This is a genomic window from Pseudorhodobacter aquimaris, from assembly GCF_001202025.1.
Classification (GTDB): domain Bacteria; phylum Pseudomonadota; class Alphaproteobacteria; order Rhodobacterales; family Rhodobacteraceae; genus Pseudorhodobacter; species Pseudorhodobacter aquimaris.
This window is the reverse complement of record NZ_LGHS01000014.1, coordinates 1-54,942: the sequence shown is the minus strand read 5'-3', so window position 1 is coordinate 54,942 and position 54,942 is coordinate 1. Positions and strand designations below refer to the sequence as shown.

61 protein-coding genes and 1 pseudogene (1 of these 62 only partly in view) are annotated in these 54,942 nt (G+C 60.1%); 34 read left to right on the top strand and 28 right to left on the bottom strand.

The features are described 5' to 3' along the window. The 3 genes in view from AKU94_RS02370 to AKU94_RS02360 are tightly spaced (at most 10 nt apart) and all read right to left on the bottom strand, a layout consistent with a single transcriptional unit that may run on beyond the window. On the bottom strand, positions 1-1,312 hold the beginning of the coding sequence (locus AKU94_RS02370; protein WP_050525753.1) for an efflux RND transporter permease subunit. Its footprint begins 1,727 nt before the window's first position; the window shows 1,312 of its 3,039 coding nt (coding positions 1-1,312); the start codon lies at positions 1,310-1,312; its stop codon lies off the left edge, out of view. Between the two features lie 10 nt (positions 1,313-1,322). After that, a complete protein-coding gene (locus tag AKU94_RS02365; RefSeq protein WP_050525752.1) occupies positions 1,323-2,375 on the bottom strand; it encodes an efflux RND transporter periplasmic adaptor subunit in 1,053 nt (350 codons plus the stop codon). Further along, on the bottom strand, positions 2,366-2,857 hold the full coding sequence (locus tag AKU94_RS02360; RefSeq protein WP_050525751.1) for a MarR family winged helix-turn-helix transcriptional regulator: 492 nt from the start codon (positions 2,855-2,857) through the stop codon (positions 2,366-2,368). The genes AKU94_RS02365 and AKU94_RS02360 overlap by 10 nt, the downstream gene beginning before the upstream one ends. Before the next feature lie 278 nt (positions 2,858-3,135). Here AKU94_RS02360 and AKU94_RS02355 point away from each other — a divergent pair, with 278 nt between their 5' ends. The 8 genes from AKU94_RS02355 to ureG are packed head-to-tail and all read left to right on the top strand — an operon-like array spanning position 3,136 to position 8,600. Next, complete coding sequence (locus AKU94_RS02355) at positions 3,136-3,960, top strand: urease accessory protein UreD (RefSeq protein ID WP_050525750.1); 825 nt, start codon at positions 3,136-3,138, stop codon at positions 3,958-3,960. Next, positions 3,957-4,259 carry an urease subunit gamma gene (locus tag AKU94_RS02350; RefSeq protein WP_050525749.1) on the top strand — a complete coding sequence of 101 codons (303 nt, stop codon included), beginning with the start codon at positions 3,957-3,959 and terminating at the stop codon, positions 4,257-4,259. Before AKU94_RS02355 ends, AKU94_RS02350 begins: the two co-directional genes overlap by 4 nt. A 21-nt stretch (positions 4,260-4,280) precedes the next feature. Beyond that, positions 4,281-4,841: a HupE/UreJ family protein gene (locus AKU94_RS02345; protein ID WP_050525748.1), complete on the top strand. Its 561-nt coding sequence runs from the start codon at positions 4,281-4,283 to the stop codon at positions 4,839-4,841. Beyond that, positions 4,838-5,143, top strand: a complete 306-nt coding sequence (locus tag AKU94_RS02340) for an urease subunit beta (RefSeq protein WP_050525747.1) — start codon at positions 4,838-4,840, stop codon at positions 5,141-5,143. The genes AKU94_RS02345 and AKU94_RS02340 overlap by 4 nt, the downstream gene beginning before the upstream one ends. 1 nt (position 5,144) lies before the next feature. After that, entirely contained in the window at positions 5,145-6,854 is a 1,710-nt protein-coding gene (ureC, locus tag AKU94_RS02335) for an urease subunit alpha (protein WP_050525746.1), read from the top strand. Positions 6,855-6,860: 6 nt separating this feature from the next. Further along, positions 6,861-7,313, top strand: coding sequence for an urease accessory protein UreE (locus AKU94_RS02330; RefSeq protein WP_050525745.1), 453 nt, complete (start codon positions 6,861-6,863; stop codon positions 7,311-7,313). Continuing rightward, positions 7,279-7,947 (top strand): urease accessory protein UreF, encoded by a 669-nt coding sequence (locus AKU94_RS02325; RefSeq protein ID WP_083444885.1) that lies wholly within the window; start codon positions 7,279-7,281, stop codon positions 7,945-7,947. Before AKU94_RS02330 ends, AKU94_RS02325 begins: the two co-directional genes overlap by 35 nt. Continuing rightward, positions 7,944-8,600 (top strand): urease accessory protein UreG, encoded by a 657-nt coding sequence (gene ureG, locus AKU94_RS02320; protein WP_050525744.1) that lies wholly within the window; start codon positions 7,944-7,946, stop codon positions 8,598-8,600. Before AKU94_RS02325 ends, ureG begins: the two co-directional genes overlap by 4 nt. On the opposite strand, the gene AKU94_RS02315 is transcribed toward ureG, so the two are convergent. Beyond that, positions 8,559-9,701, bottom strand: coding sequence for an alpha-D-ribose 1-methylphosphonate 5-triphosphate diphosphatase (locus tag AKU94_RS02315; RefSeq protein WP_050525805.1), 1,143 nt, complete (start codon positions 9,699-9,701; stop codon positions 8,559-8,561). The two genes, ureG and AKU94_RS02315, sit on opposite strands and share 42 nt — an antisense overlap. A gap of 49 nt (positions 9,702-9,750) precedes the next feature. On the opposite strand from AKU94_RS02315, the gene AKU94_RS02310 reads away from it, so the two are divergent. Next, positions 9,751-10,422, top strand: a complete 672-nt coding sequence (locus AKU94_RS02310; RefSeq protein WP_050525743.1) for a DUF1045 domain-containing protein — start codon at positions 9,751-9,753, stop codon at positions 10,420-10,422. Here the strand turns inward: AKU94_RS02310 and AKU94_RS20705 are convergent. The 8 genes from AKU94_RS20705 to phnG are packed head-to-tail and all read right to left on the bottom strand — an operon-like array spanning position 10,404 to position 15,380. Continuing rightward, positions 10,404-10,667, bottom strand: coding sequence for a hypothetical protein (locus AKU94_RS20705; RefSeq protein ID WP_332307198.1), 264 nt, complete (start codon positions 10,665-10,667; stop codon positions 10,404-10,406). The two genes, AKU94_RS02310 and AKU94_RS20705, sit on opposite strands and share 19 nt — an antisense overlap. Next, entirely contained in the window at positions 10,664-10,954 is a 291-nt protein-coding gene (locus AKU94_RS20700) for a hypothetical protein (RefSeq protein ID WP_332307197.1), read from the bottom strand. Before AKU94_RS20700 ends, AKU94_RS20705 begins: the two co-directional genes overlap by 4 nt. Beyond that, on the bottom strand, positions 10,951-11,634 hold the full coding sequence (gene phnL / locus AKU94_RS02300) for a phosphonate C-P lyase system protein PhnL (RefSeq protein ID WP_050525742.1): 684 nt from the start codon (positions 11,632-11,634) through the stop codon (positions 10,951-10,953). The genes AKU94_RS20700 and phnL overlap by 4 nt, the downstream gene beginning before the upstream one ends. Before the next feature lie 10 nt (positions 11,635-11,644). After that, entirely contained in the window at positions 11,645-12,421 is a 777-nt protein-coding gene (gene phnK, locus AKU94_RS02295; RefSeq protein WP_050525741.1) for a phosphonate C-P lyase system protein PhnK, read from the bottom strand. Further along, positions 12,418-13,275 carry an alpha-D-ribose 1-methylphosphonate 5-phosphate C-P-lyase PhnJ gene (locus AKU94_RS02290; RefSeq protein WP_050525740.1) on the bottom strand — a complete coding sequence of 286 codons (858 nt, stop codon included), beginning with the start codon at positions 13,273-13,275 and terminating at the stop codon, positions 12,418-12,420. Before AKU94_RS02290 ends, phnK begins: the two co-directional genes overlap by 4 nt. Further along, positions 13,272-14,360 (bottom strand): carbon-phosphorus lyase complex subunit PhnI, encoded by a 1,089-nt coding sequence (locus AKU94_RS02285; protein WP_050525739.1) that lies wholly within the window; start codon positions 14,358-14,360, stop codon positions 13,272-13,274. Before AKU94_RS02285 ends, AKU94_RS02290 begins: the two co-directional genes overlap by 4 nt. Position 14,361: 1 nt before the next feature. Continuing rightward, complete coding sequence (gene phnH / locus AKU94_RS02280; protein ID WP_050525738.1) at positions 14,362-14,925, bottom strand: phosphonate C-P lyase system protein PhnH; 564 nt, start codon at positions 14,923-14,925, stop codon at positions 14,362-14,364. Next, on the bottom strand, positions 14,925-15,380 hold the full coding sequence (gene phnG / locus AKU94_RS02275) for a phosphonate C-P lyase system protein PhnG (RefSeq protein WP_050525737.1): 456 nt from the start codon (positions 15,378-15,380) through the stop codon (positions 14,925-14,927). The genes phnH and phnG overlap by 1 nt, the downstream gene beginning before the upstream one ends. 81 nt (positions 15,381-15,461) lie before the next feature. On the opposite strand from phnG, the gene phnF reads away from it, so the two are divergent. Beyond that, positions 15,462-16,193: a phosphonate metabolism transcriptional regulator PhnF gene (phnF, locus tag AKU94_RS02270; RefSeq protein ID WP_083444884.1), complete on the top strand. Its 732-nt coding sequence runs from the start codon at positions 15,462-15,464 to the stop codon at positions 16,191-16,193. Here phnF and phnE (AKU94_RS02265) read toward each other — a convergent pair. The 7 genes from phnE (AKU94_RS02265) to repA all read right to left on the bottom strand — a co-directional run bounded on the left by phnE (AKU94_RS02265) (position 16,190) and on the right by repA (position 23,913). Continuing rightward, complete coding sequence (gene phnE, locus AKU94_RS02265; protein ID WP_050525736.1) at positions 16,190-17,530, bottom strand: phosphonate ABC transporter, permease protein PhnE; 1,341 nt, start codon at positions 17,528-17,530, stop codon at positions 16,190-16,192. The genes phnF and phnE (AKU94_RS02265) overlap by 4 nt on opposite strands. 1 nt (position 17,531) lies before the next feature. Continuing rightward, on the bottom strand, positions 17,532-18,404 hold the full coding sequence (gene phnE / locus AKU94_RS02260; RefSeq protein ID WP_050525735.1) for a phosphonate ABC transporter, permease protein PhnE: 873 nt from the start codon (positions 18,402-18,404) through the stop codon (positions 17,532-17,534). Between the two features lie 69 nt (positions 18,405-18,473). Further along, on the bottom strand, positions 18,474-19,379 hold the full coding sequence (gene phnD / locus AKU94_RS02255; RefSeq protein ID WP_050525734.1) for a phosphonate ABC transporter substrate-binding protein: 906 nt from the start codon (positions 19,377-19,379) through the stop codon (positions 18,474-18,476). 52 nt (positions 19,380-19,431) lie between these two features. Continuing rightward, positions 19,432-20,259 carry a phosphonate ABC transporter ATP-binding protein gene (gene phnC, locus AKU94_RS02250; protein WP_050525803.1) on the bottom strand — a complete coding sequence of 276 codons (828 nt, stop codon included), beginning with the start codon at positions 20,257-20,259 and terminating at the stop codon, positions 19,432-19,434. A gap of 210 nt (positions 20,260-20,469) precedes the next feature. Beyond that, the gene (repC, locus tag AKU94_RS02245; RefSeq protein ID WP_050525733.1) at positions 20,470-21,525 is read right to left on the bottom strand and encodes a plasmid replication protein RepC; all 1,056 of its coding nucleotides are present in this window, start codon (positions 21,523-21,525) and stop codon (positions 20,470-20,472) included. A 232-nt stretch (positions 21,526-21,757) separates the two neighbouring features. Further along, positions 21,758-22,723, bottom strand: a complete 966-nt coding sequence (repB, locus tag AKU94_RS02240) for a plasmid partitioning protein RepB (RefSeq protein ID WP_050525732.1) — start codon at positions 22,721-22,723, stop codon at positions 21,758-21,760. Continuing rightward, the gene (gene repA, locus AKU94_RS02235; RefSeq protein WP_083444895.1) at positions 22,723-23,913 is read right to left on the bottom strand and encodes a plasmid partitioning protein RepA; all 1,191 of its coding nucleotides are present in this window, start codon (positions 23,911-23,913) and stop codon (positions 22,723-22,725) included. Before repA ends, repB begins: the two co-directional genes overlap by 1 nt. A 405-nt stretch (positions 23,914-24,318) precedes the next feature. Between repA and AKU94_RS02230 the strand changes: the two genes are divergently transcribed. From AKU94_RS02230 to AKU94_RS02195, 9 genes are all read left to right on the top strand, one after another. Further along, the gene (locus AKU94_RS02230; RefSeq protein ID WP_050525801.1) at positions 24,319-25,278 is read left to right on the top strand and encodes a DnaJ C-terminal domain-containing protein; all 960 of its coding nucleotides are present in this window, start codon (positions 24,319-24,321) and stop codon (positions 25,276-25,278) included. Between the two features lie 3 nt (positions 25,279-25,281). Continuing rightward, complete coding sequence (locus tag AKU94_RS02225) at positions 25,282-25,620, top strand: chaperone modulator CbpM (protein ID WP_050525731.1); 339 nt, start codon at positions 25,282-25,284, stop codon at positions 25,618-25,620. 133 nt (positions 25,621-25,753) lie between these two features. Further along, positions 25,754-26,857: an alkene reductase gene (locus tag AKU94_RS02220; RefSeq protein WP_050525800.1), complete on the top strand. Its 1,104-nt coding sequence runs from the start codon at positions 25,754-25,756 to the stop codon at positions 26,855-26,857. Positions 26,858-26,929: 72 nt separating this feature from the next. After that, complete coding sequence (locus AKU94_RS19475; RefSeq protein WP_157056364.1) at positions 26,930-27,094, top strand: hypothetical protein; 165 nt, start codon at positions 26,930-26,932, stop codon at positions 27,092-27,094. A gap of 85 nt (positions 27,095-27,179) precedes the next feature. Then, positions 27,180-27,380: a hypothetical protein gene (locus tag AKU94_RS02215; protein ID WP_050525730.1), complete on the top strand. Its 201-nt coding sequence runs from the start codon at positions 27,180-27,182 to the stop codon at positions 27,378-27,380. After that, entirely contained in the window at positions 27,380-27,838 is a 459-nt protein-coding gene (locus AKU94_RS02210) for a baeRF12 domain-containing protein (RefSeq protein WP_050525729.1), read from the top strand. The genes AKU94_RS02215 and AKU94_RS02210 overlap by 1 nt, the downstream gene beginning before the upstream one ends. Positions 27,839-27,859: 21 nt before the next feature. Beyond that, a complete protein-coding gene (locus tag AKU94_RS02205) occupies positions 27,860-28,129 on the top strand; it encodes a hypothetical protein (protein ID WP_050525728.1) in 270 nt (89 codons plus the stop codon). A 48-nt stretch (positions 28,130-28,177) separates the two neighbouring features. Continuing rightward, entirely contained in the window at positions 28,178-29,557 is a 1,380-nt protein-coding gene (locus tag AKU94_RS02200; protein ID WP_050525727.1) for a dihydrolipoyl dehydrogenase, read from the top strand. Between the two features lie 84 nt (positions 29,558-29,641). Further along, a complete protein-coding gene (locus AKU94_RS02195) occupies positions 29,642-29,938 on the top strand; it encodes a PRC-barrel domain-containing protein (RefSeq protein WP_050525726.1) in 297 nt (98 codons plus the stop codon). 190 nt (positions 29,939-30,128) lie between these two features. Here the strand turns inward: AKU94_RS02195 and AKU94_RS02190 are convergent, their stop codons facing one another. Then, on the bottom strand, positions 30,129-30,974 hold the full coding sequence (locus AKU94_RS02190) for a hypothetical protein (protein WP_050525725.1): 846 nt from the start codon (positions 30,972-30,974) through the stop codon (positions 30,129-30,131). A gap of 344 nt (positions 30,975-31,318) precedes the next feature. On the opposite strand from AKU94_RS02190, the gene AKU94_RS02180 reads away from it, so the two are divergent. Genes AKU94_RS02180 through AKU94_RS02170 form a run of 3 tightly spaced genes read left to right on the top strand, consistent with a single transcriptional unit; the run spans position 31,319 to position 33,899 of the window. Further along, the gene (locus AKU94_RS02180) at positions 31,319-31,735 is read left to right on the top strand and encodes a CopG family transcriptional regulator (protein WP_050525723.1); all 417 of its coding nucleotides are present in this window, start codon (positions 31,319-31,321) and stop codon (positions 31,733-31,735) included. Positions 31,736-31,756: 21 nt separating this feature from the next. Beyond that, entirely contained in the window at positions 31,757-32,791 is a 1,035-nt protein-coding gene (locus tag AKU94_RS02175) for an extracellular catalytic domain type 1 short-chain-length polyhydroxyalkanoate depolymerase (RefSeq protein ID WP_050525722.1), read from the top strand. A 1-nt stretch (position 32,792) separates the two neighbouring features. Next, positions 32,793-33,899, top strand: coding sequence for a C45 family autoproteolytic acyltransferase/hydolase (locus AKU94_RS02170; RefSeq protein WP_083444883.1), 1,107 nt, complete (start codon positions 32,793-32,795; stop codon positions 33,897-33,899). 32 nt (positions 33,900-33,931) lie between these two features. Here AKU94_RS02170 and AKU94_RS02165 read toward each other — a convergent pair whose 3' ends face one another. The 6 genes from AKU94_RS02165 to AKU94_RS02140 all read right to left on the bottom strand — a co-directional run bounded on the left by AKU94_RS02165 (position 33,932) and on the right by AKU94_RS02140 (position 40,333). After that, positions 33,932-34,786, bottom strand: coding sequence for a universal stress protein (locus AKU94_RS02165; protein ID WP_050525721.1), 855 nt, complete (start codon positions 34,784-34,786; stop codon positions 33,932-33,934). A 30-nt stretch (positions 34,787-34,816) separates the two neighbouring features. Next, the gene (locus AKU94_RS02160; protein WP_050525720.1) at positions 34,817-35,152 is read right to left on the bottom strand and encodes a phasin family protein; all 336 of its coding nucleotides are present in this window, start codon (positions 35,150-35,152) and stop codon (positions 34,817-34,819) included. A 94-nt stretch (positions 35,153-35,246) separates the two neighbouring features. Next, positions 35,247-36,422, bottom strand: a complete 1,176-nt coding sequence (locus tag AKU94_RS02155; RefSeq protein ID WP_050525719.1) for an acetate/propionate family kinase — start codon at positions 36,420-36,422, stop codon at positions 35,247-35,249. Further along, positions 36,419-37,819 (bottom strand): bifunctional enoyl-CoA hydratase/phosphate acetyltransferase, encoded by a 1,401-nt coding sequence (locus AKU94_RS02150; protein WP_050525718.1) that lies wholly within the window; start codon positions 37,817-37,819, stop codon positions 36,419-36,421. Before AKU94_RS02150 ends, AKU94_RS02155 begins: the two co-directional genes overlap by 4 nt. Before the next feature lie 21 nt (positions 37,820-37,840). Continuing rightward, entirely contained in the window at positions 37,841-38,599 is a 759-nt protein-coding gene (gene fabI, locus AKU94_RS02145; RefSeq protein ID WP_198144802.1) for an enoyl-ACP reductase FabI, read from the bottom strand. An 18-nt stretch (positions 38,600-38,617) separates the two neighbouring features. After that, positions 38,618-40,333, bottom strand: coding sequence for a PHA/PHB synthase family protein (locus AKU94_RS02140; protein WP_050525799.1), 1,716 nt, complete (start codon positions 40,331-40,333; stop codon positions 38,618-38,620). Positions 40,334-40,590: 257 nt separating this feature from the next. Between AKU94_RS02140 and AKU94_RS02135 the strand changes: the two genes are divergently transcribed. From AKU94_RS02135 to AKU94_RS02090, 10 genes and pseudogenes are all read left to right on the top strand, one after another. Then, the gene (locus AKU94_RS02135) at positions 40,591-41,571 is read left to right on the top strand and encodes an HlyD family secretion protein (protein ID WP_050525798.1); all 981 of its coding nucleotides are present in this window, start codon (positions 40,591-40,593) and stop codon (positions 41,569-41,571) included. Next, a complete protein-coding gene (rbbA, locus tag AKU94_RS02130) occupies positions 41,568-44,276 on the top strand; it encodes a ribosome-associated ATPase/putative transporter RbbA (RefSeq protein ID WP_050525716.1) in 2,709 nt (902 codons plus the stop codon). Before AKU94_RS02135 ends, rbbA begins: the two co-directional genes overlap by 4 nt. Before the next feature lies 1 nt (position 44,277). Then, complete coding sequence (locus AKU94_RS02125; RefSeq protein ID WP_050525715.1) at positions 44,278-45,399, top strand: ABC transporter permease; 1,122 nt, start codon at positions 44,278-44,280, stop codon at positions 45,397-45,399. Between the two features lie 108 nt (positions 45,400-45,507). After that, entirely contained in the window at positions 45,508-46,311 is an 804-nt protein-coding gene (locus AKU94_RS02120; protein ID WP_050525714.1) for an aldolase/citrate lyase family protein, read from the top strand. Positions 46,312-46,500: 189 nt separating this feature from the next. Continuing rightward, positions 46,501-47,247 (top strand): annotated as a pseudogene (gene cobA, locus AKU94_RS02115) (uroporphyrinogen-III C-methyltransferase); the annotation flags it as partial. Then, on the top strand, positions 47,244-47,555 hold the full coding sequence (locus AKU94_RS02110) for a DUF2849 domain-containing protein (protein ID WP_050525712.1): 312 nt from the start codon (positions 47,244-47,246) through the stop codon (positions 47,553-47,555). The pseudogene cobA and the gene AKU94_RS02110, both read left to right, overlap by 4 nt. Further along, on the top strand, positions 47,542-49,209 hold the full coding sequence (locus tag AKU94_RS02105) for a nitrite/sulfite reductase (protein ID WP_050525711.1): 1,668 nt from the start codon (positions 47,542-47,544) through the stop codon (positions 49,207-49,209). The genes AKU94_RS02110 and AKU94_RS02105 overlap by 14 nt, the downstream gene beginning before the upstream one ends. Then, entirely contained in the window at positions 49,196-49,921 is a 726-nt protein-coding gene (locus AKU94_RS02100; RefSeq protein WP_050525710.1) for a phosphoadenylyl-sulfate reductase, read from the top strand. Before AKU94_RS02105 ends, AKU94_RS02100 begins: the two co-directional genes overlap by 14 nt. Next, on the top strand, positions 49,918-50,331 hold the full coding sequence (locus AKU94_RS02095) for a DUF934 domain-containing protein (protein WP_050525709.1): 414 nt from the start codon (positions 49,918-49,920) through the stop codon (positions 50,329-50,331). Before AKU94_RS02100 ends, AKU94_RS02095 begins: the two co-directional genes overlap by 4 nt. Positions 50,332-50,415: 84 nt before the next feature. Then, positions 50,416-51,207 (top strand): glycosyltransferase family 25 protein, encoded by a 792-nt coding sequence (locus AKU94_RS02090; protein WP_050525708.1) that lies wholly within the window; start codon positions 50,416-50,418, stop codon positions 51,205-51,207. Between the two features lie 4 nt (positions 51,208-51,211). Here the strand turns inward: AKU94_RS02090 and AKU94_RS02085 are convergent, their stop codons facing one another. Then, on the bottom strand, positions 51,212-51,985 hold the full coding sequence (locus AKU94_RS02085; RefSeq protein ID WP_157056363.1) for a glycosyltransferase family protein: 774 nt from the start codon (positions 51,983-51,985) through the stop codon (positions 51,212-51,214). A 131-nt stretch (positions 51,986-52,116) separates the two neighbouring features. Here AKU94_RS02085 and AKU94_RS02080 point away from each other — a divergent pair, with 131 nt between their 5' ends. Then, positions 52,117-53,220: a rhamnan synthesis F family protein gene (locus tag AKU94_RS02080; protein ID WP_050525706.1), complete on the top strand. Its 1,104-nt coding sequence runs from the start codon at positions 52,117-52,119 to the stop codon at positions 53,218-53,220. 365 nt (positions 53,221-53,585) lie between these two features. Here the strand turns inward: AKU94_RS02080 and AKU94_RS02075 are convergent, their stop codons facing one another. Next, positions 53,586-53,972, bottom strand: coding sequence for a hypothetical protein (locus AKU94_RS02075; protein WP_050525705.1), 387 nt, complete (start codon positions 53,970-53,972; stop codon positions 53,586-53,588). A 380-nt stretch (positions 53,973-54,352) separates the two neighbouring features. Here AKU94_RS02075 and AKU94_RS02070 point away from each other — a divergent pair. Beyond that, positions 54,353-54,942: IS110 family RNA-guided transposase (locus tag AKU94_RS02070; protein WP_408633651.1), on the top strand; the 590-nt coding region annotated here is incomplete at its 3' end.

Here is a 54,942-nt window from a genome sequence, read left to right as displayed (position 1 = left end):
TCGCCCCCAACAGCGGGATCTGGGTCTTGGCGGCAGCATCATCGGCGGCGGTATAGCTGTCCTTGCCGCGCCGCATGGAGATTTGCATCCCCTCGGCCACCACGATGGCGTTATCGACCAGCATCCCCATCGCGATGATAAGCGCGCCCAATGAGATCCGCTCCATCTCGATGGAAAAGATCGCCATGAAGAACAGCGTGCCAACCACCGTCAGCAACAAGGTCGCCCCCACCACAATCGCGGCGCGCCAACCCATCGCAACCGCCAGCACCAGCACAACGATCGCCACCGACATCGACAGGTTGACGATAAAGGCGCTAGAGGCCTCATCCACCACCACATGCTGCTGATAGATCGGGTTCAAGGTGACGCCGTAGGGGATGTAATCCTTTAACGCGTCCAGACGCGCCTCGGCACGGCGGCCGACATCGACGATATTTTCCGTCGAAAGCCCCGCAACCCCCAGCGTAAAGGCATCCGCACCGTTATAGCGCACCAATATATCGGGGTCCTCAATCCGGTCACGTTGCACCGTAGCGATGTCAAAGAGGTTGATCACCTCACCCTCCGACCCGATGGTCAGCGAGGCAATCGCATCCACGCTGCCAGACCCGTCGGGGGCCTGAATGATCGTGCGCGCCCCGTCGGCGCGGACCGTACCGGCATCCACCACCGAATCCGCCTCGGCCAGCGCGCCGATGATGCTCATGGGGGCAAGGTTCTGATTTACGGCCTGCGCCATGACCGGCTCGATAAAGATCGCCTCTTCGGGCAGGCCCTTGACCTCAACATCGGCCACACCGTCAACGGTCAGCAACTCACGCCGCAAAAAGGTGGCCAGTTCGTGCTTTTCGGCATCGGAAAACCCGTCGGCCTGAACGGCATAATAAATGCCGAACACATCGCCAAAGGAGTCGTTCACATAGGGCGCGCTTGTCCCTTCGGGCAGGGCACGGGCCGCATCCGACACCCGGTTGCGCAGCTTGGTCCAGATCGGCGGCAATTCATCCCCGCCAAAGGTGGAATAGACATCCACCGTAATCAAAGAGCTGCCCGGCTGGTTGATCGAGGTGATGCTCTCGACCTCACCCATTTTCTGGATCGCGGATTCCAAAGGTTCCGACACCTCGACCGCGACCTGTTCGGCCGTGGCACCGGGGTATTGGGTCGAGATGACCACCGTCTTGATGGTAAAGGCCGGATCTTCCAGCCGCCCCAATGAGGTGAACCCCCACAGCCCGCCCAGAAAGGCGCCAAGGATGATCAGCCATGTGATCAACGGCTTTTCGATGGAAAAACGTGCGATGTTCATCTGTGGCCCCTTAATTGCCGAAGCCGGCAAAACGGCGGACGGCTTGACCGTCCTTCAATGCGGCCCCGCCCGCGGCGACCACTTCGGTGCCCGGCGCGATGCCAGAGGTCACCAGAACCTCATTTTCCTGTGCCGGGGCGACCTCAACCAACAGCTTGTTGACCTGACCTTCCTCGGCATCGGTCGGGGAAAATGCCATCACCGCCGGATCCCCGTTTTCATCAATAAACACCGCCTGTTTGGGCAGCAACACACCACCCGGATCAGCGGCCGGAACGCTTGCGATCACCGTGACCGAGGCACCTGGCAGGATACGCACCCCCTCTGGCGCGTCCATTCCCAGGGTCACGCGGAACGACTGCCCGACCTTGGTGGTCTCTGCCTCAAACTCACGCAAGCGCAGCGGGTAGAGCGTATCGGACGCGGGAAACCGCGCCTGAATGTTGAAATCTTCGCTTTGATCCAGACCGAGGAACAGGATTTCAGGCACGTCCACCTCTATGCCCACCTCGGACATGTCATGCAGGCGCACAACCGGCGTTCCGGCCGTGATCGTGGTAAAATTGGCCAGCTCACGATTTGCAACCAAAGCGTCAAAAGGCGCCAGAAGCGTGGCATGTTTCAGCGCATATTCCGCATTTTTCACCGCGACCTTGGCAAGGGCAAGCTCGGTCGCGGTATCGTCGATCTGGACCTGGCTGGCGGTTCTGGCCGACAGCTGCCTGAGCCTGTCCAGCGTGCGCGCGGCCTGCTCTTCTTGCAGCTGTGCCTGCTCCAAGGCCAGCTCAAAGCTTTCCAGATCAAGCTGGGCGATCAAATCCCCCTGTTTGATCATCGCGCCTTCGATCACCGGCAATTCGACAATCTGCCCTGAAACCTGAAAGGCCAGATCAACCGTTTGCCGCGCCACGACCTGACCGAAAAACTGCCGGGTCTTGTCGATTTTGCCCGCCTCTGCCGTGATAAGCTTGACCGGTTTCAACGGTTCTTGCGCGTGCAGGCCCATTGGCGCGGCGGCCAGAAACATAAGAACGGCCCCCAATAGCGTGTGTTTTACGGGCATGACTTGGCTCCTTCTGGTAGGCCGTTGGCCTTGATATTCTGGGCAATCTTTAGCATTTTAGAAGACATCATCTGGATTTCAGGCTCGGTCAGGCCAGAAACCTCTCGGAACATATGCACAACCTGACCGACAATCTCTTGTCGCATCGCGACCCCGTCGGACGTCAGCCGCAACCGCCATGCGCGGCGGTCGTCCGGACTTCGTTCACGCAGCACGACCCCCCTGCCCTCCAGATCATCGGCAATAGAGGTCAGCGTCGAGGGCAATATCTGCATCTGTTCGGCCAAAACCCCCATGCGTTTTGGTTTTTCCAACAGCAGCAACAGCCCGCGTTCATTTTTGGACAGGCGTGCTTTTGAACTGGTCAGGTCCAGCACTTCGGCGGTTTTCCAATACAGGAAATGCACCCCCAGCAGGATGTTCAGCTCTGCCGGAAGGTCATCCGGCAAAGGGGGGGTCTGTTTTACAATATCATGGCCCATAACGAATCCTGTAGCGCAATGCCGTCAGATATACTTCATTTTTCGAAACATACAATTGATGAAGTGATCAAAACCGACGAGCGCTCGCCCTGCCCAAATTAAAGGCGCGCAAAGACGTTTACACACAAGTTCCATCCCTGTTCAGCCATAATATTGCGCAATTTGCCTAAATATGGGGCAAATTCGACCGTCTGATCGCCAAGCCCACCGTCTTGGGCGGCGCGCATATGTGCGATGCCAAACAGCCGTGCCATAGAAAAGCATGGAAAGGCGGGCCGATGCTGGACGAGATCGATCAATCCCAGATGCAGCGCAGCTATGGCGTGGCGGCTGTGGGGTTTTCCAAGCGCAGGGGGCGCATCGCATTGGACGGGCTGCGTCAGGAAGGCGCGGCCAAACTCATGCTGCCACGGGTTGCGGGGGATGTGCCCGAGGCGGTGTTTCTGAACACCTCCGGCGGGTTGACCGGCGGCGACCACTTGCGGCTGTCGATGGATGTGGGCGCGGGGTGCCGTGTTCTGGCGACAACCCAGACCGCCGAGCGCGGCTATGCCTCCTCAGGGGGGGCGGCCCGCATCGGGGTGCGCGCAACCCTCGGCGCGGGCGCGCGGCTCGACTGGATGCCCCAAGAAACCATCCTGTTTCAGAACGCAAATCTACACCGCACAACAGAGATCGATCTGGCCAAAGGGGCCGAATGTCTTTTGACCGAAAGCCTTGTTCTGGGACGGGCCGCGATGGGCGAAACCCTGCACCAGGCCGATTTGCACGACCGCCGCATCATCCGGCGCGAAGGCCGCCCCCTTTGGGCCGAAAACTTCCGGCTAAGCGCGGATGTTCTGGCCGATCGTTCGGCCGCCCTTTTGCGCGGGGACCGTGCCTTTGCCGTGGTCTGCCTGATCGCCCAAGGGGCCGAGGATGCCGTCGGGCCGATCCGTGCGGCCTTGGGCGAAGGCGCGGCCGTGTCCGGCTGGGATGGTCGCTGTGTGCTGCGCATTAGTGCGGCGGACGGCTGGCCCATGCGTCAACAGCTTGCCCGAGTTTTGAAAATCCTGACCGGACGGGCCTTGCCCCGCGTCTGGCAGAGCGGAGGATTGATATGAACCTGACCCCACGCGAACGCGAAAAACTGCTGGTGTCTTTGGCCGCGATGGTGGCCCGAAACCGGCTGGAACGCGGTGTAAAGCTGAACCACCCCGAGGCCGTGGCCCTGATCACCGATTTTGTCGTCGAGGGCGCCCGCGATGGCCGCAGTGTTGCCGACTTGATGCAGGCCGGTGCCGGGGTGCTGCGCGCCGAGGATTGCATGGAGGGCATCCCCGAGATGCTCCACTCCGTTCAGGTCGAGGCGACTTTTCCCGATGGCACCAAACTTGTCACTGTTCATCAGCCGATCCGCTGACCCCGTTTGAAAGGATACCCGATGTTGCGTCTTACCCTTCTTGCCCTGATCTGCCTGCCCGGTGCCGCCTTGGCCCATAGCGGCGCCCATAGTGGGGGTGCCTTTGTTTCGGGGATGGTTCACCCGATTACGGGGGCCGATCATATTCTGGCGATGGTCGGCGTCGGGGTCTGGGCCGCGATGATCGGCGGGCGCGCGCTTTGGGCGATGCCCTTGGCCTTTGTGCTGGCGATGCTGGCGGGCGGCATGGCGGGGGCCTTGGGAATGATGGTTTCAGGCGTAGAGCCGATGATCACCGCCTCGGTCGTGCTGATCGGCGCGGCGGCGGCGCTTACCCTGCGGCCTGCACTGGCCACGGTCTTGGTGGCTTTGGCCGTCTTTGGCGCGGCGCACGGCTTTGCCCACGGGGTTGAGGGGCCAAGCACGGGGCTTATCGCTTATGGCGCGGGCTTTGCCGGAATGACGGCCGCATTGCATGCACTGGGCATCGCCTTGGGCCGGATGGGCGCGGGCTGGATGCCACGCATGATGGGGGCGGCCACTGCGGTTGCGGGGCTTGGCCTTGCCGGGGGGGCGCTATGATACCGGGTGAGGTTTTCCCTGCAGCGGGTGAGATTACCCTGAATGAAGGGCAGCCCGCGATCACGATGATGGTTGCCAATACCGGCGACAGGCCGATTCAGGTCGGCTCTCATTTCCATTTTGCCGAGGCCAACGCGGGGCTGGATTTCGACCGGAGCATTGCGCGCGGGATGCGGCTGGATATCGCCGCAGGCACCGCTGTGCGCTTTGAGCCGGGCCAGCAGCGCGAGGTGCAGCTTGTCCCTTATGGCGGTGCGCGGCGGGTCTTTGGTTTCAACAGCAAGATCATGGGGGATCTTTAACATGGCCACCCGCATTTCCCGCCCCGAATACGCCGCGATGTACGGGCCGACCACGGGCGACCGCATCCGGTTGGGCGATACCGATCTGATCATTGAGGTAGAGCGCGACCTGACCACCTACGGCGAAGAGGTCAAATTCGGCGGCGGCAAGGTGATCCGTGACGGCATGGGGCAAAGCCAGATCTCACGCGCGGGGGGTGCCGTGGATACGGTCATCACCAATGCGCTGATTTTGGATCATACCGGCATCTACAAGGCCGATATCGGCCTGCGCGGCGGGGTGATCGATGCGATTGGCAAGGCGGGCAACCCCGATGTGCAATCGGGCGTCACCATCATCATCGGACCGGGCACCGAGGTCATCGCCGGCGAGGGCAAGATCATCACCGCAGGCGGCTTTGACGCGCATATCCACTTTATCGCGCCGGGGCAGATAGAGGACGCGCTGCATTCGGGCATCACCACGATGCTGGGCGGCGGCACCGGCCCTGCACATGGCACGTTGGCCACCACCTGCACACCGGGCCCGTGGCATTTGGGGCGGATGTTGCAATCGCTGGATGCCTTTCCGATCAACTTCGGCCTGTCGGGCAAGGGCAACGCCAGCCAGCCCGAGGCACTGGTCGAAATGGTCAACGGCGGCGCCTGTGCCTTGAAGCTGCATGAGGATTGGGGCACCACCCCCGCCGCGATCGACTGTTGTTTGACGGTGGCCGATGCGATGGATGTTCAGGTGATGATCCATACCGACACATTGAACGAATCCGGTTTTGTTGAAAACACACTGGCCGCGATTGCGGGCCGCACCATCCATGCCTTTCACACCGAGGGCGCGGGCGGCGGCCATGCCCCCGATATCATCAAGGTTGCCAGCAGCCCCAATGTGATCCCCTCCTCGACCAACCCCACCATGCCCTATACCTCCAACACGTTAGAGGAACATCTGGACATGCTGATGGTCTGTCACCATCTGGACCAATCCATCCCCGAGGATGTTGCCTTTGCCGAAAGCCGTATCCGCCGCGAGACCATCGCCGCCGAGGATATCCTGCACGACATGGGCGCGTTTTCCATTCTGTCCTCGGACAGTCAGGCGATGGGGCGTGTGGGTGAGGTGGTTATTCGCACTTGGCAAACCGCCCATAAGATGCGCCAGCAACGTGGCCGCTTGCCCGAAGAGACGGGTGAGAATGACAATATCCGCGCCCGTCGCTATGTCGCGAAATACACCATCAACCCCGCCATCGCCCATGGGATGAGCCGTCACATCGGCAGCGTCGAGGTTGGCAAACGCGCCGATCTGGTGCTCTGGCATCCGGCGTTTTTCGGCGCCAAGCCCGAGATTGTTCTGGTCGGCGGCACCATTGCCTGTGCGCAGATGGGCGACACCAATGCCTCTATTCCCACGCCACAGCCGGTCTATTCACGGCCGATGTTCGGGGCTTATGGCCGTGCGATGGAGCGTGGCTCGGTGCTGTTTACCTCGGCGGCGGCACAGGCGGATGGTTTGCGCAACACGCTTGGCCTGTCCAAGGATACGCTGGCGGTGGAAAACACCCGCAACATTGGCAAGGCCGATATGGTCCTGAACGATGCCCTGCCTGTGATCGAGGTGAACCCCGAAACCTATGAGGTGCGCGCCAATGGTAAATTGCTGACCTGTGAACCGGCGTCCGAGCTTCCGCTTGCGCAACGTTATTTTCTGTATTGAGGCCCTATGACCCTGCTTGCCCTTTGCCAAACCGTCCTGCCCTTGGGGCATGGGCAGACCCCCTCCGACACGGTGACGCTGGATTATGAAAGCCGCCTGATGCGCCGCAAACGGATCGAGGCCGACGGCGGCACCGCCTTTATGCTCGATCTGGCCGAGGTGACCAATCTTTTGCCCGGTCAGGCCTTGCAACTGGATGATGGCCGCGTGATTGCCATTGCCGCCGCCGAGGAACCCGTGGTCGTGATCCGCGGTGATAACCTCTTGCGGCTGGCGTGGCATATCGGCAACCGGCACACGCCATGTCAGGTGGCGGGCGATCATCTGGTCGTCCGCCGCGATCCGGTGCTGGAGGCGATGCTGACGCAACTGGGGGCCAGCCTTACGCCGAAAATGCTGCCCTTTCACCCGGAGGGCGGGGCTTATGGCCATGGCCGCACAATGGGCCATGCACATTAGCACGCTTGCGGCGGACCGGCTGGCCTTGGTCCAAATGCTCTCTCCCGCCTTTCCGGTGGGGGGATATGCCTATAGCCAAGGGCTGGAGCAGGCGATGGTCGACGGCACGGTGCAGGATGCCGCCAGCCTGACGGATTGGATCACGGCGCTGATCACCCATGGCAGCGGCTGGATGGATGCGGTGTTGCTGGCACAGGCGCGCACGGGGGATGTGGGCGCCCTCGCCGATCTGGCCTATGCCTATGCCCCCAGTGCCGAGCGCAGCGCCGAGATGCGCGACCAAGGCGCCACCTTTGGCCAGTTGGTCGCGCGGCTGACAGGGGTCACACCGCCGGAATTGCCCTATGCGCTGGCCGTGGGTCATGCCACACAAACCATGGCCCTGGACAGCCAAGAAGTGCTTGCGCTTTGGCTTCAGGCCTTTGCCGCCCAGCTGGTCTCTGCCGCCGTGCGCTTTATCCCGCTTGGCGGGGCCGAGGGGCAAGCCGTGCTTTTGTCCCTTTCGCCGGTGATTTTGCAAACCGCCAGCCGTGCCGCAGAGGCCACATTGGATGATCTTTTCTCCAGCAGCATCGGCGCCGATATGGCCGCCATGCGCCACGAAACACTTGAGGTAAGGATATTTCGCTCATGACCCATGCAAACGGCCCGCTTCGGGTGGGAATTGGTGGCCCGGTGGGCGCGGGGAAAACCACGCTGACCGAACAGCTTTGCCGCGCATTGGCAGGGCGCTGTTCGATGGCGGTGATCACCAATGATATCTATACCCGCGAGGATGCCGATTTTCTGGTCCGCGCACAGGTCTTGCCCCAAGATCGTATTCGCGGCGTCGAAACCGGCGGCTGCCCCCATACCGCCATCCGCGAGGATGCGAGCATCAACCTTGCCGCCGTGGCCAATCTGCGCGGCAAATTCCCCGACCTCGATCTGGTCTTGATTGAATCGGGCGGGGATAACCTTGCCGCGACCTTCAGCCCTGAACTTGTCGATCTGTCGATCTATGTGATTGATACCGCCGCCGGTCAGGATATTCCGCGCAAAAAGGGGCCGGGGGTGGCGAAATCCGATTTTCTGGTGGTCAATAAAACCGACCTCGCCCCCCATGTTGGTGTCGATATCATGCTGCTAGAGGCCGATACCAGAACCGCCCGCGCGACCCGCCCCTATGTCATGGCGAACCTGCGCGATGGTGCAGGCGTGGCCGAGGTGGTGGCGTTTTTGCAACGCGAAGGCGGGCTGACCCTCTCAGCCGACGCGCGCGCCCCTGCTCCAGACGCCGCGCAATAGCGGCGCGCCTTGGGCCAGCCCGACGCGGATCACATCGCCGCGCAGGCCGGTTGCGACCACCCCGCGATCCACCAGCCCCGCCGCCGATGCGGGGTTACGCGTCACACAGGCCACCGCGCGCGGCAGGTCGTCCCAGACCTCATCCAGCCGGAACACCGACAACAACAGCGCCGAGGGCACATAGTCGGAAGACACAATATCCAGCACCCCCGCCCGCGCCAGCTCCAGCGCCGAGACATTGCCCGAATGTGACCCCCCGCGAATGATATTGGGCGCGCCCATCATTACCGCGATGCCGTTTGCGTGACAGGCCTCTGCCGCCTCCAGCGTGGTGGGAAATTCGGCAAAGCGCACCCCGTTTTCGCGTGACTGGGCGACCTGTTCGGCGGTGGTGTCATCATGGCTGCACAGGGTCGCGCCATAGCGGTTCGCCTCGGCCACGGCGCCCACCTCATGCTGCACGCCGTATTTGCGCTGCAACGCCTTGAGGTTTTCGACATGGACCTCAAAATCGGCATCATTCATCCCGCGTTTCTTGGCCACATAGGTCTTGAGTGCAGAGACATCGCGGAACTGGCGCTGACCGGGGGTGTGATCCATCAAGCTGACGATACCGACACGGTCATCGGGACCAAAGGCGGCCATCTCCTCCAATAGGGTTTCGGAACAAATCTCGGCGCGCAGGTGCAGGAAATGGCTGATGCGCAGATGGCCTGCCGCGCGCACCTCCAGCAACTCATTGGCAAGGCCGCGCGCATAGGCATTATAGCGCGCCTTGCCATCATGGATCGACCCCACCCGCAGCGCATCGAACACCGTGGTGATCCCGGTTGAGGCAAGCTCTGCGTCATGCGCCAGAATAGCGGGACGGTGCGGCCAGTCGACCGAGGGGCGCGGCTCGATATGCCGTTCCAGATTGTCGGTGTGCAGTTCTACCAGACCGGGCATCAAGTAGTCGCCCTTGCAATCGGTTGCCCCTATGGGGATGTGATCGCCCTCGGTGATCTCGGTGATGATACCGTCCTCGATCGTCACGCTGCCGGTGACAATGCGGTCCGCCAGAACAAGGCGGGCGTTGGCAAGGCAGATGCTATCTGACATGGAACGGTCATGTTCCTGCGCTATGGTGATCGGAAGAGAAGGAGAATTCATGTCATACACTCGTTTTGCGATTTATTATGTGCCGCCCGAGGGCGATCTGGCAGATTTCGGGGCGGCGTGGCTGGGCTGGGATGTGGCGACGGGCCAGACGGCGGATCAGTTCGACATAGCGCAGCTTGATGACGTAACGATGACACCGCGCAAATACGGGTTCCATGCCACGTTGAAGCCGCCCTTCCGGCTGCATGCGCCGCACAGTGCCACCGATCTGGAACGGGCCGTGGCCCTGATGGCGGCGGGCTGTGCGCCTGCGGTTTGTGACGGTTTGGCACTGGGTAATCTGGGCGGGTTTCTGGCCTTGCGGCCCGTGGGCGGGACGGCGGAAATCGCCCGTGTGGCGGCGCAATGCGTGGCCGATCTGGACCCCTTCCGCGCCCCCGCCCCCGAGGCAGAGCTTGCCCGCAGGCGCGCCGCCGGTCTTTCCCCGCGCCAAGAGGCCTTGTTGACCCGCTGGGGCTATCCCTATGTGATGGAGGAATTCGGGTTCCACCTGACGCTGACGGGTCGGTTGACCGATGACGCCCGCACCCATTGGCAGGCCATGGCCGAGGCCCATCTGCCCCCCCTGCCCGCGCCGTTCCGGTTGGACCGGATCGCCTTGGTGGGGGAACGTGTCGATGGGCGGTTTGAGGTGATCCAACGTTACACCCTATCGGGTTGAAGGGCGGCGCGGGCCTTGGCCACCGCCGCCTCTAGCGGGCCGTCATTTACGATCTCGATGACACTCAGCCCCGCTGGCAGGGGCTTTTGCGCCGAGGCCAGCCGTTTGGCGATATCGCCCGTATCCTCACGCCCGCGGTGTTTCAGACGCTGCGCCAAGGTCTCTGGGCTGGCGGTGATATGCAGCACCACCAGACGCGCAAAGATCTTTGCTGCCTCCTCAAGGGCACCGCGCGAAAGGTTCACGATACGGTCCGCCCCCGCCTCAATATCCCTGCGCACCTGCGCGGGGATACCGTATGCAGCCCATGCGCCGACCAATGCAGGCAAAAGGCGCCTGCCTCGGTGGCCTTGTCAAAATCGGCGGGGGTTATGGCGTCGTAATCCTCACCGCCCAGACCGGGGGCGCGGGTGATGGCACGGCGCACCAGCCGCATTTGCGGGTTGGCAAGGGCAGTCATGATGCTGTCCTTGCCCACGCCCGAGGGGCCGACAACCGCGATGAAGCGCCCCCCCGTCATGCCACCGGTCATGCCGCACGCCGGGGCGCATAGCCGGTTACGTCAATCTCGCGGTCACAGACCCGATCGCGCGCGGCCTCATCATGGAAAATCCCGATGATGGCGGCCCCGCGTGCCTTGGCTTCTTCGATCAGGGTCAAGACCACCTGACGGTTTTGGGCATCAAGGCTTGCGGTCGGCTCATCCAGCAGCATCGCAGGGTAAGGGTGGGCAAAGCCGCGCGCGATATTGACGCGCTGTTGCTCGCCGCCCGAAAATGTCGTGGGCGAGAGCGACCAAAGCGTTTGCGGGATGTTCAGCTGCGTCAACAACGCCCGCGCGCGGGCCTGTGCGGTCTCGGCATCCACCCCGACGGCGCGCAAGGGTTCGGCCACCACATCCAGCGTTGCCACCCGTGGCACCACCCGCAAGAACTGGCTGACATAGCCCAAGGTTTCACGGCGGATGCGGATAACCTCACGCGGTTCGGCCTTGACCAGATCGGTGCCGCCGATGCGGATTTCCCCCGATTGCGCCATGTAGTTGCCATAGATCATCCGCATCAGCGTGGATTTCCCCGACCCCGATGATCCGGTCAGCGCCACACATTCGCCCGGCTTGACCGACAGGCTGACACCCGACAGAACCTCGATCACGGCGGACCCTTGATTGTGCAGCGTGAAAACCTTGGAGACATCTTGCAATTCGATCATTGTCATACCCTCAAACCTGTAGAACCGAGCTGACAAGCAGCTGGGTATAGCCGTGCTGCGGATCGTCCAGCACCTGATCGGTCAGCCCCTGTTCAACCACACGCCCCGATTTCATCACCATCAGACGATCCGCCAAAAGTCGCACCACGGCAAGGTCATGTGTCACGATCACCGCAGAAAGCCCCATATCGCGCACCAATCCGCGCAAGAGGTCCAACAGCCGCGCCTGCACGCTGACGTCAAGACCGCCCGTCGGCTCATCCATGAACACCAGCCGCGGGCCGGTCACGAGGTTACGCGCAATCTGGAGCCGTTGCTGCATCCCGCCCGAAAAGGTGCTGGGCCGGTCGTCGATGCGGGTCGCGTCAATTTCGACCCGCCCCAGCCAATCGGTGGCCTTGGTGCGAATATCACCATAGTTGCGCGCCCCCACGGCCATCAAACGTTCGCCCACATTGCCGCCCGCACTGACCCCCATGCGCAGCCCGTCACGGGCGTGCTGATGGACAAAGGCCCAATCCGTGCGGCTCAGCATCCGGCGTTCCGGCTCGCTCATGGTGACGGTATCGCGGGGGCCGTCGGCGCGGGTGTCGAACACCACCTGCCCCCTATCCGGCGTCAGATGCCCTGCCATACAGTTCAGCAAGGTCGATTTGCCTGAACCGCTCTCACCCACGATCCCCATCACCTCACCGGGATAAAGATCAAAGGAGACATCCTCACAGCCGATATGTGCCCCGTAGTGCCGCGAGATATTGCGCACCGAAAGCAATGGTTGATCCGTCATGCTGCGTCCTTTCCCTTATGCCCTGCAAGGCGGCGGGCCTCGCAAAAATCGGTATCCGAACAGACGAACATCCGCCCGCCCGCATCATCCATAATCACCTCGTCCAGATAGCTGTCCTCGGCACCGCACAGCCCGCAGGGGTGATCGGGTTTCGAGGCCTCAAAGGGGTGATCCTCAAAATCGAGGCTGACCACGCTGGTATAGGGCGGCAGCGCATAGATGCGTTGTTCGCGCCCTGCCCCGAACAATTGGATCGCCGCGCAATCCGACAGCTTCGGGTTGTCGAACTTCGGGATCGGGGAGGGGTCCATCACATAGCGCCCCTCGACCTTGACCGGATAGGCATAGGCCGTGGCGATATGGCCGTGGCGCGCGATATCCTCATAAAGCTTGACGTGCATCAGCCCGTATTCCTCTAGGCTGTGCATCTTGCGGGTCTCGCTTTCGCGGGGTTCCAGAAACCGCAGGGGTTCGGGGATCGGCACCTGATAGACCAGGATCTGCCCCTCGCTCAGCGCCATTTCCGGCACGCGGTGGCGGGTCTGGATCACGCTGGCCTCGGCCGTGCTGGTGGTGGTTTCTACCCCCGCCGTACGCTCGAAAAAGCTGCGAATGGACACGGCATTGGTGGTGTCATCGGCACCTTGGTCAATCACCTTCATCCGGTCCTCGGGGCAAAGCACCGCCGCCGAGACCTGCACCCCGCCCGTGCCCCAGCCATAAGGCATCGGCATCTCACGGCTGGCAAAGGGCACCTGATAGCCGGGGATCGCCAAGCCTTTGAGGATCGCGCGGCGGATCATCCGCTTGGTTTGCTCATCCAGATAGGCGAAGTTATAGGCTTGCTCGGTCACTCCGCCGCCTCCTTGGTTTGGGTTGATTGCACATCGCGGCGCAATTTACGCACCAGTTCCAGTTCCGATTGGAAATCGACGTAATGGGGCAGCTTGATATGTTCCAAAAACCCCGTCGCCTGAATGTTATCGGCATGATAAAGCACAAATTCCGCATCCTGCGCAGGCGCGCCGGTGTCATCCTCGCCCAGCTCCTCCCAGCGTAGGGCGCGGTCGACCAAGGCCATGGAAATCGCCTTGCGTTCGGTCTGACCAAAGACGAGGCCATAGCCGCGGGTGAATTGCGGCGGTTCGGTTTTCGATCCGGTAAACTGGTTGACGGTTTCGCATTCGGTCAGGGTGACCTCACCGATCTCGATGGCAAAGCCCAGCTCGGGGATTTCCATCTCTACCGGCACTGTGCCGATCCGCAACTCGCCGACAAAGGCGTGGTTGCGCCCGTAGCCGCGCTGCGTGGAATAGGCCAGCCCCAGCGTAAACCCCTCATCCGCACGGCTAAGCGCCTGCAGGCGCAGGCTGCGGTCGGCGGGCATTTTCAGCGGCTCTCGGGTCAGGTCCGGCGGGGGGGTGTCGTCATGGGGGGCTTCCTCGATCAGCCCCTCTTGGTTGAGGAAGCCGGTGACATGGGGCACGGGCGCGGGGTCGGCCTCGCGTTGAGGCGCGGGGGGTGTTTCGCCTTCAGCCGCCAGTTTGAAATCCAGCAAACGGTGGGTGTAGTCAAAGGTCGGCCCCAAGACCTGCCCGCCCGGCACATCCTTGAAGGTGGCACTGACGCGGCGGTCACAGGCCATATCGGCCGTGGCCACCGGCGCGCTGGCCCCGAAACGGGGCAAGGTGGTGCGATAAGCGCGGATCAGGAACACCGCCTCAATCAGGTCGCCCCGCGCCTGTTTGATCGCCAAAGCGGCAAGGTCAGGGTCATAGAGAGAGCCTTCGGCCATAACACGGTTGACCGACAGGCTAAGCTGTTCGCGGATCTGGGCGATGGTCAGTTCGGGCACCGAAGGGTCGCCACGGCGTTCCTCGGCCAGCCAGGCATGGGCGTTTTCAATGGCGCGCTCTCCGCCTTTGACGGCAACATACATGTTAAGATACCTCGGTTGAGCGGGGCAGGCCCGCGATGCGATCATCACAGGTGAACAGGAAATCCAGCCCGCAGGGGAAATGCGCGTGATTGGCCTGAAAGGCCGGTATTTCAGGCAGGGAAAGCCGGGCGGTGTTTTGGATGCCCGGCCCTTGCAGGTTCTGGCTGCTGTTTTCCAGCGCATCCACGGCAACGATCAGCGTGGCCGAACGGTCGGGGTAATCCGCGCTCCCGATCGGATAGGCGGACAGCGGCGCAAGATCATCCCAGCGCCCCAGCGCAAAGGCGCAGGTCGCAGGCCCTGAGAACGGCGCGCCGGTATGGAATGCGATCCATGCGCGAACGTCAGGCGTGTCCATATCGCCCGCCAGATAGACCGGCGTATCCGTGTCACAAAGCGTCAGGATGGCCACAGCCGCCGCAACCGACAGCGGTGCGGGTGGTGTGGCGCCGCTCAGGCAATGGATCGTGCCGGGGCGGGCCATCGCCTCCATCACGGCGCGAAAGGCGCGGGCGGCTTGGGGTGCGGGATCGGCAAACCCGCCGTCGAGAACCTGGGTATTCATCAGTCTTCCCCTCTGACCATGGTAAAGAAATCGACCTTGGTTGCGGCGGCCTTTTCGGCACGGACCTTGGTCAAGGCGGCGCGATCCGCGGCCAGCACATCCAGCACCGCGGTTTGCAATGTCGCGGCCTGACCGGTTTGCATCAGCGCATCGATCAGGGCGGCGGCCTCGGCATCCGCCTTGCTGCGGCCTTGGATATAGGCGTGGCCCACCTCGCCGCTGGCAAGACGCAGTGCGCAACGGGTCACCGTCATCTCTCCCAGATTGAACGGCGCGCCGGTGCCCCCTGCCCTGCCGCGCACCATGACGCTGCCCACCTCGGGGGGGCGCAGCCATTTGAAATCGGGGCGCGCACAGGCGCCATCCAAGAGCGCACCCACACGCGCGGCGGGGGCTTTGGCCATCAGGCCCATCCACGCCTTGCGGGCGGATATGTCGGCGGTGGTTTCATTCATCTCGACAACTCTGTGTTTTCCTATACAACTAGACATATCTTATCAGATTCGCCGCATGACGACAGAGGAGATTTGTGAAATTTGAGTGACAACCCATCATCCAACCGGCGGCGGACCCCGATCTGGCTGGCCATCGCCAATGCCCTGCGCAATGATATTTCCGAAGGGCGCTATGCCCCCGGTGACAAGCTGCCCACGGAATCGCGCCTGTCGGACCGTTTCGGGGTAAACCGTCATACAGTGCGCCAAGCGCTGTCACATCTGACCGAGGAAGGGTTGGTACGCTCACGGCGCGGGGCGGGCAGCTTTGTCGCCGCGACGCCGACCGATTACCCGATCGGCAAAAGGGTGCGCTTTCATCAGAACTTGCGGGCCGCCGGTCGCCGCCCTGATCGCAAGGTCTTGCTGATCGAACAGCACGCCGCGTCAAAGGGAGAGGCCGCAGCCCTTAATATCCAGACGGGTGAGATGCTGTGTTACTATTCCGGCCTGTCCTATGCTGATGGGCAGCCCGTTGCCCTGTTTGAAACCCTGTTCCCGCTGACCCGACTTGCGAGGATAGAGGCCGCGCTTGCCGAATGTGACGGCATCACCGAGGCCTTGCGCCGTGTCGGCGTCGAGGATTACACCCGCGCCTCAACCAGACTGACGGCAGTTCTGGCCGATGCGACGCAGGCGCTGCACCTCCAGATCCGCGAGGGCGATCCCTTGCTGCGCTCTACCGCCCTGAATGTAGACCCGGCAGGGGTGCCGGTTGAATATGGCCGCACATGGTTTGCCGGCGACCGAGTGACCCTGACAATAGAGGATTAGGCCCCCGCACGGGGGTCTTTGCCCCCGATCAACCGCGCGCGCAACCAGCCCGAGAACCAATCCATCAGCATCACCACGCCAACGATCAGCACGATGTAATAGGCGACCTCTTCCCAGTCCTTTTGGGTCTGGATCGCCTGGGTCAACATCAAGCCGATCCCGCCGCCCGTAATCGCGCCGATAACTGTGGCCGAGCGGGTGTTGGATTCCAGAAAATACAAGACCTGCGCCAGCAAGACCGGCACCACCTGCGGGATCACCCCGAAACGGTACCGCTGCATCGGCTTGGCGCCCGTAGAGCTGACACCCTCGATCTGTTTCTCATCGACGTTTTCCAAAGCTTCGGAGAAAATCTTGCCGAAGGTGCCGGTGTCGGTGATCAGGATCGCCAGCGCCCCCGTCAACGGACCGGGACCAAAGGCCCGTGCCAGCACCACCGTCCAGATCAGCGCATCGACCCCGCGCACAAAGTCGAACAGCCGCCGCGCCGCACCGCGTACCAGCCAGACCGGCGAGAAATTCCGCGCCGCCATAAAGGCCAGCGGCAGCGCGATGATTGCGGCGCCAAAGGTGCCAAGGAAGGCCATCAGGATGGTCTCACCAATCGCCCAGGCCACATCCTTGTGACGCCACATGCCGTTGTTCCAGAAATCCGACAGCGCACCAGAGATATTGCCGCGATCCGGGTCGATCCGGTCGCCAAAGAGGATCTGCGCAAAGCTGTGCCCGTGATAGGGGCTGTCGAGGGTGAACCAGAACAGCTCCCACCCCGCGAAATAGCGGTACACCTCGGTGCGCGAACGGGTCATCGTCATGCGGCCCGCCTCGGTTGTGACCGTCATGCGCTGATCGGACAGGTTGATCCAGTCGGGCAATGGCGCTTGCAGGTTGGTCTTGATGCTGCCGTCGACCAGCTGCGCCTCGATCCGGCCATAGTCGGGAATATAGAAGAGGGCGGCATTATCGGGCAGGAAATGGACGATATAGCCATCCTCCAGATCAATCACCACATCCTCGGCACCGCGCGGATCGACCCAGGCCGGATGCGTGCCATCGGCATAGGTGCCCTTGCGTTCACCCTCAATCGCATAAGAGGTCCCGCCCCGCCGGTTGTCGCGGGTGACATGCACCTTATAGGACCAGCTGTCCGAGGCCAGAATCCCCGCATTCTCAAGGCTCGCACGTTTGGCAATCCCCGCGAAATCAAAGGTGACCGCGATATAGAGCAGATAGGCCAGCACAATCGCAGGCACGGCAAAGGCCATCTGCCGTTTGCGTCGGAACAGCGCCGAGACAGAACGTTTGGCAGGCGCAAGGGTTACTGTCGCGTCACTCATCTTATTGCCCCTCGATCATTTTGTTGCGGTAGCGGCTGGAAAGCTGGTCAAAGAAAACAATTGCCCCAAAGAGCAGGACAAAGATCGCGGCCGCCTCATCAAAGCGGCCCGGCCCCCATGACATCGCATGGCGCAATTCCGACCCGATCCCCCCTGCCCCGACAAAGCCCAGAATGGCCGAGGCGCGGATGTTGATCTCGAACCGCAGCAGGCTATAGCTCAGGAAATTCGGCGCTACTTGGGGCAAAACCCCCAGCCACATCCGCTGTATCCATCTGGCCCCTGTCGACCCCAGACCTTCAACAGGTTTTAGGTCGGCGTTTTCGGCCACCTCGGAATAAAGCTTGCCCAAGGCGCCCGCGGTGTGAAAGGCAATCGCGATCATCGCAGGCACCGGCCCGCCGCCGAGGATAAAGATCAGCACAAGGGCGATCACAATTTCAGGCACCGCGCGCATCACATCCATGATCCGGCGGAACACAGGAATAAGCGCGGGCCATTTCGCCAGCCCGCGCGTCGAGAGCAGCGCCAGAACCAGCCCCGCCATCGCCCCGATCAGGGTAGAGGCCGCCGCGATATTGATCGTCTCGACCAGGGCGGGAAAGAATTTCACCAAGAGCGCGGGCAGATTGGCGCGCTTTTCCCAGGCCTCTGACAGGACATCGGCGGGAAAGTCCAACATCTGATGCCAACCGGCCCAGAACCCGCCCGCATTGCGCCCGTCGGCCACGACAAAGCCCGACACCATCAGCAAGGTAAAAAGGGCCAAGGTCAGCCCGCCATACATCCGGCGGCGGCGGACCTGCACCACATAGGTTGCGGAAATATGGTCGGACCGGGTCGGGTTTGATCCAGTCAGCGCGGAACCTGTCATCGAATACTCCAGTGCAAATAGTGGCAAGGGCAGCGCCGGAACGCTGCCCCTCCCCCGGATTTCAAAGGCTCAGTTGCCCTGAACAGCTTCGCGCACGGCGATGATGTTTTTATAGGCGTCATGGGTGATCGGAAAGAAACCGGCGGTATCGCCCGCAGCCATGTTATAGGCGCACTCGGGGTCTTTGCCGTGCAATTCGCCAAGGAAGGCCGTCACATCGGCTTTGACCTTTTCCGGCAGGGCGCGGCGCAGAACGATCGGCCCTTCGGGGATGATGTCGGATTTCCAGATCTCGACCAGATCATTCATATCGACCAACCCCGAGTCGGACGCCTTGCGCAGCGCGCCGGAGTTATAGCCGTCCAGCCACTCGCCCTGCCCGTCGGCCCATGTCACGCCCGCATCCACATCACCATTGGCAACCGCCACGATGGTCTGCTCATGCCCGCCGACAAAGCGGACCTCGCCGAAATAATCGCCCGACTCCATGGTCGCGCCGATGGCCTTGGGGATCTCAACCGAAGGGATCAAAAAGCCGGAGGTGGAGTTCGGATCACCAAAGGCAAAAACCTTGCCCTTCATGTCCTCCAACGAGGTGATGCCGCTGTCGGCGCGGGCAAAACCGACCGAGTGATAGCCGTAAGAGCCGTCCAGATTGGTTTTCACCATCACCACATCAACCGCCTCGGGGTCGGTCATATAGGTTTTCGCATAGGCAGAGGCCCCAAGCCACGCCATATCAATCGAGCCACCCAGCAGCCCCTGGATCACCCCGTCATAATCGGCAGGCGTGAATATCTTGGTTTCAACCCCCAGCAGGTCCTCGACATAGGCGCGGACACATTCGTTGGAATTCATGCGGTCCTGAGCGTTTTCACCGCCAAGGATGCCGATGCGGAATTCGGTGATATCCTGGGCCTGAACAGCACCGGCAAGCGCGGTCGTCGCCAGTACAAAAGCAAGAGTGGTTTTCATTGTAGTCTCCGTTATGGGATTGGCCCGCAGAGGTGCGGGATTTTGTGCTGGCTCAGGCAAAGGCTTCGGCAAAGACTTCGGGGGGACGAGCCTCGGGCCTGTCCAGCGTTTCGATTTCGGTAGAGGTGGCGGCCTCGGAAAAATCCGTGCCTGCGCCGTAAATCTCGCGTGCCGCATCTGTGGTCAGCGCCTCTGGTGCGCCGTCAAAGACCACGCGCCCGTCCCGCATCCCGATCACCCGGTCACAATAGCGCCGCGCCGTGTCCAGCGTGTGCAGGTTGGCGATGACCATGCGGCCGTCTTCCTCATGGATGCGGCGCAGGGCCTGCATCACGATCTGTGCGTTCATCGGGTCCAATGAGGCGATGGGTTCATCCGCCAGAATGATTGCCGGGTCCTGCATCAGGGCGCGGGCGATGGCGACACGTTGTTGCTGACCACCCGAAAGGGCCTCCGCGCGTTTCGGGGCCTGTTCGGCAATGCCCAGACGGTCGAGGATCTCAATCGCCTTATGGATATCGCCGTCAGGATAAAGGTTGAACATCGTCGCCAAGGTAGAGCGGCGGTTCAACGTGCCGTGCAATACGTTGGAAACAACATCCATCCGCGGCACCAGATTGAACTGTTGAAAGATCATCGCACAGCGCGACTGCCAGTTACGACGCTCGGCGCCCTTGAGGCGTGTGATGTCCTTGCCCTCAAACCGGATCGCGCCGGAGGAGGCATCGCTGAGCCGGTTCAACATCCGCAGAACCGTGGATTTCCCCGCGCCAGAGCGCCCGATAATCCCGATCATCATCGGACGATCAACGCTAAAGCTTACCTTATGAACGGCGGTTTTGTCGCCAAAGGTCTTGGTCAGATTTTGTAGTGTCAGCATCATGGCCCCCAATTTGGAGCCTGTGCTAAAGGGGTCGTATTACAGTTAGACGACAGATTTATAGCGGTTGTGTGAAATCCAGGCTGTGCACGGTCGTTTAGCGGTCCTTGTTGCCATAAATTCCGCTAATTCATTGTAAACAAAAGATAATATAAGCATAACCCCCTGCCCTGCCGGTTTGTTACCGATATTGTCCGCGGACAATACCATTCAAGCCAACTGGAGTTGTGCATTGGCAAGACGGCGCACCAAAGCTTCAGGACTGAAGGCTGCACTTTTATCGCCTGTTGTAATTGCCCGGAAATAGGCTCCAACCTTGCGTATTTTGCTGTGGAACTGCAGTATCGCCCAAACCGTCGCCGCAGCCCTGAGTGGCCCAAGTCGCCTATGCGCTGCCTCATAGGATTCATTGGTAATGCCAATCATTGGCGCCAATGTGCGGGCATGGCCGATAACATCATGGGCTGTTTCAATTCTATGCAATGCGAACTTATTTGCTTCCGGGCATGCGGTCAGCAATTCTGTAATCGTAATCGGTGTACTCTCTTTATCAATAAGTTCTTTATTTGACTTATGATGATGCCGGACAATTTGGCCGTCGTTGTCGGTCATATTGGTTGTGATGACGGGTTGTTGTTCATCGGCAGTTTCGGCCTGAACCGGCACGTCGGCCAGTTTTGCAAGGATCTCTTGGCAGTCGTTCAGCGCTAATTTTCGACGCAGCAGGCGCAGGGTGTTCTGTGCCATCTCATCGTCGGGGTTGTCGATAAGCAGCGCATTAGCGGCGGCACGGATCTTGGCGCGCAGGTAATCGATCTGCTCTTGTTCGTGCAAAACTTCGGCGGCCAGCGCGGCGATTTCCTGTAAGCGCGCAAAAAGTGGCGAGAGGTCAAAGCCAAAGCGCAGCGCCATCCCGTCCTGGCGGCTGTGTTTTGTGAAACGTTTCCGGTTCGGGCTGTCGTGACGCACCAACAGCCCGGCTTCTTGTAAAACGGCGGCATGGCGCCTGACGGTTCTGTCCGAAACCCCGTTCAGCCGAAACGTAAGCGTGGCGTTAGAGGCAAAGACCGTGTGGTGATTGCGCTTGGGGGCGAGGCAGGACAACATCGCATCCAGCGTGGAGATCACCGACGGGCTAAGGCCAAGACGTGGTGCGGCATTGCGCAGGGTGGCAATGACGATATGGCGTTCGGGAAGGGCGTTGTCCGCGGACAATATCTCATTGTTCCGCAGCCCGCCGGGTGCAGTTGCTTGTGTAAATGCCATGTTTTTTCACGACAACCTGATGTAAAAAGGGCCCGAAACCCTTGGGAATCAGAAAAAAGGCAGCAAAACACAATCAACCGAATCGGTTGTTGTTGACTTGCGCAGAGAAGCTGGTAAATCTGAAAGTGCAAAGAACAGATTGAGCTCTCCGGGGATTACCTTGGGGGGCTCTTTCTTTTTTGGGCTGCTGGTCGTGCTCCTTTTGTTATGGTGTTGCTCTGGGTGATACGGGTCAGGGCTGTTGCGCTGACTGCCACGCCTCATAAAGACGCCTCAGCTCGGCTTCTGCGTTGTTGCGCATCCACTGGGCAAATTCGGGGGTCTGGGCCTTGGACAGCTTGACCGTCAGGGCGCGTGCGGTTTCTTTTACCTCGGCCAAGGGGGTTCCATCCTCCAGCTTGACCGAAAGGGTGGGCGTTGTTTTGTCCGCGGGTTTGGGCTTCACCATCCGCGCCACGGCATCGGCAACCATACCAAAGCGGTCATCGGTGCTTTGGGCGGTGTCAAAGGGCAGGGTGGCCGCGATCTGTTCAAGATCAAAGCCGTGGTCGCGCGATTGGTCGGCAAGTTCCTCCCAACGTCGGCGGCCAATACCATGGGCAGAGCCGATCAGCTCAATCACCGCTTTGGGGATGGAGCGGGCAACCTTGGTCATGCGCGACAGCATGGGTTTGTCCACCGCAAGCGCGTCAAGGATGATCGCCTGCTCATAGCCGCTTGTTGTCAGCTCGGTCGCAAACAGCGCCTTTTCAATAAAGCTGGGATCAAGACGCTGGGTGTTTTCCTGCCCTTGGGCAAGAATGGCCTCCTCATCCGACAGCGTTCTGACAAGCGCCTTGGCCGGGATGCCGAGCAACCGCAAGGCCCGCAACCGGCGGCGGCCATAGACGATCCGGTAATGCCCCGGCTTGTCCGCGATCGCACGCACCATGATCGGCACTTGCTGGCCATGGGTCTTGATACTCTGGGCCAGTGTCGCAACATCGGCATCGCCAAAAGAAAGTCGGTCCTTGGGACCGTTTTCCTCAATGACATCAACCGAGATTTCCCGAACCGCATTGCTTGCGACATCCTTCAGGGTGGATTTCACGCCGCTCATCGCGCCGGTATTGGGAAACCGCTGCTTTTGCTCTGTGGCGGGGGCGGTCTTGCTGGCATCGGGTGGGGGAGGGGGCTGAAACAGGTTTCTACGCGCCATCAGTCAGTCTCCCTTCCCCAAGCTTGCTGGATTGTCGCCTCAAACTCATCCGCGACGCCGTTCACGCTTTCAAGGATGCGGACCAGTGTTTTCTTGACGACCTGAGAGGGGTCCAGTTCATAAATCGTTTGTTGCGTCATGCCTGCGTCCGAAATCGCGGTGGATTTAAGCATCGGCGTGGTCAAAACCTGATCCAACAGGATGGACCGCAAGAATCCGGCCATTTGCGACTGCGGCACATCTGTCGGCTCATATCTAGCAATCAGAAACTTAAGGAAGTTCCAATCGATCGGCCCGGCGACTTCCTCAAGGGTCTGGACAGTTTCACCAGCCATTTCAAGAAATTGCGCCATAGAGGCCACATCCAACATGCTAGGCACGACCGTGATCAGCAAACCGGTAGAGGCCAGAAGCGCCGTCATCGTCGTAAACCCAAGTTGCGGCGGGCAATCTATGATGACCAGATCGTAATCGGCCTCGACCTCATCCAGCGCGATGGCAAGACGTTGGGTAAAGGGCGGATCGGCCTTGTGTTGCAACGCATAGGCGGTCTCGGTCTCATATTCAGAGAGTAAAAGCCCCGCAGGTGCAAGATCGAGATTGTGGAAATAGGTTTTGCGGATCACTTGGCTCAAGGGCGCGGGATCGTCATATTTCAGGGCGTCATAAACGGTCCCGCTTTCGGCAAATTCCACCTCGGGGCGATAGCCGAACATGGTGGTTAGGCTCGCTTGCGGGTCCATATCAATGGCCAGAACCCTGTAGCCGCGCAGGGCATAGCGTTGGGCCAGATGGATCGCGGTGGTGGTCTTGCTGGACCCGCCCTTGAAGTTCACGATGGAAATCACCTGAAGCGCGTCGTTTTCACGGCGGCCGGGCAGATAGGTTTGACCGTTGCGGCCGGTTTTCGCCATCACATGCCGGATCTGGTCAATCTCTTGGGCGGTATAGAGCCTGCGCCCGCGTGAATCCGTCTCTACATCAGGGAAATCGCCTTCTTGGTGGCGGGTTCTGAGGTTGGACATGCTGATGCCGGTCAGTTCGGACACCTCGGCTGGGTGAAACTTGCGCAGGGTTTTCCGGCTGTCGGGCTGAAAGCTGTTGCGCATATGCGTGTTCAGCGCCTCTGATAGCCGGGCCGCGTTTGACGCAATCGATGCGGCGATGGAACTGGTTGCTTCCATTTTCATGTCCAAAATCACTCTGCCCAGGCGGCCTCTTAGTGGGCCAATTATGTTTCGTCGCCAAATTGCGTTAATTTCGTAAGATCGCGACAACTGCACTCATGACACGCAACTTGGCCTCAGGCAATATTTTTTATTCATCTTGGGCAGCAAGAGCAGTTGGCGCGTGAGGGGAATCAGCGACATTTTGGCGATAGCCCATTGATTATCCACGGAAACTCGCAGATTTTGCAGAATTCCGCAAGATATTGTGGGGGATGCGCAGAAAACCTCAACAGGTGGTCATGGCGCCTATATTTCGAATCGGGCGCTATGATTCAGGTTAATTACAATACACTGTTTTGGTGCTACGTTCGTCAGATGGTCGTGGCCTTTGGGCAGGAATCCGCGTTGCGTGGAGACAAGAAAGCTATGGAATACAAAGATTATTACAAGATTTTGGGCGTGGATCGAACCGCCCCACAAGAGGACATCAAGCGCGCCTACCGCAAATTGGTGCGCAAATACCATCCTGATGTGAACACAGGCCCCGATGCCGAGGCGGCCGAAGCGAAATTCAAGGATGTGGGTGAGGCCTATGAGGTCCTGCACGATCCTGAAAAACGCGCGGCCTATGACCAGCTTGGCGCGAATTGGAAGGAAGGGCAGTCTTTCAAGCCGCCACCCGATTGGGATGAGGGTTTCGAATTTACCGGCGGTGGTTATACCGAGGGCGATCCGCATGGCTTCGGCTCTTTCTTTGATGAGCTGTTCGCCCGCCGGGGCAAGCCTTCGCCGCATATGGGCGGTGACCGGCAGTTTAGCGCGCCGGGGCAGGACAGCCACGCAAAAATCGTGATCTCGCTGGCCGAAGCCTACGCGGGCGGATCACGCGATTTTACCCTGCGCGCGCCTGAACTTGACCCCTCGGGACATGTGGTGTTGCGCGAACATTCGATCCGCGTGACCATCCCCAAGGGGGTGACCACCGGCCAGCATATCCGCGTTGCGGGCAAAGGCGGGGCCGGAATGGGGCAGGGCAGGGCGGGCGACCTTTATCTTGAGGTGGTGATCGCTGAGGATAAAGCCCACCGTGTCGAGGGCCGCGATGTCTTTATGGATCTGCCGATCGCGCCATGGGAGGCGGCCTTGGGTGCCAAGATCAGCCTGCCCACCCCCAGCGGCGAGATAGAGCTGACAATCCCCAAACATGCGCAATCGGGCAAGAAGCTGCGGCTGAAGGGGCGCGGTATTCCGGGCAAACACCCCGGTGATCTTTATGCTGTCGTCAAAATCGTCATCCCGCCCACCGAAAGCGCAAAGGCCCGCGACTTATATGAACAAATGGCGCGTGAGATGGATTTCGACCCTCGCGCAAGACTGGGAGGATAGGACATGCCCGAACATAACGCCTTGGTGCCCGCATCCGAGATTGTGCAACCCCTGACCCTGAATGATCTGTGCAGGGTTTGCGGATTAAATGCCGATTGGCTGATCGAACTGGTCGAAGAAGGTATTCTGGAACCCAAAGGCACGACAAGGACCGTCTGGCGTTTTGAAAGCACCAGCATCACCATCGTGCGCAAGGTCCAGCGGCTGCAACGTGACCTGCGGCTGAACATTCCGGGTGTGGCGGTGGTCTTGTCGCTGGCCGATGAGAATGCCGCGCTGAAACGACGGTTGCAGCTTTTGGAAAACGACCCCCGCTATGCGATCTGGATGCCGGCGGATTGATCCAAAGGGCGACGGTCGCAGACTGGTTGTTTTGCCAAAGCCCGGGCGTCGCGCATTTGCCCGTGTGAATTTCGCGTGGAACTTTAAGCGGCTGTGTTGGTTGGTTCACGAGCCCGCCAAACAGGAGCATTTTATGACCGACACGAAAATTCTTTTCAATCCCGCGCAAATGGGAATCCTCAGCCTGCCAAACCGTGTGCTGATGGCCCCCTTGACGCGTAATCGGGCACAACCGGACGGGGTGCCAAAGGATATGGCACAGACCTATTACGCGCAGCGCGCATCGGCCGGTTTGATCGTGTCCGAGGCGACCCAGATCTCGGATATGGGCAAGGGATATCTCGACACGCCCGGCATTTATACCGAAGACCAGACAAGGGCATGGCGCAAAATCACCGATGCCGTTCACGCGAATGGGGGGCGTATTTTCTGCCAGCTTTGGCACGTGGGCCGGATCAGCCACAACTCTTTGTTGCCTGATGGTGCGTCGCCTGTATCCTCTTCTGACCGGAGGGCAAAGACGCAAACCTTTACCGCCAACGGGTTTGAGGATTGCTCAACCCCGGTGGCCTTGGATGCCAAGGGTATTGCGCGGACGGTACAGGATTTCCGCGCCGCGGCTGAATGGGCAAAGGTGGCGAATTTCGATGGGGTCGAGGTTCACGCCGCCAACGGCTATCTGATTGACCAGTTTTTGCAAGACGGCGTGAACAACCGCAGCGATGATTATGGTGGATCGGTTAAAAACCGCATGCGCCTGTTGTTTGAGGTACTGGATGCCGTGAAGCTGGTTTGGCCCAGCAGCCGTGTCGGCGTGCGCTTGTCGCCATTGGGGCAGGCCAATGACATTTCCGACAGCGACCCCGAAACCCTGTTCCGCGCCGTTTACCAAGCACTTGGGGACCACAACCTTGCCTATCTGCATGTGGTGGAATCCTTTCCGGGCAGCGAAGGTGACAGCGATGGCAAGGCGCTGCTTAACCGGCTGCGCAAGGAATATTCCGGATTCTACATCGCGAATGGCGGCTATGATGCCGAAAGTGCCGCCAAGGCGATTGCCGATGGAACAGCGGATGCCGTGACATTCGGCAGGGCGTTTATCGCCAACCCCGACCTGCCAGAGCGTTTCCGCCGCGGTGCTGCCCTCACGCAACCCGATCAGCAAACATTCTATGGCGGGGATGAGCATGGCTATACGGATTATCCGTTCCTGGACGGGATTCGTCCGGTGAATTAAGCCCGCGACCCGCCACATATGGCGGGTCATTCCCGGGGCCCAGTCGCCCCTGACATTCAATAGGAGGCAAACATGCCAATCCGCCCGACACCCGAGCCTAACCAACCCGACGCACCGATCGAGGTGCCAGATCAACCCGCCCCTGATTTACCCGCCGAGACCCCACCCGAACGCCCCGTTGACCCGCCTGTTGAGGCGCCGGACCTACCGCCTGTTGAAGTGCCGCAAAAGCCTTAGCCCGCCCGCAAAACCTGTGTTTTTGGGAACTCCACAGCCGTTGGGCGCGTTTCACCTGTAGTGACAGCAAAAAAGGAGGCATAGCATGACCCGCGAAAAAACAGACAAGCCCGACACATCAAAAGAAGCTTTTGGTGCTGAAGGGACCATTTCGCAAGGTGGCCGCGAAGGCGGGCGTTTGGCCCGCGACATCGGAACCAAGGATGAGTTGAAGCGCGCCACCGAACGCCCTGCTGGCGCTACACGCGTCACCAAATCCGACGAAGATAATGAAGGGGGCGCGTGATGACCAAACTTAAGAATGGTGGCTGGGTGCTTATCGCCGATGGCGAAAAGGCGCTGTTTTTGGTGAATGATGGGGATGACGCCCATCTCAACCTGCGCGTTGTCCGCAAGGATGAGCAAGACAATCCCCCCACGCGCGAACAGGGCGCAAATCGTCCCGGCCGGGTGTTTGGCAGCGCCAGCCCGAATGTGTCCGCCTTTGATGATACCGATTGGCATGATCTGGCAAAGGAACGGTTTGCTGCTGACCTTGCCGATCTTTTGTACAGCCGGGCCCATGCGGGCCGTTTTGACCAACTGGTTATTATCGCGGCCCCTCAGGTTCTGGGTGTGCTGCGGTCTGAATTGCATTCGGTCGTTACCGATAAAATTCTGGCAGAGGTGCCAAAGCAGCTCACCAACCAGCCGATGGACCAGATTGAAAAGCAGGTCGCAGCGGCCTTGGGTGATGCCGCATAAAAACATGAAAGGATGAGACCGATGGACAGATTAAGCCTTTTCGTCGCGATGATGACCTGGACTGTGGTTTCGGGTGCGATCATCATTTTGTTCATGTCGATGGGCTACATTGGCTGGATGCCGTTTTTGGTGGCCGTTGGTCTGGGTTTTGTCGTTGGCTTGCCTATGGCCAAGGGCATTTCCGCCCGGATCAAACGCCAGGATCCCGATTGGGATGAAAAGCGTAACCGCCCCGACCCGACCCCGGATGCAGAGGTCGACGTAGACGGCGAACCGCGCAGGCGCATCTAAACGGGATGTCGCGCGGTTATGTAAGGTCCGCATCCTGTAGGAGGAAATATGTCCCGACATAAGTGTGATGTAGCGATCATTGGTGCCGGAACTGCGGGGCTAGTCGCCGAACGGTCGGCGCGGGCCGCGGGTGCAAAAACCCTTTTGATCGATGAGAAATTTGCGGGGACGGTTTGCGCCACGGTCGGCTGTATGCCGTCCAAGCTTTTGATCGCTGCGGCCACCGCGGCACATTCTGCCCGCAAGGCGCAGGTTTTTGGTATAAAGACCGAAAAAGTCACCGTCGATGGACCCGCCGTGATGCAGCGATTGCGGGCTGAGCGTGATGCCTTTGTAAGCTCTACTCTTACCGGAATATCAGAGCTGCCGGATGGTGTCTGCATCAAGGCCAAAGCGCGTTTCATCGGACCAAATACACTGAGTTTGGACAACGGTGATGAGGTTGAGGCAAAAGCTATCGTCATCGCGACAGGCTCTTTTCCCGCTATCCCCAAGCCCTTTGAGGGCTTGGGCGATGTCCTGTTGACCAACAGAACAGTGTTTGAGATGAAGGATTTACCCAAATCGCTTGCCGTCGTCGGTGGCGGTCCAATCGGGCTTGAGATGACGCAGGCCATGGCGCGGCTTGGCGTGGAAACCGTACTTTTTGACCGCGATGAGGTCTTGGGCGGTGTTGACGATGCCGATATTCAGAAAAATCTGCTCGACGTGCTGACGCGTGACGCCACCGTTCATCTTGGGGTCGACATCGTGGCGGAACGGCAAGGCGCTCAGGTCAAGATAAGCTGGTCTGGTGCAAGTGAGGGAAGCAAGCTGTTTGACAAGGTCCTGATAGCGACCGGCCGCCCGCCGTGCCTTGCCAACCTTGACCTTCAGCAGACTAATCTGGAATTGGATAGCCACGGCGGTCCGGTTTTTGACTGCGCCACGCTTCAATGCGGCGACGCGCCGATTTTCATTGCGGGCGATGCGAATGGCGATGTTCCATTGCTGCATGAGGCCCTGCACGAAGGCTCTATCGCCGGGCAAAATGCAGCCCGTTTTCCAGACGTGGCCATGTTCACCCGTCATCCTGCCTTTAGCCTGACCTTCACCGATCCGCCGCTTGTCAGTCTGGGCGAGGTCACCAATGCCCAAAGCATTTCCGGTTGCGCCGATTATTCAGACCAAGGTCGCGCCAAGGTAGAGGCGAAGGCGCAAGGGTTGGTCCGGCTATTCGCCACCAAATCCGGCGGCCGCCTGATTGGGGCGCAGATGTTTGCACCGGGTGCAGACCATCTTGCACATCTGTTGATACTTGCGATCAAACGCGAAGAAACCGCGCGCGGTTTACTTGGGATGCCGTTCTACCATCCCACCCTTGAAGAGGGGCTGAAACCGGCATTGCGCGAAATTTGTGATGCGAGCGATACAGTTTTGCCCGTGTGATCCAAGGGCGATCCCGCGCCCCCTGCAGGAACCTTTTTGCGGCCGCCGCGTTTAACTGGAGTAGCCAAATACAGGAGGTAAAAAATGGATCATTCTTTTCACCCGCGTCTAGAACCTGGCGAATTGAACAGTGAAAATCTTGAAGGTGCTGTGGTTTACGACCGCAGCGATAACACCGTCGGCACGATATCGCATCTGCATGGCACAGGGCCTGACATGTGTGCGGTGATTGATGTTGGCGGCTTTCTTGGCATCGGCACAAGGCCGGTTGCCCTTCGCTTGGCGCAGCTGGATGTGATGCGCGATGAGGCTGGTACGGTTCATGCCGTAACCGACCTTGCGCGCGATGCTGTGGAAAAGCTGCCAGAACATCACCACTAACCCTGCGCAAAGCCGGGCGGTCAGGAAAAACAACGGCCCAAAGGTGCGGCCCAATCACAAAAGCCCCCAGTTGATCACTGGGGGCTTTTGCCGGTCTAGGTGAGTAACAGGATGATCAGCAAAACCGATAATGGCGCGCCGAGTAGCCAAGCGATGATAACAGGCATAGCAATCTCCTTGAGTGTTGGAATTAGCGGCCGTAGCTGCGAAAGCCGCGGTTTGCATCACGGTGCGCGCCGCCGGTAACGGCCGCGAAATAGGCCGCTGCGGCGCTGACAAGCATCGTCGCAGCAAGGGCAAATGCGGCGATCATGCCTGCAATACGGGTTTGATCAACCGCCTCAATCGTTTTGGCGCGCGCGACCAGACCGTCATTGATTGCCGTATCGACGCGGGTTTCGGCAGTTGCCGGATCCAGCTGCGTTTCAGCGACCACGACATTGGTCAGATATTGCCGGTCAGCGTCGGAAACCTCGCCCGCTGCAATGCCCTTGGCAAGAATAGCGGCAACTTCGGATTTTGCCTCGGCTGACCCTTGGGTCGCATCGCCGCGCAAAAGCTCCGCGCTGGTGTAGGATGTCGCCTCAGCCAGCTGCGTATCCGCCGCCTCAAGCGCCGAAGCTGCACCGCTGCCAACCGCCGACAAGGTGCCGGTTATGCCACTGATCGCGAGAAAAGCGCCGAAAATAGCACCTACAGCCCAAACGACAACGCCATGTGCGCCGTCACGTGCCTCAATCTCATCCGCATTGGCGTCACCCAGACGACGGCGCAGACGGCCGGTCAAGTAGCCGCCCGCAGCAAAGCTGCTGACCGCGGTCCAGATCATCCAGATACCGCCGGCAATCGTGATCCAGCGCAGCGAGACGCCATCACCGGACAAAGGGCTTGCCATCGACAAGCCAAAGGCCGCACCGAATGACATCAAAACGATTGTCAAAGCTGTCGCCAGAAAGGCGCCAGCTAAGATCGCAGGCCAATCGACATGGCGCAGATCAGAGTCCACAACCGAAACGGTTTTTTTCGCATATTCCATAGGTTTTTCCTTTCTGGAAAATGGCTTAGGCAAGCCCGACAAACGACAAAACCGCCATAACAACAACCACCAAGCCGACCAGATAAATGACACTGTGCATTGCAAACCCTCTCTTGTTTGAAAACTTTGCCGACCGTTTTGCCAGCATGTTGCACCAACGCGGCAACCCGCCTGCGGTTCCCGAAATCGTGCGTTGGCTGCGGGGCCTGATAAATATACTGTGACCCGCGATGGGTGCGGCGCAGGCCATAAGCGATCGGCCAATTTATGTTTGCTGTCCGTGCCAGGGCTTGAACTTGATTCATTTTACATCCATATAACATCCATACAGATGGAGAATCGATGTGAGCAACGTCAAACAGCTGCGCGAGAAGCAGCCCGAGAATGAAAAGATCACAATCAATCTTGGCTTCGTTGATCTGGGCCGGATCGATCTGCTGGTGCAGGAGGGGTTCTACTCAAACCGGAGTGACTTCATCCGCACCGCGATCCGCAACCAACTGGACAGCCATGTCGATACGGTGCGCACCACGTTGGAACGCCACACGATGGAGCTGGGCCTGCGCGACTATTCCAAAGCGGATCTGGAAGCGCTGCGTGACGCGGGTGAGGTGCTGCATGTCAAGGTCGTGGGCTTGGCACGTATCGCCAGCGATGTGACGCCGAATCTGGCCTTGCAGACGATCGGATCGATTACCGTGCTGGGTGCCTTGCAGGCCAGTGCAGATATTAGAAAAGCGCTGGCTGACCGGATCAAATAGCGCAAGTTAAGGATAAAAGACATGAAACGATTTAACGCGGGCGCATGGCGCCCGGCGCAGGCTGACGCACGTCTTGCCGCCAATGACCTTGTGGCACGCACGCTTGGCCAACACGGGCTTTTGCCGCCATCGGGGCAGGGGGGGCTGAACGGTTTGCTGGCGCAACTGGGTGGTGGCGCGGCTGCACCGGTTTTGCCCGAAGGTGCCGTTTTTGCCAGTGATACCTTTACCTGTGATGCCGGATCGCGCGCCTATCGCACCTATATCCCTGCGCCTCGCAGTGGTGGGGTGACAGGCGTGGTTGTCATGCTGCATGGCTGCACCCAGAACCCCGAGGATTTCGCGGCAGGCACAGGGATGAACCAGCTTGCCGACCGTCATGGCTTTGTCTTGGTCTATCCGGCGCAATCGCGCGGTGGGAATGCGCAATCATGCTGGAACTGGTTCAGCCGCGGCGACCAGAAGCGGGGCAGGGGAGAGCCTGCAATTCTGGCCGGGCTGACCCGCAAAATCTGTTCTGTGCATGGGGTCGGCCGTGATGCCACCTTTGTCGCTGGTCTGTCTGCGGGTGCGGCCATGGCTGCGATTTTGGGCGAGGCCTATCCGGATGTGTTTGCCGCCATCGGCGCCCATTCCGGCCTGCCCGTGGGCGCGGCCAAAGATGTGCCATCGGCCTTTGCTGCGATGGCGGGAACGGTGACCGAGGCGGCTCCGGCCGGATCTGGCAGTACGATCCGCACGATTGTGTTTCACGGCACAGCCGATGCAACGGTGCACCCGTCAAACGGTGACAGGATCGTGCAACGGGCGCTGGTCGGAGGCGCGCGGCAGGTGATTGAAGACCGGCAAAGCGGGCAAATCAACGGGCGCAGCTATTCGCGCATCATTGCCACAGACCCCGATGGACGCGACATGTTGGAGCATTGGCAGATCACAGGTCTTGGCCATGCGTGGTCGGGCGGGCAGGCTGCCGGGTCCTATACCGATACAACCGGGCCAGATGCCAGCGCCGAAATGATCCGGTTCTTCTTTGATGCCAGCGGTAAAGGGCAGTGACATGACACAGATGACCCTGACATTTGACGCGGTGGATGAGCAAACCGCGGGCCCGAAATGGCATGCGCGCTGGCAGCGGTCCTGGCCTGCCTATGAGGCATGGTTCATTGCGCGGGGCGGTGACAACGGGCCAAACCGCGCAGATTGTCGCGCAGCCATGCAGCTGTATATGCCTGAGATGGTGACAGTATATGATCGTTTGGTGCGGGTCGCGGGCGGGTCTGACCGTGCCGCGCGGTTTTTATCGACATGGTGCCCGCCGACCTATCTGGGGGGCTGCTCGCTTGCGGCGGTTGCGGGCAAAAAGAATGTGCGTCTGGTGCGAAACTATGACCTCTCGCCCGCGCTGAATGAGGGTCTGCTGCTGCGCACCGAATGGACCGGGCGTGCGGTTATGGGGATGGTAGAGTTTTTGTGGGGCCTGTCTGATGGTATCAATGATGCGGGGCTGACTGTGGCGCTGGCCTATGGCGGGCGGGCGGAAACGGGGCAGGGGTTTGGTGTCACGACCATATTGCGCTACATTTTAGAAACCTGCGACAGTGTTGATGCCGCCCTGGCTGTACTGCGGCGGGTGCCGTCACATATGGCCTATAACCTTGTGCTTGCCGACGCGACTGGCAAAACAGTCGGTGTGGAGCTTTCGCCCGGCGGGGGCGTGACGGTGATGCCCAGGGCGTTTGCGACCAATCACCAGAACGGCCTGGCCGATCGCCCCGGCTTTACCCGCAGCTTTGAACGCCATGCCTATCTGGACGAATTGCGGGTCAAGCCGCGCAAGTTGAAACGGCATTTCCTGAAATCGCCCTTGCTACAAGACCGGTATGCCGAGGGGTTCGGGACACTGTTCACCGCCGAATATAACCCCAAGAAACAAAAGTTGGGGTTAACACTGAACGGCACCGTTTGGCAGCAATCCTTGGCCACATTTCGCGAAGGGCAGCGCATTGTCGATTATGCGGCGACGACCTCTGCGCGCGATGAGGCGATTCTTGCAGAGCAGCCCTTTTGGAACACCGGCCCGGCTGGGTCAAATACAGCAAGTATCGATTGGGTTGCGCAGGCAAACCGTTATGCAAAGGCGTGGTGGTCGCATGATTGGCAGTAGGGGCCGACAAGATCGTCCCCGCCCCCAATGAACTAGCGGCCCAAAAAGACGGGGCGGTCTGATTGTGCGATCATGCTGTGCGTGGTGCCGCCAAAGATGGTCTCGCGCATTCTGGACCGCCCATAGGCACCCATGACGATCAAATCCGCGCCCATCTCCTTGGAGCGGTCAAGGATGCAGTCCGCGATGTCCTTGCCGCCGCTGGGGTATTGCTGAACGGTGACGGTGCATCCGTGATGGGTCAGCCATTTGGCGACATCGGCACCGGGGTCCTCGCCCTCACGAAACTCGGTCATGACGGGGTCGAAGCTGGCGATGACCACCTCATCGGCCCGACGCAAAAGCGGCAGGGCCTGATGCACGGCACGGGCCGAATGCAGATGGCTGTTCCACGCCACAAAGACCCGTTTGGGACCATTCAGCGCGGCGGCCTTGGGGTCGTTCAGCAAAAGCCCCGCGGGGGATCGGAATAACACCCCGAAAACCGCCTCGCGAAACAGCGGCTCTGGCGTGCGCAGATCCTCATCGATGATCGCCATATCGCAAAGCATGGCCCGCCGCGCGATAACATCGGCCAGCATCGACGGCTCACAGGCCTCGGTTGCCACCTCGCCTGAAAGGTCATGCTCTTGCAGCAAGGCCTCAACCGCTTGGGCCTTGTCGTTGAGGGCTGCGCGAAGGTTCGCCACATCCTCTTGCCATTCGGGCGGAATATCGATGGGGCCAAGGGGCGGCAACCCGATGGCGGAATAGGGAAAGATCGGCATTTTCGCGACCAGCAGAACCACCGCGCGCGCGGGAATCGCGCGCAGGGATTCAAGCTTCTGGGCAAGCCGGTCAAGGGGTGCATCCTTGCCGGCTACGATCAGGATGGTGCTGTTCTTCATGTCGTGGTCCTTGCAAGGAGGGTGGCTTTGTCAGCCCTTGGTTTTGGCCGGATCCTGGGTGCCCGGTGTCAAGGCCCGCCCCATACTCATCAGCTTGGCGGTTTGGGCGGCATAATCATCCATCGCCTTTTGAAAGAATTCTGCATGAATATGCTGTACCGCGGCCAGATCTTTTGCCTGCATCAAGGCCTGCTGTGTCTTGACATCTTCCTTAAGACGGGCGGCCGTGAAATTCATCACTTCGCTGCTGATATCGGCCATGGTCGTCAGCCAGTCCGTTCCCTGAAAAGGCATGGATTTCAGTCCGGCCTCTTGCATGGTTTTCATCAGGTCAACCATTGTGGAGGTCTTATCGCTGTTGTTCATGATACGTCCCCTTATCTGTGTTGCTGTCCATACAGTATACACGAATATGCCGTGGCGTTATTGATCGGCGTCAACATGTCGGCGCAAACCCGCCCTATAGGACAAGCGCGCGACAGGCATTGACCACGACGGCCTCTTCGTTCGTGGGGATGACCAGCACCGAGACCTGCGATTGCAGCGTGGAAATGGTGGTGGCATTGCTGGCATTCGCCGCGCTGTCAATCGCCACCCCCAACCAGCGCAGATGTTCACAGATCTTGCGGCGCACAAGCGGCGCGTTTTCCCCGATACCGGCGGTAAAGACCAAGGCGTCCAGCCCCCCGATCGCGGGCAGCAACCCCGCCAGAACCCCCGCCGCGCGATAGCAATAAAGCGCGATCGCCTCTTCGGCCTCGGGGGTATTGGCCTCTTGCAGGATCTGCATGTCGTTGCTGATCTGCGACACCCCGTAAAGGCCGGATTGATTATAGAGCAGGTCCTTGATCGCCTCGGGGTCCATCCCTTCGGATTGCATCAGATAGAGGATCACCCCCGGATCGAGCGCCCCGCAGCGTCTGCCCATCATCAAGCCGTCCAGCGCGGTAAAGCCCATGCTGGTGGCCATGCTCTGTCCGTCGCGCATCGCGCACATGCTGGCACCATTGCCCAGATGGGCAACCACCACACGGCGCGCCCCGGGCAGATGTTCGGGCAGGGTGCTGGCGATATAATCATAGGACAACCCGTGAAAGCCGTAGCGGATGATGCCTTGGTCGGTCAGGTCACGCGGCAGGGCGAACAGCTTGGCCAGCCGGTCCTGGGTGTGGTGAAACGCGGTGTCGAAACAGGCGATCTGGGGGATGTCGGGATAAAGGTTTGCCACCGCCCGAATGGCCCCGAGGTTATGCGGCTGGTGCAGAGGCGCCAGCGGGTTCAGGGTTTCCAACTGCGTCAGAATGGCCTCATCCACCACGGTCGGCGCGATGAAATCTTGCCCGCCATGCACGACACGGTGCCCCACGGCCAAGGGCGCCGCGCCGTTTTGATGCGCCGCAATCCATGGGAGCAAAAGCGCGATCAGGGCGTCATGGCTGGCGTCTTGGTCCAGCGCGGCCAGTGCGCCTTTATCCACCGCCGCCCCGCTGGCATCGCGCGCGGCAAAGACCGGCGCGCTGCCGATCCCTGCGATCTTGCCGCCAAGGCGCGGGGTGGGGGAGGGGTCATGCGCGTCATAAACCGCGAATTTGATGCTGGAGGAGCCTGCGTTCAGCGTCAGAAAAACCTCGCTCATGTCAGGCCTCCGATGGTGGTTTTGTGATGCACATATATCTGCGCCATCGCGGTTGAGGCAAGGCGCGACATCACCCCATCCGCGCGGCTGGTCAAGACGATAGGAATACGCGCGCCCAGCACAATCCCCGCCGCATCGGCCCCGGCCAGATAGATTAGCTGTTTGGCCACCATATTACCCGCCTCCAGATCCGGTACGATCAGGATATCGCTTTGGCCCGCAACTTCGGACTGGATGCCCTTGGCCTTGGCCGCCGAAAGCGACACGGCATTGTCAAAGGCAAGCGGCCCGTCAAGCAACCCGCCGGTGATCTGCCCGCGATCTGCCATCTTGCACAATGCGGCGGCCTCAAGCGTGGAGGGGATGCTGGAGGTGACGGTTTCCACTGCCGAAAGCAGCGCGACCTTTGGCACCTCGATCCCAAGCGCGATGGCAAGGTCGATGGCGTTTTGCACGATATCGCGTTTGGCCTGTAGGTTGGGAAAGATGTTGATCGCGGCATCGCTGATAAACAGCGGTTTGGGGTAATTCGGCACATCAAGCGCAAAGATATGGGTCATCCGACGCTCTGTGCGCAGGCCGGTCTCCTTGTGCAGGATCGGGGTCAGCAATTCATCGGTGTGTAGTTTCCCCTTCATCAGCATATCCACCTTGCCTGCCCGTGCCAGCGTCACGGCGGTTTCGGCGGCGGCATGGCTGTGGGGGGTGTCGACAATCTCGATGCCGGTCAGGTCGCGCCCGGCCTCGGCGGCCACGGCCCTGATCTTGGCCTCGGGGCCGACCAGAACGGGGATGATCATGCCCCGAGCATGGGCCTCCAGCGCGCCCTCCAGTGACAGCGCATCACAGGGATGGACGACGCCCGTGCGCACGGGCGGCAGATCGGCGGCGGCCTTGACCAGCGCATTGAATCGCGCGCCCGGTTCATGCAGATGCACCTCTGGCAGGGTCACGCGGGGGCGGCGGACCTTGGTGGTGGGGGCGATGACCAAAGCTTGGCCCTTGATAACCTCATCACCGTTCTGGTTGGTGCAAAGACAATCCAGCGTCACATGGTGATGTTTCTCGGTTTTCTCGGCCACGGTGACACGCACGGTGACGGTATCGCCCACCCCGACCGCGCCCCGAAAGCTCAGGCTTTGGTCCAGATAGATCGTGCCCGGCCCCGGCAACTCGGTGCCTAGGACCGTAGAGATCAGCGCCCCCCCCCACATGCCATGGGCGATCACCTTGTGAAACATGTCAGAGCTGGCATATTCGGCATCAACATGGGCGGGGTTCACATCCCCCGACATGATGGCGAACAGCTCGATATCCTCAGCCTTCAGGGTGCGTTTAATCTCGGCAAAATCACCGATCTGGAGTTCATCGAAGGTGCGGTTTTCAATGAATTGCATAATGTCTTGTCCTTTTCCGGCCTAGGCCTGCACGTGATAGCCGCCATCGACATAGGCGATATTGCCCGTCACCTTGGATGACAGGTCGCTGACCAACCCCACCGCCATATGGCCCACATCCTCAATCGTGACGAGGGTTTGTTCGGGCGCGCGCTTTTGGGCCGCGTCGATCAGCGCGTCGAAATGGGCGATGCCCGACCCCGCACGCGTGCGCAGCGGCCCCGGCGAGATGGCATTGACGCGGATCTGTTTCGGCCCCAGTTCCGCCGCGAGATAGCGCACGGTCCCTTCCAGCGCGGCCTTGACCGGCCCCATGATGTTATAGTTGTCGACCACCTTTTCCGCGCCGTAATAGCTCATGGTCAGGATGGTGCCGCCTTTGGGCATCATCGGCACGGCCAACCGCGTCAGGCGGATCAGCGAATGTACCGAAATATCCATCGCCTGCGCAAACCCGGCCTTGGAGCAGGCACTGACCGGGCCGTGCAGATCCTCCTTGGGGCAAAAGGCGATGGAGTGGATGACGAAATCAAGCTGCCCCCATTCGCGGTGGATGGCGGCAAAGACCTCCTCCATCTCGTCGTCCTTTTCGACATCCAGCGGCAGGAATATCGGGGTGTCAAGCCTGGCCGCGACCGGTGCGACATAGGGTCTGGCGCGATCATCGGCATAGGTGATCGCAACCTCGGCACCGGCGGCATGCAGGGCCATGGCACAGCCCGCAGCGATGGAATGTTCATTCGCAACGCCGACAACCAGCCCGCGTTTGCCTTTCAACAGATTTTCCAGCATCAGCGATCACTCCTGAAAAACATAGGTGCCAGGGGCATCGCAAATGGGGGCATAGCCCTTGGCCTTTGCGCCCATCTGTGGGGGTTTGACCGGCGCGCCCGATGCTTTGTCCAGCCAGTCGGTCAGCGCGGGCCACCATGATCCGTCCACAGGCGCGGTTTCCTCAACCCAGCTATCGGGGCCGGTATGGGGGTCGTCCTTGGCCTTGGTGCGTATCCGGTAATGCCTGCGCGGATGCCCCGGTTCCGACACGATGCCCGCATTATGCCCGCCGCTGGTCAGCACAAAGGTCACATCCGTATCGGACAAGAGGTTGAACTTATAGACCGAATGCCAGGGTGCCACATGGTCCCGCTCGGTCCCGACCATAAAGACCGGCACGCGGATATCGGTAATGGCAATGGGTTGATCGCCCACAAAATACCGCCCCTCGGCCAGATCGTTTTTCAGGAACAGACGGCGCAGATATTCGGAGTGCATCCGGTAGGGCATACGCGTTGCATCGGCATTCCACGCCATCAGGTCGTTCATCTCTGACCGCTCACCCATCAGGTAATCATGGATCACCCGCGACCAGACCAGATCGTTAGAGCGCAAAAGCTGGAACGCCCCCGCCATCTGGTCACTGCCAAGATAGCCCTTTTCCCACATCATATCCTCAAGATAGGTCAGCTGGCTTTCGTTGATGAAAAGCGTCAGCTCCCCGGCCTCGGTGAAATCGACCTGTGCTGCCAGCAGGGTCATACTCTGGAGGCGGTCATCCCCGTCGCGCGCCATTGTCGCCGCCGCAATCGACAGCAAGGTTCCGCCAAGGCAATATCCGATCGCATGGATCTTTTGCCCGTCGGTGATTGTGTTTGCCGCGCGCACCGCCTCCATCACGCCATAGGACAAATAGTCATCCATCCCCAGATCGCGGTCATTGGCATCTGGGTTTTTCCATGAGATCATAAAGACGGTATAGCCCTGCGCCGTCAGATATTTCACCAGCGAGTTTTGCGCGCCCAGATCAAGGATATAGTATTTCATGATCCATGCCGGCACGATCAGGATCGGTTCTGGCCGGACCTTGTCGGTGGTGGGGGCGTATTGGATCAGCTCTATCAGACGGTTGCGATAAACGACCTTGCCGGGGCTGGTGGCCATATTGCGGCCGACCTCGAAATCCTCGGTGCCGACGGGTTTTTGGCCCGCTTGAGCGCGCGAGGCATCCTCAAGGAAATTTTGCCAGCCGCGGATCAGGTTCATGCCGCCCTCGGCCATGGTTTTGGCCAGCACCTCGGGGTTGGTCAGCGGGGAATTCGATGGCGAGAACACATCAAGGATCTGGCGCGTGGCAAAGGTGACGACATCCTCATGCTGGCTGGTTACACCCTCAACCCCGGTGGTGGCATTGTGCCACCATTGCTGGTTCAGCAAAAAGGCCTGGGACATCACATTAAAGGGCCACTGCTGCCAATGTTCGTCGCGAAACCTTTTGTCCTGGGGCAGGGGGGTGATGCAGGTCTTGCCGGATTTTGGGGTCAGGGCGCAAGTGCCTGCGTAATGGGCAAAGCGCGCGGTTTTGCGGATGGCTTTTTCCACCAGCTCCATCTGTTTGCCGGGGGCTGATGACAGGTGCAACGCCCAATCGCTATAGGCGGCGGCAAGGGCGATGGGGGACAGCCCGCCGGTAAAACGGGCCTGCGCTGCCTTTAACCCCTTATCAAGGCTTTGTTCCATATTGGCGGGGGTATGGGGCAGAAAGGCGGGCAGATGGTGCCAGCTGTCGCGGAGCGTTGGGTGTTTGGGTTCGGTCAGGTTTTTCTGCGCCATGGTCAGAGCGTCCTTCTTCATGCGGTCGAATTCTATCTTCTGACATACAGCGTACAGATTTGTGACGATTGATCTTGATCAACATCTGTCGCGCTAATTGCGTTAGAAAGCGCGAAGAAGGCCGTTGGCAGGTCTGATATGAGTAGATGGATGAAAGTTTGGGCATGAAGAAAACACTGTTCGGTGCGGCGGCCTTGGTTGTCGCGATAGGTCTGGGTGGCTTGATCTGGTGGCAATCCTCGCAGGGGTCGGGCCTGCCCGAAGGTATCAGCATGTCCAATGGCCGGATCGAGGCAGAGCGGATCGATGTCGCCTCCAAGCTGGCCGGTCGCGTCGCCGAACTTGCGGTGGCCGAGGGCGATTGGGTCGAGGCCGGTCAGGTGCTGGCGCGTGTTGATACCACAGAGCTGCAAGCCCAGCTTCACCAAGCGCAGGCCACCGTTTTGCAGGCACAGCAGCAAAAGCTGCAGGCCGAGGCACAGTTGCGCCAGTATCAATCCGCGCTGACCACCGCCGAGGCCGAATTCCAACGGGTAGAAAAGCTGGCGACCAACGCCATCGCCTCTCAGGCGCAACTGGATACGCAGCGCACAGCACTGGCCTCGGCGCAGGCCGCAGTTGCCTCGGCCGAGGCGGGCATCCCCTTGGCCGAGGCGACGATTGCCGCAGCCCAAGCCGCGGTCGACCGCATCCAGAGCCTGATTGACGATTCCAGCCTCAAGGCACCCCGCGCAGGGCGGGTGCAATATGTGCTGGCCCATGCCGGAGAGGTCGTGGCCGCCGGCAGCAGCATCGTCACGCTGACCGACCTGTCGGATATGTATATGACGATTTTCTTGCCCGCGCGCGATGCGGGACGTCTGGCCGTGGGGGCCGAGGCGCGGATCATTCTGGACGCGATCCCCGACTATGTGATCCCCGCCAAGGTGACTTTTGTGGCCAGTTCGGCACAGTTCACCCCGCGTTCGGTCGAAACCCAAGATGAGCGGGACCAGCTGATGTTCCGCGTCAAGCTGACCGTCGCGCCGGAATTGCTGGCCAATTATCAGGATCGCGCGCGCGCAGGCGTGCCGGGGGTGGGCTATGTCCGTGTGGTCGGGGATGCTGACTGGCCCGCCGATCTTGCCGTGAGATTGCCGGAATGAGCGAGGCCTCGGTCGCATCACTGACGGGGGTGACGCATCACTACGGGCCGGTTGCGGCGCTGGCGGATGTGACGCTGGAAATTCCGGCGGGCTGTATGGCGGGGCTGATCGGGCCGGACGGGGTGGGCAAATCCACGTTGTTGGCGCTGGTGTCGGGCGTGCGCAGGCTGCAAACCGGCGATGTTCGGGTGTTGGACGGCGATATCCGCGACCGTGGCCATTTGCGCGACTGTAACCGCCGCATCGCCTATATGCCGCAGGGGCTTGGGCGCAACCTCTATCCCACGTTGACCGTCCGCGAAAATCTGGATTTCTTTGGCAGGCTCTTTGCCCAATCGGCGCCGGAACGGGCCGCGCGGATTGACGCGCTGTTGCGCGCAACGGGGCTGGACCCGTTTCCCGACCGGCCTGCGGGCAAGCTCTCGGGGGGGATGAAGCAAAAGCTCTCGCTCTGTTCGGCGCTGATCCATGACCCCGACCTGCTTATTCTGGATGAGCCGACAACCGGCGTTGACCCGCTGTCACGTCAGCAGTTCTGGGATCTGATCGACCATATCCGCCAAGAGCGCCCAAAGATGAGCGTGATCGTCGCCACCGCCTATATGGAAGAGGCGGAGCGTTTTGACTGGCTGGCGGCCATGTCGGACGGCAAGGTGATTGCCACCGGAACCCCCGCCCGTATCCGCGAACAGGCAGGGCAAGACAGTCTCGAACAGGCCTTTATCGCGCTACTGCCCGAAGAGGCGCGGCGCGGGCATCATGCGGTCGTCGTGCCACCGCGTCCGCCCGCCGATGGTCCCCCCGCCATTCAGGCCAAGGGGCTGACGCGCCGGTTCGGGGATTTCACGGCCGTAGACAGCGTGAGTTTTGAGATCGAGCGCGGTGAGATTTTCGGCTTCCTCGGCTCTAACGGCTGTGGCAAGACTACGACGATGAAGATGCTAACCGGGCTTTTGCCCGCGAGCGAAGGCGAGGCGCTGCTCTTTGGTGAAACGCTGGATGCGCGCGACATGCGCACCCGCAGGCGGGTTGGCTACATGTCGCAATCCTTCTCGCTTTATTCCGAGCTGACGGTGCGTCAGAACCTTGATCTGCATGCCGAGCTATACCAGATTCCGGTGGAGAGGCGGGCCGACCGTGTGGCCGAGATGCTGACGACATTCGATCTGGCCGATGTGGCCGGGGAACGCCCCGATGCCCTGCCGCTGGGGCTGCGCCAAAGGTTGCAGCTTGCCGTGGCGGTGATCCATGCCCCCGAGGTGTTGATTCTGGATGAGCCGACCTCGGGCGTTGATCCGGTGGCGCGCGATGCGTTCTGGCAACATTTGATTGGGCTGTCGCGCAATGACGGGGTGACGATTTTTGTCTCCACCCATTTCATGAATGAGGCACAGCGCTGTGACCGGATATCCCTGATGCATGCGGGCCGGGTGCTGACCGTCGGCACCCCGGCCGAGATTGCGGGCAATGATGATCTGAGCACGGCTTTCGTGGCCTATCTGCGGACGGCAGCGGGAGAAAATGCGCCCAAGCCCGCCTCGCAACTGGCCACCGATTATCCGTTGGACGCCCCGCGCAACAGGGCCTTGGCGCGCATCTGGGCCTTTGCCCGGCGTGAGGTGATGGAGATTTTGCGCGACCGTTTGCGCCTGACATTTGCCTTTCTGGGGCCGGTTATCCTGATGCTGACCTTTGGCTATGGCATTTCTTTTGATGTGACGGATCTGCCCTATGCGGTGCTGGATCAGGACCAGACCGCCGAAAGCCGCACCCTGCTGGAGGCGTTTTCCGGCTCGCGTTATTTCGCGCGCCAGCCCCCCGCCGTCAGCAGTGCCGAACTGGAGGCCCGTTTGCGCAGCGGCGAGATTGCGCTGGCCATCGAGATCCCGCCGGATTTCGGACGGATGCTCTTGCAATCGGAGCGGCCCGAGGTGCGTGTGGCGGTTGATGCGGCCATGCCCTTTCGCGCCGAGACCACGCGCGGCTATCTGCAAGGGTTGGCGGTTTCCTATATGGAGGACCAGATAGAGCGCACTTATGGCGCGCAGATCGACACCAGTCTGGCCGGAATAGAGACACGTTTTCGCTATAACCAAGGGTTCAAATCGGTCTTTGCCATTGTGCCTTCGGTGATCATGCTGATGCTGGTTCTGATCCCCTCGATGATGGCCGCGATGGGGGTTGTGCGCGAAAAAGAGACCGGATCGATTGCCAATTTCCGCTCTACCCCGGTGACGCGGCTGGAGTTTATCTTGGGCAAACAATTGCCCTATGCCGTTATCGCCTGCATCAGCTTTTTGACCCTGCTGGTGGTGGCTTATGGCGTGTTCGGTGTGCCGATCAAAGGCTCTGTCACCGCGCTTTTGGTCGGAACAGTGTTTTACGCGCTGGCGACGACGGGGTTTGGGGTGTTGGTTTCCACCTTTACCAAGACGCAGGTGGCGGCCACCTTTGCGGCGGCGATCATTTCCATCATCCCGTCGGTGAATTTTTCGGGGCTGTTGGTGCCGGTGTCGTCGCTTTCGGGGGGCGGGCGGATGATCGGTCTGGGGTTCCCCTCGGCGTGGTATCAACAGATCAGTGTCGGCACGTTTACCAAGGATCTGGGGTTTGCGGAGCTGTGGCAAAACCATCTGGCGCTGGCGGGGTTCGCGCTGTTTTTCATCGCGGCGTCGGTTCTGGCGTTGCGCAAACAGGAGCCTTGAGATGCGGCAATGGCTTGTCAATATCTACCGGCTGGGGTTGAAAGAACTGCGCAGCCTGCGGGCCGATCCGGTGCTTTTGTTGCTGATCGTCTATATCTTCAGCTTTGCGGTCTATGCCGTGGCGACGGGCGCCAAGCTGGAGGTGGTCAACGCCTCGGTTGCCTATGTCGATCTGGACCGCTCCGATCTGACGGGGCGGATCGTGGGGGCCATCCTGCCGCCTGAATTCGACACGCCGCAGGAAATCGCGGCCTCGGATGTGGACCGGGTGATGAATGACGGCGACTTTGTTTTCGTGCTGTCCTTTCCGCCAAGGTTCGAGGCGGATGTGCTGGCGGGCCGTCAACCTGAAATGCAGTTGAATGTGGATGCTACCGCGATGGTACAGGCGGGCAACGGCTCGGTGTTCTTGCAAGAGATCATCACCGCCGAGATCACCAAATTCGTGGCGCGCAACGATGATGAGACCACCCTGCCGATTGATCTGGTTGTGACGGCGCAATTCAATCCGAACCTGCAATCGACATGGTTTTCCTCGGTGATGCAGGTGATCAATAACGTCACGATCCTGTCGGTTTTGCTGACGGGGGCGGCGCTGATCCGCGAACGCGAACACGGCACGATCGAGCATCTTCTGGTCATGCCGGTCACCCCCTCCGAGATCATGCTGGCCAAGATCTGGGCCAATGGTCTGGCGATCATCGTGGCGGCGGTCCTGTCGCTCTGGCTGGTGGTGCAGGGGATCTTGGGGGTGCCGATTGCGGGCTCTATCAGCCTGTTTGTGGCGGGGACGGTGCTTTATCTGGTGTCGGTGACGGGGCTGGGGATCTTGTTGGCGACCTTCACCACCTCGATGCCGCAGTTCGGTCTTTTGGCGCTGCCGGTGCTGGTGGTGATGAACCTGTTGTCGGGCAGCACCACCCCGATGGAGAGCATCCCGACGTGGCTGCAAAATATCATGCAGATCGCGCCCTCGACGCATTTCGTGTCCTTTTCGCAGGCGATTTTGTATCGCGGCGCGGGGCTGGGGACGGTTTGGCCCGATATGCTGGTGATGGTCGGGCTGAGCGTGGCGTTCTTTGTCGTGGCCCTGCTGCGGTTTCGTCAGACGATGGCCTCATAGGGTTAAGGTGCGTTTTCGGATTGCGGCGCGCCGGATTTTCCTGTCCGGTGGCCTTCTCTGCCCTTGCGGGTTTCCCAAGGGCCGCCATTCCAAGTTTGAGGTCCGCCAATGCCCGCCCCTGTAAATACGCTGAAACAACGCTTGCTCGCTGGTGAGGTGCTGCATGGCATCTGGCTGGGTATGGCCGATCCCTATGCGGCCGAAATTGCGGGGGGTGCCGGTTTTGACTGGCTGCTGATTGACGGGGAACATGCGCCCAACGATCTGCGCTCTATCTCGGCACAGTTTGCGGTGTTGCGGGGCGGGCCGTCCACCCCGATTGTGCGGGTGCCTATTGGCGATCCGGTTCTGATCAAACAGGTTCTGGATATTGGCGCGCAGACCCTGCTGGTTCCCATGGTCGACAGCGCCGAACAGGCCGCAACCCTTGTCCGCGCGACGCGCTATCCGCCAGAGGGGTTTCGCGGGGTCGGCTCGGCGCTGGCGCGGGCGTCGGAGTTTAACGCGATTGCCGATTATGTCGCCACCGCCAACGCGCAGATCTGTCTGATCGTGCAGGTCGAAAGCCTCAAGGGGCTGGCCGCGCTGGATGACATTCTGGCGGTTGAGGGGGTGGATGGCGTGTTCATCGGCCCCGCAGATCTGGCCGCCGATATGGGGTTGCTGGGGGCGGGTGACGATACGGCCATGCGTGAGGCGGTCTATGACGCGCTGCGCCGGATCCGGGCTGCAGGGCGGATCGCGGGCTTTTTGGCGACAGAGCCGGATTTCATTGAAGGCTGCAAGGCGGCTGGCGGCAATTTTGCCGGTGTCGGCATAGATGTCATCAGCTTTGCCAATGGCTTGCGGGGGCTGGCCGCGCGCTTTGACGGCGCAAAAGGAATCATCCCCAAGGGGGGAAATCGTCCATAGGCAGGCAAGGTTTCTGCGAACATCCTGAACTGTGGAAATCTGTCGTGTTCACAGCCTGCCTGTTGGAATTATTTCTTTAATTATTGCGGGTGCTGGCATTTATGCGGGAAATTATTCCATAATGGCGCCTGATAGAAACAACAGGCGCCTGATATGTCAAAGCTCCCATCAGATCAAAACGCGGCTGCTGCCCTGCGCCATGTTGCCTTTGTCGGCGCGGGCCCCGGTGACCCGGACCTGTTGACGCGCAAGGCTTATGGCGCGCTGTTGGCGGCGGATGTGGTGATCTATGACCGGCTGGTCTCAGGGCCGATCCTTGATCTGTGCCGCGCAGAGGCCGCTATGATTTCGGTCGGCAAAGAGGGCTTCGGCCCCTCGAAACCCCAAGCCGATATCAACGCGCTTTTGGTCGAACACGGGCAAAGCGGTTTGCGGGTGGTGCGGCTCAAGGGTGGCGATCCGACTGTTTTCGGCCGTCTGGACGAAGAGATCGAGGCCCTGGATGCGGCAGGCATCGGCTGGGAGGTTGTGCCCGGCATCACCGCCGCCTCGGCCAGTGTGGCCGCGATCGGCCAAAGCCTGACCAAACGCGGGCGCAATCAGGCTGTGCGCTTTATGACGGCCCACGACATGCAGGGCTTTGCCGAACATGACTGGCACGCCCTCGCGCGTGAAGGGGAGGTGGCCGCGGTCTATATGGGCAAGCGCGCCGCGCGTTTTGTGCAGGGGCGGATGTTGATGCATGGCGCCGCGCCAGCCACGCCGGTAACGGTTATCGAAAACGCCTCACGCCCCGATCAACGTATCATTTCGTCCAGTATTGTGCGGCTGGAGGCGGATCTGGCCAAGGCCGGATTGTCCGGTCCGGCGCTGATGTTTCTGGGCCTCGCCCCACGCGCGGCACAGATGGAATTGCAAGAGGGAATAGCACTATGACCGCCCAGGTTATTACCGCCAACGCGCTTGTCGAAGGGGATGTCGTCTATCTTGGGGGCGATGAGTGTTGGGTACGGCAATTGCGCGATGCGCGGGTTTTCAGCGATCCTGAGGCGGCAAAGGCGGCACTCGGCGTGGCCCATGCGCGCGACCATGAGGTTGTGGGCGTCTATCTGGCCGATGTGCGGCTGGAGCGCGGCGTGCCACAGCCCACGCATTTCCGCGAGGCCTTTCGCCAGACAGGCCCGTCCAACAAGTTTCATGGCAAGCAAGCCGACTATGCGGAGCAACGCGATGTATCACTATAATGACTTCGACAAGGCCTTTTTGGCCCAACGCAATACACAGTTCCGGGCGCAGGTTGCCCGCCGTTTGTCCGGTGAGCTGACCGAGGATGAGTTCAAACCGCTGCGTCTGATGAATGGCGTCTATCTGCAACTGCATGCCTATATGCTGCGGGTGGCAATCCCTTATGGCACGCTTAATGGTGCCAAGATGCGCCAGCTTGCCTATCTGGCAGAACGCTGGGACAAGGGCTATGGCCATTTCACCACACGTCAGAACATTCAGTTCAACTGGCCAAAGCTGGCCGATATCCCCGATATGCTGGACGCATTGGGTGAGGTCGGTCTGCATGCGATCCAGACCTCGGGCAACACCATCCGCAACGTCACCGCCGATCATTTCGCCGGTGCCGCCGCGGATGAGCTGGCTGACCCGCGCCCCGTGGCCGAGTTGATCCGACAGTGGAGCACGGACCACCCGGAATTTCAGTTCATGCCGCGCAAGTTTAAAATCGCGATCACCGGATCACCCAATGACCGTGCGGTGACACGCGCGCATGATATCGGGCTGCGCATGGTGGAACGGGGTGGCGAGATCGGGTTTGAGGTGATCGTGGGCGGGGGTCTGGGTCGCACGCCGATGATTGGCAAGGTGATCACGCCGTTTCTGACGCAAGCGGATTTGCTACCTTATCTTGAGGCGATTGTGTCGGTCTGGAACCAGATCGGGCGGCGCGACAACAAGTTCAAGGCACGCATCAAGGTCACAGTCCATGAACACGGGATTGATGAGATCCGCCGTCTTGTCGAGGCCCGCTATGCCGAGATCCGCCCCGGCTTTACGGGTGTGGATCAGGTCATGCTGCGTGAGATCACGGCGCAATTTGCGCGGCCCACATTCCGCGATGGCAGCATCGACGCGTTTGAGGCTGCACGGGCGCAAAACCCCGCGTTCCGCTCGTGGTCCGATACCAACCTTGCGCCGCATCTGCGGCCCGACCATGCGATTGTCACCGTGTCGCTCAAGGCACATGGGGATACCCCCGGCGATGCAAGCGCGGACCAAATGCGCCTTTTGGCCGATCTGGCCGAGGAATACGGCTATGACGAGCTGCGCATCAGCCATGAGCAGAATGTGATCCTGCCGCATGTGCATAAATCCGACCTGCCCGCCATCTATGCGCGGCTGTCATCAATAGGCCTGGCCACGGCGAATATCGGCCTGATTTCCGATATCATCGCCTGCCCCGGTATGGATTATTGCGCGCTGGCAACGGCCCGCTCGATCCCGGTTGCACAACAGATCGCGCAGCACTTTGACGCGCTGAAGATTGAACATGACATCGGGCCGCTCAAGCTGAAAATCTCGGGGTGCATCAATGCCTGCGGGCATCACCATGTTGGCCATATCGGCATTCTGGGGCTGGATCGGGCGGGGGTTGAAAACTATCAGATCACCCTTGGCGGCGACCATACCGAGGATGCGGCCCTTGGCACGCGCACCGGTCCGGGCTTTGCCTATGACCAGATTGTGCCCGCGATTGAACGTCTGCTGATGGCCTACCTTGATCTGCGCGAAAGCCGTGATGAGACCTTCCTTGACGCGTACCGCCGCCTTGGCCTTGCCCCGTTCAAGGCCGCCCTTTACCAAGAGGTCCTGATCAATGCTGCAGAGTAGTAATCTGTTAGAGCGCGCGACGCGTCTGAATACCCATTTCGCTGAGGCACAGGCCATCAGCCTGCTGGAGGCGGCCTTGCACGACGGGCAATTCGGCAAAACCGCACTTGTGTCCAGCTTCGGGGCCGAGGCGGCGGTGCTGTTGCATATGGTCTCGGAGATCGACCGCAACACGCCGGTTTTGTTTATCGATACCGAAATGCTGTTTGCGGAAACCCTGCAATATCAACGCGAACTGGGCGATCTTTTGGGCCTGCGCGATCTGCGTGTGCTGCGCGCCGATGAGATGGAGCTGGCGGCGGAGGACCCCGACGGCACGCTGCATAAAACCATGCCCGATGCCTGCTGTGCGCTGCGCAAGGCCGCACCGCTGGCCAAGGGGCTGGAAGAGTTTGATGCATGGATCAGCGGGCGCAAACGCTATCAGGGCGGCAAACGCGAACAGCTTTCCCTGCTGGAGGCCGAGGAAGGCACCGGCCGTATCAAGCTGAACCCGCTGGCGAATTGGTCGCATTCCGAAACCGCGGCCTATATCGCCGCGCATCGGTTGCCGCCGCATCCGCTGGTTGCCAAAGGCTATGGCTCTATTGGCTGCGCGCCATGCACTGTGCCTGCAAAGGGGCGCGAAGGCCGTTGGCAGGGCCAGAACAAAACCGAATGCGGCATCCATTTTGGCGCCGGTAAAGTGGTCAGATCAGGAGCAGGCGGATGAGCATACTTGTCAGGGACAATGGATTTTCGGCGGAGGATTGGGAAAACGGGTTTACCGACAACCCGCAAACCAACAGCGGCGCGGGCGGGCCGGGGCTTGATCTGCCTGCCGATGCGGATCTGTCGATGCTGCAAGGGCGGCTGGATGATTTCGGTCTGATCCGGGTGGATTTCACCAGCTTTGCGGATGGCCGCGGCTTTACCCTTGCGCGGACGTTGCGGCGCATGGGGTTTACCAAACGTCTGCGCGCGCGTGGCCCGTTGATCGCCGATCAATACGCCATGGCACGGCGGTCAGGCTTTGACGAGGTCGAGATCCCCGCCGAACAGGCCGAACGTCAGCCTGAACAAAGCTGGCTTTTCCGCGCCGATTGGCAGGCCAATGATTACCAGTCGCGCCTGCGGGGCTAGGTATTTCTCTGTTCTGAAAGGTTTGCAGATTCGCGCCCCGCGTCATACATAGGCGCAAAGCAGCCCGCAGATGGAGAATACGGCATGGCACTAACCAGAGATGATATCGGTGTCTGGCTGATCAATCTTCCGCGGGCCGTAGAGCGGCGGCGCAAGATGGATGCGCAGTTGCAAAAGATGGATCTGTCCTATGCGGTCTTTGACGGTGTCGACGGCAAGGCACGCGAGGATGAGCTGCGCGCGCTGATGGACCTGCCCGCCTTTGAGCGCAACCTAGGCCGCAAGGTGCTTTGGGGGGGGATTGGCTGTTACGCCTCGCATCTGGGGGTGTGGAAGGAATTTCTGGCCTCGGGCAAACCTGCTGCGTTGATTTTGGAAGATGACGTGGTTTTTCACGATGATTTTCTGTCTGCGGTCGATCTTGCGCTGGCCAATGATCACGCCTGGGATATGCTGAAACTGAACAAGATCCGCGCCAAAGGGCCGATCACACAGGGCAAGCTGGGCGACTATCGGGTCAATGCCTATCTGGGGCCTGCGACGGGAACGGGGGCCTATTTGATCACCCGCGCCACGGTTGAAAAGCTGCTGCCCGCGATGGTGCCGATCACGCGGGCGACCGACCATGAGATCAACCGCTTTTTCCGCCACGATTTCCGCCTGTTCGGGCTAGAGCCATTCCCCAGCCATGTCGATGACGGCGGCGTTAGCTTTATCACCGGCACCGCATCTGGTGATGTGGTGAAATTCAAATGGTACAAGCGCTTGCCCCATTACTGGCTGCGCGCCAGCAATTATTTCCGTAGGGCAGGGTGGCTGTTGAAAAAGGGTTATCTGTTCCCGAAGGCCAAGCGTGACCTAAGTCGGCGGTCGTAACCGCCTAAAGGCTGCCGCCGTTTTCCACCCAATAGTCGCGCATCCAGCTGACAGGGCCACGTCCCAAATGCGGCGCGCGGCCCCAGATCCCGGATTTGACCAGATCAAATGGCCGTGGATTGCCATGAAAGGCCAGAACCTTGGCGCTTGTCGGCGGCTCGGCAGGGGGTTGGAGCAGGTCCAGACCGATCGGCCGCCGCAGATGACGCTTGAAGGAAAGCACCCAGCCATCCGGCCAATAGTCCATCGTATTCGCGTGAAAGCCGATGACCTGTTGCTCAAAATTATAATCGCGGACCCACCGGTCCCGGCCTTGGGTAAATCGGTCAAAGATCTGTTGTTGGGCACCGACATCAAAGGCAAAGATACAGGTTCCCGGCTCTGGTCGCAGGCGCTTTTCTTTGGCGTATTGCGCCATATCACCCCAAAGCGGGCCCATATCGGTCGCAACAAAGGGGTGCGGCAGATCGAACATCGCGTCCAGATCCCGCAAGACCAGCATATCCAGATCGATAAAGAGCACGCGCCCCACCATGTCAAAAAGGCCGGGCTTGAACACCGAAATCTTGGGCCAGCCGCCGCCGCGCCAATGCTGGGGTAACAGGCCAATATCAGGGATGGGGTAATGTTCAATCCCCTCGGCAAGTCCTGTCGCGTCATCGGTCATGCAGATAAAGCGGAAATCCCCCGCGGTCGCCTTGCGGCATGCCGCGTAAAGAACATTGACATAATCGGCGGAATAGAGCGTGCCCCATTTCATGCAGATAATATTTCGCACAGCCATCTCCCGCGATTTACTTTTGGCGGTTTTTAGGGCCTGCTGGCGGCGGCGTCCATGCAAATCGATTGCCCTCATCCCACGCCTCTCTATGCTTGGGCGCGCAATCTGCGGGCGGATATAGAAGTACAATGAAAAAAAGAGCGAAGCTGCTGCGTGAGTTGAGGCGGGCCAGAGAAAGCGCTGCGGGCCGTATCGCCCGGGTTTCGGAATATTTTGCGCAACGCCGTCGCGACCGGACGTTTGGCGCGGATCTTTGCGACTATGCGGGGGGACGGGCGTTTCAGCCAAAGGTGGCGCTTTTGCTGATATGGCAGCCGGATGGGTTGGCGGGGTCCATTCTGGCGACCTGTCGGCATCTGCATGCTTGTGGCTATGCGCCGCTTGTGGTGTCTAATGGTGCCCTTTGCGGGGATGATCATGCGCGCTTGTTGCCGCTGGTCTGGCGTCTGATAGAGCGGCCAAACCTTGGCCATGATTTCGGCGGCTACCGCGACGGTATCATGCTGTTGCAAAAGTACGAACGGCACCCTGAGCGGTTGGTCATCCTGAACGACAGCATCTGGTTCCCGCTGCAAGAAAACTGTGATCTGCTGGCGCGGCTGGAACATGCGCCGGGCCATGACGGGTTTTCGGGGGCGGCATGGATGGAGCGGCCCGGTCGGGCGCATCGTGCGCATTTTCAATCCTATTTTCTGATGTTTGGCCCTCGCGCGCTTGGCCATCCGGCATTTATGCAGTTCTGGCGGCGCTATCCGGTTTCATCCCGGCGCAGCTCGGTTTTGCTGCATGGCGAAAAGGGCTTGTCCCGCGCGATGATGCAGGCGGGGCTGGTGGCGCCTGCGCTATTGTCGCCCGTGCTGATGATGCAGCAGGCAGAAAACATGTCGACTGCGGGGTTGTGCAAGGTGCTTGAGTATGCGGCGCTCACCGATCCCGATATGATCGCCGCGCGCGACCGGATCCTGGGTGACGCGGCGACAGAAACCGCTCGACCCGCCCTGTTGCGGCTGGTTGAGCGTAGCGTGATGAATGGCCATTTCGTTGAAACCCATCCCTACCTTGCCGCGCAGGTGCTTGGCTTTCACTTTTTGAAAAAGCGCAAGGACGCGACAGGAATCGAAGGACGCCGACAAGTGCTGCGCGCCCTGCAAGCAGGGGATATGCCGGTGCCGCAAACCGTGATGATGGATGAGATCCAGACGCATGACCGGCAAAACGCCTCAACCTGCTGATGGTGCGAAGAGCGGGTTTTTCGCAATGTTGTTTTTCGCCCAAGCGCCTGCCACCGCGGACCCAACCTGTGATAGGCCTGCCGTGCGAACGCGCCGTTTAGGGAAAGGTGCCCAGCAAGACATCGGGCGCGGGGCAAACCTGTTCAGATGCGGGCTTAGGGCCGTCAGTTGGGTTTTGCAGATGCCCTCTGATCCGTTAGTGAGTCCTTTGCCACGGAAAACGCTACACGGATCAGCGCTGGCGATCCGATCTATAAAGCCATCGCAACGGGGGGGTGACGCATTTCAATAGCTAATGCGATATGAGGCATAATGATAATTATGTAATATATCTATTTTGTTTGGTTTTTAGTCTTTCCAGAATTTCAGGCGCGCGGCATAGTTTGCGCCAAAGGCATTGAGACCGGCCTGACCACCAACGAGAGAGGCAGTCGCGGAGAGTCACCCCAGTTGTTAAGGTGGATAGCATGGCGAAAGAAGTGATCCCAAATGTAGGAACGGGAGAACCATTCGCCTATGCTCAAAGCCAAGGTTGCGCTTGAAGCGATCCGCGAAGAGATGGCGCTGGCGGGCTTGTTACGATGGATCAGGATTTCATTTCGGGCTGCTAATTGCATTGGTTCTGGTTTGCTGGCGTACGCCTCGTCGGGGGTTAATATTCCATGCGTCGGGTGCGGGCATTCGCCGGTGTAAGAGGCCAGCCACTTGCCGATGCCAGCCTTGGCCTCTGAGTCCTTTTCGAAGCCGTGCATATAAAGGCATTCATACCTCAGAGGGCGCCATAGCCGCCCGCCCCTGCCATCTGCTGCCGTCAGGTTTTTGCGTGCAAACAGCGAGAGGCAGACCGACCTTGACCTTTGCGTCGGTTAGCACATCACTCCGGTCACCACTGGTGAACCGCTGGGAGGCCAGGCGCCAAGCCGCGAAGGAGCAATATTCCACTACATCAATAATGGGGTGGATGCGCCACCCGGCGGCATCGCAATGTGCCAGAATGATAGCAGTTTAAACTGTCATACAAAGGAAGAGCATCCATAGAGAATGTTAGCGTAGTAGGAATTGATTTAGCAAAACGGGGCTTCCAACTGCACGGAGCTTCCAACTGCACGGGGCTGCCACCGATGGTTCCGTTGTGTTCCGCAAGAAATTGTCGCGGTCTCAGCTTATTGCGTTCCTGAGTAAGCTTCCAAGGTGCGTTGTTGCTATGGAGGCTTGCGCTACGTCCCATTATTGGGGGCGTGAGATTGGCAAGCTCGGTCACGAGGCGCGTCTAATCCCACCTGTTTACGTTAAGCCGTTTGTGAAGCGTCAAAAGAACGATGCAAATGACGCAGAAGCGATCGCGGAGGCGGCATCGCGCCCGACCATGCGCTACGTCTCGGTTAAAAGCGCAGAACAACAGGCGCAGGGCATGGTCTTTCGAACACGCGATTTATGTGTCCGCCAACGCTCCCAGTTGGTAAACGCTTTGCGGGGTCATTTAGCAGAATACGGTGTCGTCGTCGCTCAAGGGATGGTTCAGTTTAGACGCATTATACCCAGCTTTGATGAAGTTGCGCCTGACCTGCCGACTGAAATCTTAGGCCTTTGCCAAGCATACATCGATCAGATCGCTCTTTTTGACGAACGGATTATGGCGCTGGACCACGAGATCAAAGGCCGCGCAAAAACAGATGAAGCACCATCACGGCTTATGACGATCCCCGGAGTTGGGCCTATGTG

What these genes read in the sequence shown, in the direction of transcription:
- AKU94_RS02365 (WP_050525752.1), bottom strand. Translation starts at nt 2,375, where the DNA reads ATGCCCGTAAAACACACGCTATTGGGGGCCGTTCTTATGTTTCTGGCC.
- AKU94_RS02360 (WP_050525751.1), bottom strand. Translation starts at nt 2,857, where the DNA reads ATGGGCCATGATATTGTAAAACAGACCCCCCCTTTGCCGGATGACCTT.
- AKU94_RS02355 (WP_050525750.1), top strand. Translation starts at nt 3,136, where the DNA reads ATGCTGGACGAGATCGATCAATCCCAGATGCAGCGCAGCTATGGCGTG.
- AKU94_RS02350 (WP_050525749.1), top strand. Translation starts at nt 3,957, where the DNA reads ATGAACCTGACCCCACGCGAACGCGAAAAACTGCTGGTGTCTTTGGCC.
- AKU94_RS02345 (WP_050525748.1), top strand. Translation starts at nt 4,281, where the DNA reads ATGTTGCGTCTTACCCTTCTTGCCCTGATCTGCCTGCCCGGTGCCGCC.
- AKU94_RS02340 (WP_050525747.1), top strand. Translation starts at nt 4,838, where the DNA reads ATGATACCGGGTGAGGTTTTCCCTGCAGCGGGTGAGATTACCCTGAAT.
- ureC (WP_050525746.1), top strand. Translation starts at nt 5,145, where the DNA reads ATGGCCACCCGCATTTCCCGCCCCGAATACGCCGCGATGTACGGGCCG.
- AKU94_RS02330 (WP_050525745.1), top strand. Translation starts at nt 6,861, where the DNA reads ATGACCCTGCTTGCCCTTTGCCAAACCGTCCTGCCCTTGGGGCATGGG.
- AKU94_RS02325 (WP_083444885.1), top strand. Translation starts at nt 7,279, where the DNA reads ATGGCCATGGCCGCACAATGGGCCATGCACATTAGCACGCTTGCGGCG.
- ureG (WP_050525744.1), top strand. Translation starts at nt 7,944, where the DNA reads ATGACCCATGCAAACGGCCCGCTTCGGGTGGGAATTGGTGGCCCGGTG.
- AKU94_RS02315 (WP_050525805.1), bottom strand. Translation starts at nt 9,701, where the DNA reads ATGTCAGATAGCATCTGCCTTGCCAACGCCCGCCTTGTTCTGGCGGAC.
- AKU94_RS02310 (WP_050525743.1), top strand. Translation starts at nt 9,751, where the DNA reads ATGTCATACACTCGTTTTGCGATTTATTATGTGCCGCCCGAGGGCGAT.
- AKU94_RS20700 (WP_332307197.1), bottom strand. Translation starts at nt 10,954, where the DNA reads ATGACCGGTGGCATGACGGGGGGGCGCTTCATCGCGGTTGTCGGCCCC.
- phnL (WP_050525742.1), bottom strand. Translation starts at nt 11,634, where the DNA reads ATGATCGAATTGCAAGATGTCTCCAAGGTTTTCACGCTGCACAATCAA.
- phnK (WP_050525741.1), bottom strand. Translation starts at nt 12,421, where the DNA reads ATGACGGATCAACCATTGCTTTCGGTGCGCAATATCTCGCGGCACTAC.
- AKU94_RS02285 (WP_050525739.1), bottom strand. Translation starts at nt 14,360, where the DNA reads ATGTATGTTGCCGTCAAAGGCGGAGAGCGCGCCATTGAAAACGCCCAT.
- phnH (WP_050525738.1), bottom strand. Translation starts at nt 14,925, where the DNA reads ATGAATACCCAGGTTCTCGACGGCGGGTTTGCCGATCCCGCACCCCAA.
- phnG (WP_050525737.1), bottom strand. Translation starts at nt 15,380, where the DNA reads ATGAATGAAACCACCGCCGACATATCCGCCCGCAAGGCGTGGATGGGC.
- phnE (WP_050525736.1), bottom strand. Translation starts at nt 17,530, where the DNA reads ATGAGTGACGCGACAGTAACCCTTGCGCCTGCCAAACGTTCTGTCTCG.
- phnE (WP_050525735.1), bottom strand. Translation starts at nt 18,404, where the DNA reads ATGACAGGTTCCGCGCTGACTGGATCAAACCCGACCCGGTCCGACCAT.
- phnD (WP_050525734.1), bottom strand. Translation starts at nt 19,379, where the DNA reads ATGAAAACCACTCTTGCTTTTGTACTGGCGACGACCGCGCTTGCCGGT.
- phnC (WP_050525803.1), bottom strand. Translation starts at nt 20,259, where the DNA reads ATGCTGACACTACAAAATCTGACCAAGACCTTTGGCGACAAAACCGCC.
- repC (WP_050525733.1), bottom strand. Translation starts at nt 21,525, where the DNA reads ATGGCATTTACACAAGCAACTGCACCCGGCGGGCTGCGGAACAATGAG.
- repB (WP_050525732.1), bottom strand. Translation starts at nt 22,723, where the DNA reads ATGGCGCGTAGAAACCTGTTTCAGCCCCCTCCCCCACCCGATGCCAGC.
- repA (WP_083444895.1), bottom strand. Translation starts at nt 23,913, where the DNA reads ATGAAAATGGAAGCAACCAGTTCCATCGCCGCATCGATTGCGTCAAAC.
- AKU94_RS02230 (WP_050525801.1), top strand. Translation starts at nt 24,319, where the DNA reads ATGGAATACAAAGATTATTACAAGATTTTGGGCGTGGATCGAACCGCC.
- AKU94_RS02225 (WP_050525731.1), top strand. Translation starts at nt 25,282, where the DNA reads ATGCCCGAACATAACGCCTTGGTGCCCGCATCCGAGATTGTGCAACCC.
- AKU94_RS02220 (WP_050525800.1), top strand. Translation starts at nt 25,754, where the DNA reads ATGACCGACACGAAAATTCTTTTCAATCCCGCGCAAATGGGAATCCTC.
- AKU94_RS19475 (WP_157056364.1), top strand. Translation starts at nt 26,930, where the DNA reads ATGCCAATCCGCCCGACACCCGAGCCTAACCAACCCGACGCACCGATC.
- AKU94_RS02215 (WP_050525730.1), top strand. Translation starts at nt 27,180, where the DNA reads ATGACCCGCGAAAAAACAGACAAGCCCGACACATCAAAAGAAGCTTTT.
- AKU94_RS02210 (WP_050525729.1), top strand. Translation starts at nt 27,380, where the DNA reads ATGACCAAACTTAAGAATGGTGGCTGGGTGCTTATCGCCGATGGCGAA.
- AKU94_RS02205 (WP_050525728.1), top strand. Translation starts at nt 27,860, where the DNA reads ATGGACAGATTAAGCCTTTTCGTCGCGATGATGACCTGGACTGTGGTT.
- AKU94_RS02200 (WP_050525727.1), top strand. Translation starts at nt 28,178, where the DNA reads ATGTCCCGACATAAGTGTGATGTAGCGATCATTGGTGCCGGAACTGCG.
- AKU94_RS02195 (WP_050525726.1), top strand. Translation starts at nt 29,642, where the DNA reads ATGGATCATTCTTTTCACCCGCGTCTAGAACCTGGCGAATTGAACAGT.
- AKU94_RS02190 (WP_050525725.1), bottom strand. Translation starts at nt 30,974, where the DNA reads ATGGAATATGCGAAAAAAACCGTTTCGGTTGTGGACTCTGATCTGCGC.
- AKU94_RS02175 (WP_050525722.1), top strand. Translation starts at nt 31,757, where the DNA reads ATGAAACGATTTAACGCGGGCGCATGGCGCCCGGCGCAGGCTGACGCA.
- AKU94_RS02170 (WP_083444883.1), top strand. Translation starts at nt 32,793, where the DNA reads ATGACACAGATGACCCTGACATTTGACGCGGTGGATGAGCAAACCGCG.
- AKU94_RS02165 (WP_050525721.1), bottom strand. Translation starts at nt 34,786, where the DNA reads ATGAAGAACAGCACCATCCTGATCGTAGCCGGCAAGGATGCACCCCTT.
- AKU94_RS02160 (WP_050525720.1), bottom strand. Translation starts at nt 35,152, where the DNA reads ATGAACAACAGCGATAAGACCTCCACAATGGTTGACCTGATGAAAACC.
- AKU94_RS02155 (WP_050525719.1), bottom strand. Translation starts at nt 36,422, where the DNA reads ATGAGCGAGGTTTTTCTGACGCTGAACGCAGGCTCCTCCAGCATCAAA.
- AKU94_RS02150 (WP_050525718.1), bottom strand. Translation starts at nt 37,819, where the DNA reads ATGCAATTCATTGAAAACCGCACCTTCGATGAACTCCAGATCGGTGAT.
- AKU94_RS02140 (WP_050525799.1), bottom strand. Translation starts at nt 40,333, where the DNA reads ATGGAACAAAGCCTTGATAAGGGGTTAAAGGCAGCGCAGGCCCGTTTT.
- AKU94_RS02135 (WP_050525798.1), top strand. Translation starts at nt 40,591, where the DNA reads ATGAAGAAAACACTGTTCGGTGCGGCGGCCTTGGTTGTCGCGATAGGT.
- rbbA (WP_050525716.1), top strand. Translation starts at nt 41,568, where the DNA reads ATGAGCGAGGCCTCGGTCGCATCACTGACGGGGGTGACGCATCACTAC.
- AKU94_RS02125 (WP_050525715.1), top strand. Translation starts at nt 44,278, where the DNA reads ATGCGGCAATGGCTTGTCAATATCTACCGGCTGGGGTTGAAAGAACTG.
- AKU94_RS02120 (WP_050525714.1), top strand. Translation starts at nt 45,508, where the DNA reads ATGCCCGCCCCTGTAAATACGCTGAAACAACGCTTGCTCGCTGGTGAG.
- AKU94_RS02110 (WP_050525712.1), top strand. Translation starts at nt 47,244, where the DNA reads ATGACCGCCCAGGTTATTACCGCCAACGCGCTTGTCGAAGGGGATGTC.
- AKU94_RS02105 (WP_050525711.1), top strand. Translation starts at nt 47,542, where the DNA reads ATGTATCACTATAATGACTTCGACAAGGCCTTTTTGGCCCAACGCAAT.
- AKU94_RS02100 (WP_050525710.1), top strand. Translation starts at nt 49,196, where the DNA reads ATGCTGCAGAGTAGTAATCTGTTAGAGCGCGCGACGCGTCTGAATACC.
- AKU94_RS02095 (WP_050525709.1), top strand. Translation starts at nt 49,918, where the DNA reads ATGAGCATACTTGTCAGGGACAATGGATTTTCGGCGGAGGATTGGGAA.
- AKU94_RS02090 (WP_050525708.1), top strand. Translation starts at nt 50,416, where the DNA reads ATGGCACTAACCAGAGATGATATCGGTGTCTGGCTGATCAATCTTCCG.
- AKU94_RS02080 (WP_050525706.1), top strand. Translation starts at nt 52,117, where the DNA reads ATGAAAAAAAGAGCGAAGCTGCTGCGTGAGTTGAGGCGGGCCAGAGAA.
- AKU94_RS02075 (WP_050525705.1), bottom strand. Translation starts at nt 53,972, where the DNA reads ATGCACGGCTTCGAAAAGGACTCAGAGGCCAAGGCTGGCATCGGCAAG.